This is a genomic window from Rhodanobacter ginsengisoli (assembly GCF_042657065.1).
Classification (GTDB): Bacteria; Pseudomonadota; Gammaproteobacteria; order Xanthomonadales; family Rhodanobacteraceae; genus Rhodanobacter; species Rhodanobacter ginsengisoli.
Genome location: NZ_JBHSNF010000002.1, coordinates 369,231 through 424,693, shown reverse-complemented (window position 1 = coordinate 424,693; position 55,463 = coordinate 369,231). Strand labels below are relative to the sequence as shown.

At 64.3% G+C, this 55,463-nt stretch carries 55 protein-coding genes and 6 tRNA genes (2 of these 61 cut by a window edge); 45 read left to right on the top strand and 16 right to left on the bottom strand.

The window, feature by feature from the left end:
• From lon to ACFPPA_RS11130, 5 genes are all read left to right on the top strand, one after another.
• Positions 1-480: the 3' portion of an endopeptidase La gene (gene lon, locus ACFPPA_RS11150; RefSeq protein WP_377319839.1), read on the top strand. The gene continues 1,995 nt to the left of window position 1, outside the view; 480 of the gene's 2,475 nt are visible here — the last part of the coding sequence; its start codon lies beyond the left edge, outside the window; it ends in the stop codon at positions 478-480.
• A 348-nt stretch (positions 481-828) separates the two neighbouring features.
• Entirely contained in the window at positions 829-1,101 is a 273-nt protein-coding gene (locus tag ACFPPA_RS11145; protein ID WP_072756969.1) for an HU family DNA-binding protein, read from the top strand.
• Between the two features lie 20 nt (positions 1,102-1,121).
• Positions 1,122-1,196: transfer RNA gene (locus tag ACFPPA_RS11140), tRNA-Val, on the top strand.
• An 8-nt stretch (positions 1,197-1,204) separates the two neighbouring features.
• A tRNA-Asp gene (locus ACFPPA_RS11135) sits at positions 1,205-1,281 on the top strand.
• A gap of 148 nt (positions 1,282-1,429) precedes the next feature.
• On the top strand, positions 1,430-3,340 hold the full coding sequence (locus ACFPPA_RS11130) for a SurA N-terminal domain-containing protein (protein WP_377319837.1): 1,911 nt from the start codon (positions 1,430-1,432) through the stop codon (positions 3,338-3,340).
• 238 nt (positions 3,341-3,578) lie between these two features.
• Here the strand turns inward: ACFPPA_RS11130 and ACFPPA_RS11125 are convergent, their stop codons facing one another.
• Together ACFPPA_RS11125 and gloB are read right to left on the bottom strand one after the other, a co-directional pair.
• Positions 3,579-4,862, bottom strand: a complete 1,284-nt coding sequence (locus ACFPPA_RS11125; protein ID WP_377319835.1) for a LysM peptidoglycan-binding domain-containing protein — start codon at positions 4,860-4,862, stop codon at positions 3,579-3,581.
• On the bottom strand, positions 4,778-5,542 hold the full coding sequence (gloB, locus tag ACFPPA_RS11120) for a hydroxyacylglutathione hydrolase (RefSeq protein ID WP_377319833.1): 765 nt from the start codon (positions 5,540-5,542) through the stop codon (positions 4,778-4,780). Before gloB ends, ACFPPA_RS11125 begins: the two co-directional genes overlap by 85 nt.
• A 245-nt stretch (positions 5,543-5,787) precedes the next feature.
• On the opposite strand from gloB, the gene ACFPPA_RS11115 reads away from it, so the two are divergent.
• The 3 genes from ACFPPA_RS11115 to dnaQ are packed head-to-tail and all read left to right on the top strand — an operon-like array spanning position 5,788 to position 7,648.
• A complete protein-coding gene (locus ACFPPA_RS11115) occupies positions 5,788-6,474 on the top strand; it encodes a methyltransferase domain-containing protein (protein WP_377319831.1) in 687 nt (228 codons plus the stop codon).
• Positions 6,475-6,500: 26 nt separating this feature from the next.
• Positions 6,501-6,944 carry a ribonuclease HI gene (rnhA, locus tag ACFPPA_RS11110; RefSeq protein ID WP_377319829.1) on the top strand — a complete coding sequence of 148 codons (444 nt, stop codon included), beginning with the start codon at positions 6,501-6,503 and terminating at the stop codon, positions 6,942-6,944.
• Complete coding sequence (dnaQ, locus tag ACFPPA_RS11105; protein ID WP_377319827.1) at positions 6,941-7,648, top strand: DNA polymerase III subunit epsilon; 708 nt, start codon at positions 6,941-6,943, stop codon at positions 7,646-7,648. The genes rnhA and dnaQ overlap by 4 nt, the downstream gene beginning before the upstream one ends.
• A 28-nt stretch (positions 7,649-7,676) precedes the next feature.
• Here dnaQ and ACFPPA_RS11100 read toward each other — a convergent pair whose 3' ends face one another.
• The gene (locus tag ACFPPA_RS11100; protein WP_377319825.1) at positions 7,677-8,378 is read right to left on the bottom strand and encodes a PP2C family protein-serine/threonine phosphatase; all 702 of its coding nucleotides are present in this window, start codon (positions 8,376-8,378) and stop codon (positions 7,677-7,679) included.
• A 111-nt stretch (positions 8,379-8,489) separates the two neighbouring features.
• On the opposite strand from ACFPPA_RS11100, the gene ACFPPA_RS11095 reads away from it, so the two are divergent.
• Positions 8,490-8,579: transfer RNA gene (locus ACFPPA_RS11095), tRNA-Ser, on the top strand.
• A 366-nt stretch (positions 8,580-8,945) separates the two neighbouring features.
• On the opposite strand, the gene ACFPPA_RS11090 is transcribed toward ACFPPA_RS11095, so the two are convergent.
• The 3 genes from ACFPPA_RS11090 to ppsA form a co-directional block, all read right to left on the bottom strand.
• Positions 8,946-10,340 (bottom strand): outer membrane protein transport protein, encoded by a 1,395-nt coding sequence (locus ACFPPA_RS11090; protein WP_377319824.1) that lies wholly within the window; start codon positions 10,338-10,340, stop codon positions 8,946-8,948.
• Positions 10,341-10,462: 122 nt separating this feature from the next.
• Positions 10,463-11,269: a TetR/AcrR family transcriptional regulator gene (locus tag ACFPPA_RS11085; RefSeq protein ID WP_377319823.1), complete on the bottom strand. Its 807-nt coding sequence runs from the start codon at positions 11,267-11,269 to the stop codon at positions 10,463-10,465.
• A 294-nt stretch (positions 11,270-11,563) separates the two neighbouring features.
• Positions 11,564-13,936 (bottom strand): phosphoenolpyruvate synthase, encoded by a 2,373-nt coding sequence (ppsA, locus tag ACFPPA_RS11080; RefSeq protein ID WP_377319822.1) that lies wholly within the window; start codon positions 13,934-13,936, stop codon positions 11,564-11,566.
• Between the two features lie 225 nt (positions 13,937-14,161).
• On the opposite strand from ppsA, the gene ppsR reads away from it, so the two are divergent.
• Positions 14,162-14,977 (top strand): posphoenolpyruvate synthetase regulatory kinase/phosphorylase PpsR, encoded by an 816-nt coding sequence (ppsR, locus tag ACFPPA_RS11075; protein ID WP_377319821.1) that lies wholly within the window; start codon positions 14,162-14,164, stop codon positions 14,975-14,977.
• A gap of 27 nt (positions 14,978-15,004) precedes the next feature.
• The gene (locus ACFPPA_RS11070; protein ID WP_377319820.1) at positions 15,005-15,466 is read left to right on the top strand and encodes a DUF1249 domain-containing protein; all 462 of its coding nucleotides are present in this window, start codon (positions 15,005-15,007) and stop codon (positions 15,464-15,466) included.
• A gap of 78 nt (positions 15,467-15,544) precedes the next feature.
• Here the strand turns inward: ACFPPA_RS11070 and ACFPPA_RS11065 are convergent.
• The 3 genes from ACFPPA_RS11065 to ACFPPA_RS11055 all read right to left on the bottom strand — a co-directional run bounded on the left by ACFPPA_RS11065 (position 15,545) and on the right by ACFPPA_RS11055 (position 15,809).
• Positions 15,545-15,621 (bottom strand) — tRNA-Asp (locus ACFPPA_RS11065).
• A gap of 27 nt (positions 15,622-15,648) precedes the next feature.
• Positions 15,649-15,724, bottom strand: a tRNA-Glu gene (locus tag ACFPPA_RS11060).
• Positions 15,725-15,733: 9 nt separating this feature from the next.
• Positions 15,734-15,809, bottom strand: a tRNA-Ala gene (locus tag ACFPPA_RS11055).
• Positions 15,810-15,979: 170 nt separating this feature from the next.
• Here ACFPPA_RS11055 and ACFPPA_RS11050 point away from each other — a divergent pair.
• From ACFPPA_RS11050 to ACFPPA_RS11030, 5 genes are all read left to right on the top strand, one after another.
• Positions 15,980-17,746 (top strand): cation:proton antiporter, encoded by a 1,767-nt coding sequence (locus ACFPPA_RS11050; RefSeq protein ID WP_377319819.1) that lies wholly within the window; start codon positions 15,980-15,982, stop codon positions 17,744-17,746.
• Between the two features lie 164 nt (positions 17,747-17,910).
• Complete coding sequence (locus ACFPPA_RS11045) at positions 17,911-18,669, top strand: FKBP-type peptidyl-prolyl cis-trans isomerase N-terminal domain-containing protein (protein WP_377319818.1); 759 nt, start codon at positions 17,911-17,913, stop codon at positions 18,667-18,669.
• A 151-nt stretch (positions 18,670-18,820) separates the two neighbouring features.
• Positions 18,821-20,161 (top strand): UDP-glucose dehydrogenase family protein, encoded by a 1,341-nt coding sequence (locus ACFPPA_RS11040; protein WP_377320687.1) that lies wholly within the window; start codon positions 18,821-18,823, stop codon positions 20,159-20,161.
• Positions 20,161-20,385: a SlyX family protein gene (locus ACFPPA_RS11035; protein WP_377319817.1), complete on the top strand. Its 225-nt coding sequence runs from the start codon at positions 20,161-20,163 to the stop codon at positions 20,383-20,385. The genes ACFPPA_RS11040 and ACFPPA_RS11035 overlap by 1 nt, the downstream gene beginning before the upstream one ends.
• A 29-nt stretch (positions 20,386-20,414) precedes the next feature.
• Entirely contained in the window at positions 20,415-21,023 is a 609-nt protein-coding gene (locus tag ACFPPA_RS11030; protein ID WP_377319816.1) for a DUF2058 domain-containing protein, read from the top strand.
• Between the two features lie 88 nt (positions 21,024-21,111).
• Here the strand turns inward: ACFPPA_RS11030 and ACFPPA_RS11025 are convergent, their stop codons facing one another.
• Complete coding sequence (locus ACFPPA_RS11025; RefSeq protein ID WP_377319815.1) at positions 21,112-23,190, bottom strand: 3-hydroxyacyl-CoA dehydrogenase NAD-binding domain-containing protein; 2,079 nt, start codon at positions 23,188-23,190, stop codon at positions 21,112-21,114.
• 314 nt (positions 23,191-23,504) lie between these two features.
• Between ACFPPA_RS11025 and ACFPPA_RS11020 the strand changes: the two genes are divergently transcribed.
• The 11 genes from ACFPPA_RS11020 (at position 23,505) to recO (ending at position 35,848) form a co-directional block, all read left to right on the top strand.
• Positions 23,505-23,999 (top strand): hypothetical protein, encoded by a 495-nt coding sequence (locus ACFPPA_RS11020; RefSeq protein WP_377319814.1) that lies wholly within the window; start codon positions 23,505-23,507, stop codon positions 23,997-23,999.
• Between the two features lie 13 nt (positions 24,000-24,012).
• Positions 24,013-26,577, top strand: coding sequence for a GGDEF/EAL domain-containing response regulator (locus tag ACFPPA_RS11015; protein WP_377319813.1), 2,565 nt, complete (start codon positions 24,013-24,015; stop codon positions 26,575-26,577).
• Between the two features lie 209 nt (positions 26,578-26,786).
• Complete coding sequence (rpoE, locus tag ACFPPA_RS11010) at positions 26,787-27,383, top strand: RNA polymerase sigma factor RpoE (RefSeq protein ID WP_377320685.1); 597 nt, start codon at positions 26,787-26,789, stop codon at positions 27,381-27,383.
• A gap of 11 nt (positions 27,384-27,394) precedes the next feature.
• The gene (locus ACFPPA_RS11005) at positions 27,395-28,078 is read left to right on the top strand and encodes a sigma-E factor negative regulatory protein (protein WP_377319812.1); all 684 of its coding nucleotides are present in this window, start codon (positions 27,395-27,397) and stop codon (positions 28,076-28,078) included.
• Positions 28,079-28,242: 164 nt separating this feature from the next.
• Positions 28,243-29,718 (top strand): DegQ family serine endoprotease, encoded by a 1,476-nt coding sequence (locus ACFPPA_RS11000; protein WP_377319811.1) that lies wholly within the window; start codon positions 28,243-28,245, stop codon positions 29,716-29,718.
• Positions 29,719-29,924: 206 nt separating this feature from the next.
• Entirely contained in the window at positions 29,925-31,718 is a 1,794-nt protein-coding gene (lepA, locus tag ACFPPA_RS10995) for a translation elongation factor 4 (protein WP_377319810.1), read from the top strand.
• Between the two features lie 42 nt (positions 31,719-31,760).
• Complete coding sequence (gene lepB, locus ACFPPA_RS10990) at positions 31,761-32,672, top strand: signal peptidase I (RefSeq protein WP_377319809.1); 912 nt, start codon at positions 31,761-31,763, stop codon at positions 32,670-32,672.
• 212 nt (positions 32,673-32,884) lie between these two features.
• Positions 32,885-33,268: a DUF4845 domain-containing protein gene (locus ACFPPA_RS10985; protein ID WP_377319808.1), complete on the top strand. Its 384-nt coding sequence runs from the start codon at positions 32,885-32,887 to the stop codon at positions 33,266-33,268.
• A 3-nt stretch (positions 33,269-33,271) separates the two neighbouring features.
• Positions 33,272-33,931 carry a ribonuclease III gene (gene rnc, locus ACFPPA_RS10980; RefSeq protein WP_377319807.1) on the top strand — a complete coding sequence of 220 codons (660 nt, stop codon included), beginning with the start codon at positions 33,272-33,274 and terminating at the stop codon, positions 33,929-33,931.
• 138 nt (positions 33,932-34,069) lie between these two features.
• A complete protein-coding gene (gene era / locus ACFPPA_RS10975; protein WP_377319806.1) occupies positions 34,070-35,002 on the top strand; it encodes a GTPase Era in 933 nt (310 codons plus the stop codon).
• A 117-nt stretch (positions 35,003-35,119) separates the two neighbouring features.
• Positions 35,120-35,848, top strand: coding sequence for a DNA repair protein RecO (gene recO / locus ACFPPA_RS10970; protein WP_377319805.1), 729 nt, complete (start codon positions 35,120-35,122; stop codon positions 35,846-35,848).
• Here the strand turns inward: recO and ACFPPA_RS10965 are convergent.
• Positions 35,845-36,582 carry a response regulator gene (locus tag ACFPPA_RS10965; RefSeq protein ID WP_377319804.1) on the bottom strand — a complete coding sequence of 246 codons (738 nt, stop codon included), beginning with the start codon at positions 36,580-36,582 and terminating at the stop codon, positions 35,845-35,847. The genes recO and ACFPPA_RS10965 overlap by 4 nt on opposite strands.
• A 45-nt stretch (positions 36,583-36,627) precedes the next feature.
• Here ACFPPA_RS10965 and ACFPPA_RS10960 point away from each other — a divergent pair, with 45 nt between their 5' ends.
• Both ACFPPA_RS10960 and ACFPPA_RS10955 read left to right on the top strand, forming a co-directional pair.
• A complete protein-coding gene (locus ACFPPA_RS10960; RefSeq protein ID WP_377319803.1) occupies positions 36,628-38,649 on the top strand; it encodes a translocation/assembly module TamB domain-containing protein in 2,022 nt (673 codons plus the stop codon).
• Between the two features lie 50 nt (positions 38,650-38,699).
• A complete protein-coding gene (locus tag ACFPPA_RS10955; RefSeq protein ID WP_377319802.1) occupies positions 38,700-39,308 on the top strand; it encodes a YdbL family probable chaperone protein in 609 nt (202 codons plus the stop codon).
• 64 nt (positions 39,309-39,372) lie between these two features.
• Here ACFPPA_RS10955 and ACFPPA_RS10950 read toward each other — a convergent pair whose 3' ends face one another.
• Positions 39,373-39,522, bottom strand: a complete 150-nt coding sequence (locus tag ACFPPA_RS10950) for a hypothetical protein (protein ID WP_377319801.1) — start codon at positions 39,520-39,522, stop codon at positions 39,373-39,375.
• On the opposite strand from ACFPPA_RS10950, the gene rlmD reads away from it, so the two are divergent.
• From rlmD to ACFPPA_RS10910, 8 genes are all read left to right on the top strand, one after another.
• Entirely contained in the window at positions 39,521-40,858 is a 1,338-nt protein-coding gene (gene rlmD, locus ACFPPA_RS10945) for a 23S rRNA (uracil(1939)-C(5))-methyltransferase RlmD (RefSeq protein ID WP_377319800.1), read from the top strand. The two genes, ACFPPA_RS10950 and rlmD, sit on opposite strands and share 2 nt — an antisense overlap.
• A 157-nt stretch (positions 40,859-41,015) precedes the next feature.
• On the top strand, positions 41,016-41,537 hold the full coding sequence (locus tag ACFPPA_RS10940; protein WP_377319799.1) for a CYTH domain-containing protein: 522 nt from the start codon (positions 41,016-41,018) through the stop codon (positions 41,535-41,537).
• Entirely contained in the window at positions 41,531-42,547 is a 1,017-nt protein-coding gene (nagZ, locus tag ACFPPA_RS10935; RefSeq protein WP_377319798.1) for a beta-N-acetylhexosaminidase, read from the top strand. Before ACFPPA_RS10940 ends, nagZ begins: the two co-directional genes overlap by 7 nt.
• Complete coding sequence (locus tag ACFPPA_RS10930; RefSeq protein ID WP_377319797.1) at positions 42,544-43,101, top strand: hypoxanthine-guanine phosphoribosyltransferase; 558 nt, start codon at positions 42,544-42,546, stop codon at positions 43,099-43,101. Before nagZ ends, ACFPPA_RS10930 begins: the two co-directional genes overlap by 4 nt.
• Positions 43,098-43,844, top strand: a complete 747-nt coding sequence (locus tag ACFPPA_RS10925) for an S-methyl-5'-thioinosine phosphorylase (protein WP_377319796.1) — start codon at positions 43,098-43,100, stop codon at positions 43,842-43,844. Before ACFPPA_RS10930 ends, ACFPPA_RS10925 begins: the two co-directional genes overlap by 4 nt.
• 150 nt (positions 43,845-43,994) lie before the next feature.
• Entirely contained in the window at positions 43,995-44,210 is a 216-nt protein-coding gene (locus tag ACFPPA_RS10920; RefSeq protein ID WP_377319795.1) for a cold-shock protein, read from the top strand.
• A gap of 228 nt (positions 44,211-44,438) precedes the next feature.
• Entirely contained in the window at positions 44,439-45,641 is a 1,203-nt protein-coding gene (gene fabV, locus ACFPPA_RS10915; RefSeq protein ID WP_377319794.1) for an enoyl-ACP reductase FabV, read from the top strand.
• A 133-nt stretch (positions 45,642-45,774) separates the two neighbouring features.
• Positions 45,775-46,488 (top strand): DUF6988 family protein, encoded by a 714-nt coding sequence (locus tag ACFPPA_RS10910; RefSeq protein ID WP_377319793.1) that lies wholly within the window; start codon positions 45,775-45,777, stop codon positions 46,486-46,488.
• Between the two features lie 318 nt (positions 46,489-46,806).
• Here ACFPPA_RS10910 and ACFPPA_RS10905 read toward each other — a convergent pair whose 3' ends face one another.
• From ACFPPA_RS10905 to ACFPPA_RS10895, 3 genes are all read right to left on the bottom strand, one after another.
• Complete coding sequence (locus ACFPPA_RS10905) at positions 46,807-48,036, bottom strand: hypothetical protein (protein WP_377319792.1); 1,230 nt, start codon at positions 48,034-48,036, stop codon at positions 46,807-46,809.
• 58 nt (positions 48,037-48,094) lie between these two features.
• Entirely contained in the window at positions 48,095-48,469 is a 375-nt protein-coding gene (locus ACFPPA_RS10900) for a hypothetical protein (RefSeq protein WP_377319791.1), read from the bottom strand.
• Positions 48,470-48,581: 112 nt separating this feature from the next.
• On the bottom strand, positions 48,582-48,722 hold the full coding sequence (locus ACFPPA_RS10895) for a hypothetical protein (protein ID WP_377319790.1): 141 nt from the start codon (positions 48,720-48,722) through the stop codon (positions 48,582-48,584).
• A gap of 866 nt (positions 48,723-49,588) precedes the next feature.
• Between ACFPPA_RS10895 and ACFPPA_RS10890 the strand changes: the two genes are divergently transcribed.
• The 3 genes from ACFPPA_RS10890 (at position 49,589) to ACFPPA_RS10880 (ending at position 51,970) form a co-directional block, all read left to right on the top strand.
• Positions 49,589-50,074 (top strand): hypothetical protein, encoded by a 486-nt coding sequence (locus ACFPPA_RS10890; protein WP_377319789.1) that lies wholly within the window; start codon positions 49,589-49,591, stop codon positions 50,072-50,074.
• A gap of 230 nt (positions 50,075-50,304) precedes the next feature.
• Positions 50,305-51,576 (top strand): hypothetical protein, encoded by a 1,272-nt coding sequence (locus ACFPPA_RS10885; RefSeq protein ID WP_377319788.1) that lies wholly within the window; start codon positions 50,305-50,307, stop codon positions 51,574-51,576.
• A 250-nt stretch (positions 51,577-51,826) separates the two neighbouring features.
• On the top strand, positions 51,827-51,970 hold the full coding sequence (locus ACFPPA_RS10880) for a hypothetical protein (protein ID WP_377319787.1): 144 nt from the start codon (positions 51,827-51,829) through the stop codon (positions 51,968-51,970).
• A gap of 23 nt (positions 51,971-51,993) precedes the next feature.
• On the opposite strand, the gene ACFPPA_RS10875 is transcribed toward ACFPPA_RS10880, so the two are convergent.
• Positions 51,994-52,254 (bottom strand): hypothetical protein, encoded by a 261-nt coding sequence (locus tag ACFPPA_RS10875; RefSeq protein ID WP_377319786.1) that lies wholly within the window; start codon positions 52,252-52,254, stop codon positions 51,994-51,996.
• On the opposite strand from ACFPPA_RS10875, the gene ACFPPA_RS10870 reads away from it, so the two are divergent.
• The 5 genes from ACFPPA_RS10870 to ACFPPA_RS10850 form a co-directional block, all read left to right on the top strand.
• Positions 52,253-52,945: an N-acetylmuramidase family protein gene (locus ACFPPA_RS10870; protein WP_377319785.1), complete on the top strand. Its 693-nt coding sequence runs from the start codon at positions 52,253-52,255 to the stop codon at positions 52,943-52,945. The two genes, ACFPPA_RS10875 and ACFPPA_RS10870, sit on opposite strands and share 2 nt — an antisense overlap.
• A gap of 29 nt (positions 52,946-52,974) precedes the next feature.
• Positions 52,975-53,448 carry a hypothetical protein gene (locus ACFPPA_RS10865; protein ID WP_377319784.1) on the top strand — a complete coding sequence of 158 codons (474 nt, stop codon included), beginning with the start codon at positions 52,975-52,977 and terminating at the stop codon, positions 53,446-53,448.
• An 83-nt stretch (positions 53,449-53,531) separates the two neighbouring features.
• Positions 53,532-54,035, top strand: a complete 504-nt coding sequence (locus tag ACFPPA_RS10860) for a DUF4336 domain-containing protein (protein WP_377319783.1) — start codon at positions 53,532-53,534, stop codon at positions 54,033-54,035.
• Positions 54,035-54,379, top strand: coding sequence for a hypothetical protein (locus tag ACFPPA_RS10855; RefSeq protein WP_377319782.1), 345 nt, complete (start codon positions 54,035-54,037; stop codon positions 54,377-54,379). The genes ACFPPA_RS10860 and ACFPPA_RS10855 overlap by 1 nt, the downstream gene beginning before the upstream one ends.
• Positions 54,380-54,721: 342 nt before the next feature.
• Positions 54,722-55,463, top strand: partial view of a DJ-1/PfpI family protein gene (locus ACFPPA_RS10850; protein ID WP_377319781.1) — the 5' portion only. 239 nt of this gene lie beyond the right edge of the window; only the first 742 of its 981 coding nucleotides appear in the window; it begins with the start codon at positions 54,722-54,724; its stop codon lies off the right edge, out of view.

Genomic DNA, 55,463 nt, shown 5'->3' with positions numbered 1-55,463 from the left:
CTCTCGGTAGTGCGCGCGCGCGCCGACCAACTGGGCATCGACCCGGACTTCCACCAGAAATTCGACATACATATCCATGTACCGGAAGGTGCCACGCCGAAGGACGGCCCGAGTGCCGGCATCGCCATGTGCACGGCGCTGGTGTCGGTGCTGACCAAGGTCCCGGTGCGCTCCGAAGTGGCGATGACCGGTGAAATCACCCTGCGCGGCCGCGTGCTGCCGATCGGTGGGCTCAAGGAAAAACTGCTTGCCGCGCATCGCGGGGGGATCACCACGGTGATCATTCCGGAGGAGAACAAGAAGGATCTGGCGGACATGCCGGCCAACATCACCTCTTCGCTGGAGATCCATCCCGTGCGCTGGATTGATGAAGTGCTGGACATCGCACTGGAACGGCCACTGCAGCCGAACAAGGCCAAGGATGACGCGCCCGCCGCGGTGGTGGGCGAGCCCGCGGAAGGGCACTCGCTGACGCATTGATCAGGCAGCCCTGCTGGGGCTGCATTTTCTCTCGGTCGTGCCCTGTTTCGACAGGGCGCGTTCAGGTCGCTGTTGCAGTCGATCGATGACCTCGCGGCATAGTCCTCTGGCGCTCGTTTTGCAAGCTATTTCGCGCACCGCCGATCTGCCGGAAGCGTTGCTGCAGCTCGTGTTGCGGATTCCGGCAAGGCACTGGTATAAAGGCGATACCGCAATCCCGGCGTTGTTCGCGAGCGCAGCGATGCGGGGTTGCGTTACGGCGTTCAACAAGAGCCAACCATCCATGTCGTTGTTGTTTTGTCTTCCGGGCAGACCACACCGGCGAAATCCGAGCAAGGGAGTTTTTCAATGAACAAAACCGATCTGATCAATGCCATCGCCGAAAAGGCCGAACTGACCAAGGCTGACGCAGGCCGTGCTCTCGAAGCCTATCTGGAAGCCGTGCAGAAGTCGTTGAAGAAAGGGGAGGACGTTTCGGTGGTGGGCTTCGGTACGTTCACTGTGCGCAAGCGCGCTGCTCGCACCGGCCGCAATCCGCGTACCAACGAAGCGATCAAGATCAAGGCGTCGAAAGTGCCTGCGTTCAAGGCTGGCAAGACCCTCAAGGATGCCCTAAACTAAGCGGCTTGCGCTTGGTTTCGGGGTGCTTAGCTCAGCGGTAGAGCGTCGCCCTTACAAGGCGGTGGTCGTAGGTTCGATCCCTACAGCACCCACCAGATAGTGCGGAGTGGTAGTTCAGTTGGTTAGAATGCTGGCCTGTCACGCCGGAGGTCGCGGGTTCGAGTCCCGTCCACTCCGCCATAGTTCGCAAGGGCGCCCGCGTGGCGCCCTTGTCATTTGAGTCATGTGAGTTTGTTGGCGTGCCTTGAACGATCGGACGCGCGCTGGTGAGGCAACTCGTGCCTCGCGCGCACTAAGCGTTTTCAACCACAGTTGCGGGAACATTTCAATGCTGCAGGCAATGCGTAACAAGTTGCACGGCTGGCCATCCATCATCGTGCTGGGTATCGCCGTACTGGCGATGTCGTTGTTCGGCATGGAGCGTTACTTCACGTCGGGCAACGATACGTTCGTGGCGAAAGTGGGCAAGCAGGAAATCAGCCAGCGCGCCTTTCAGGATCGGATGAACCAGTTGCGGCAGCAGGCAAGCGCCCAGCAAGGCGAGCACTTCGATGCCAGCATTTTCGAAAAGCCCGAGACCAAGCAGCGCGTACTCGACGCGATGATCGATGAGCAGTTGCTGCTCCAGGCCAATACCGAGTGGGGCATGCGCGTATCCGATCAGGCCGTACGCGACTACATCGGCGCGATCCCCGCATTCCAGGTCAACGGCCAGTTCGATCCGATCAGTTATCGCGCCTGGCTGGTCAGCCAGCGCAAGACGCCGGAAATGCTGGAAAGCGACATCCGCGAGTCACTGTCGGCCCAGTTGCTGCCTGACGCGATCAACGACAGCACCATCACAAGCGATGCCGCGGTCGACCAGTTTCTGAGCCTGCTGACCCAGCGCCGCGACCTGCAATATTTCCTGCTGCCCAAACCGGCACTGGCTGACAACCAGGTCAGCGATGCCCAGATCGAAGCGTGGTACAAGGCCCATCTGGCCGACTACATGAACCCGGAACAGGTCTCGCTCAAGTACCTCGAGGTCAATGCGGCCGACCTCAAGCTCGATGTGGCACCGAGCGAGGACGAGCTCAAGAAGCGCTATGCCGATGAAAAGCAGCGTTTCGTGCAGCCGGAACAGCGGCTGGTTTCGCATATCCTGATCAACGTGCCGACCAATGCCACGCCGGAACAGCAGAAGGCCGCGCTGGCGAAAGCCGAGAAGATCGCGGCCGAAGCCAATCCCGGCAACTTCGCCAAGCTGGCCGAACAGGATTCGCAGGATCTGGGTTCGAGACGCCAGGGTGGCGATCTGGGCTGGCTGGAAAAGGGCGTGACCAATGCCGCGTTTGATTCGGCCATGTTCGCCCTGGACAAGGGTCAGATTTCCAAGCCGGTGCTGTCTTCCGACGGGTATCACATCATCTGGCTGCGCGATGTACGCAGCGGCGAATCCAAGCCGTTTGCCGAAGTACGTGACCAGCTGGTCAAGGAAGCGACCGCGGCCGAGCGCGATCGCAAGTACAACGAACTCGCCGGCAAGATGGCCGACAACACCTACCAGAACCCCGCATCGCTGGAACCGGCCTCGACGGCATTGGGCTTGCCGATCAAGAGCACTCCGCTGTTTTCGCGCGAGGATGGTCAGGGCCTCACGGCGAACCCGAAAGTGGTCGCGGCAGCCTTCAGTGATGATGTGCTGGTCCAGGGCAACAACTCCGGCTTGATCGATCTGGGCAACGACCACTCGGTGGTGATCCATGTCGACAAGCATGTGCCGGCCGCTGCCCGGCCGCTGGCTGAAGTGCGTGCAGACGTGCAGAGGAGGATTCTCGACGAGCGCATCGCCGCCGTGGCAAAGAAGCAGGCCGATGAAGCGCTGGCACGCCTGCGCAAGGGCGACTCGATGCCGGTGGTGGCGAAGTCGCTTGGAGCCACGGTCGTCAGCGTGAAGGACGCCGTGCGCGGACAATCCGTCGAGGTGCCGGCACCCCTGCTGGCGCAAGCCTTCCTGGTGCCTCATCCGGCGGCCGCGGACAAGCCGCAGTTCACCACCGTCGACATGCACGACGGCAACTATGCACTGCTGGCGGTGGACAAGGTGGAGGGCGGCGACCTGTCCAAGGTGCCGAAGGAACAGCGCGAGGCGTTGCGTCGTCAAATGGCCCAGGCTTACGGCTCCGAGGCGACGCGCGAGCTGATCGAGATGCTCAAGGCCGGGACCAAGATCAAGATCAACAAGAACCTGATGTAAGCGGTCGCACGAGATTCCCTTGTGGGAGCCAAAACAGAAAGGGGCGGCCATGGGTCGCTCTTTTCTTGTATGGCTTGGACGGTCCGGGGGCCTCGCTGCAAGTCGTGAACAGTCTGGTGAAGGGCTTGGTCGTTGATGAGCGACCCGTCCCCGGCGCCTCAGTCCACAGTGATCGCGCGGCCAGTGGCGCACCACCGGAAGTTTTCCGGGCAAGCACGAGCAGACGGGCGCCGCGGATTCACCGGGTCACGCTCACCTGCAGCACTTGACCGGGCTTGAGGGTGTGCCCGTGCAGGTGGTTCAGTCGCTGCAGTTGGGTGATGTCCATCGAGTAATCGCGGGCGATCTTCCACAGACTCTCGCCGGGCCTCACGGTATGACTCCTGTACGACGCCTTTCCGGCTGAAAGGCGGGGGGGTGTTGTCTCGTCCGTCACATGGACCGGACGGTCGCCGCCGATCTCAGCGTGAAACTGCTCCGGCAGCGCATCGCGAAACTGCTGGGCATGAGTGGCCGGCAGGATCAGGTACGAGGCGGCATTCGCGTCAATCATGTCGCTGCGAAACGCGGCGTTGAGATGTTTCAGCGCGTCCACGGACATGCCGGCACGATCCGCAGCCCGCGCCACCGGCATCGAGCCCGCTATGGCCATCTGTACGAGACGCTGCTCGGCGGGAAGGGTCGGCAGGCTGACATTGAAGCGGCCCGGCTCGCGCACCACGCAGGCCATGGCCAGCAATTTCGTCAGATGCTCGCGGGTGACCCGGCGCACGGGCCAGTCCGGAATCACCGGCCGGTCGGGCGGCAGGCCATGTTTGCGGATGATCTTGCGCACGCTGAATTCGCCGGCGTTGTAGGCATAGTCGGTCACCCGCCAGTCATGAAACTGGTCCTGATACTGCCTGAGCAGCTTCATCACCGCATGGGCGGCGACCGGCATGTCGAGTCGACCGTCATAGTCGGCATCGACGCGCAAACCCATGGCTCCGGCGGTGATCGGCATGATCTGCCACATGCCGGCCGCTCGGCGTCTGCGCGCGCGGACCGGCTGGAAGTGGCTTTCCACCCAGGGCAGCAGTACAAATTCACCGGCAACGTCGTATTGAGCGGCGACCTGCTGCACATAGACCAGCCGCGGCAGCACAGCCCGCAGGTGCTTTTCGAATTGTTCCGGATTGCGCGTATACCGCCTGGCCCAACCCAGCGCGGCGGGGCTGGCGTCACAGTCGTTCATGGCAAAGCTGCTGCGCAGTCGATCCCACACGTTTCCCGCCGCGGCCGGGGCGGATTCGGTGGCTGGTGGCGCCATCGCGGGAGCGGTTTCCACGGCAGCGGGATGGGTCTGGATTGCCGGCTTGGGCGATGTCTGCGACGGCACGCTGGCGCATGCTGCAAGGAGGATCGACAGGGCCGGTGCGAAGAGTCGAAGTCGCCTGATCATCCGCGAAATGCATCCTTGGCGCCGCGGATGGCGGCAAAACGGTCGACGCGATCGCCTTCGATACCGTGCTGCCGGCACCACCCGATGATCGCTTCGCTGTCGACCCGCAAAAACGGGTTGGTCGCCAGTTCGCTGGCGAGGGTCACGGGCAGCGTAGGCAGCTGCCTGGCACGCAGTTCGGCAACTACCTGGAGCCGCTGCAGCAACGCGGGATTGGTCGGTTCGACCGGACGCGCAAAACGCCCGTTGGCTTCGGTATATTCGTGCCCGCCGCAAACCAGGGTCTCTCCCGGCAGCTTCGACAGGCGATCGAGCGAAGCGAGCATCTGCGCCGGCGTGCCTTCGAACAGGCGGCCGCAACCGAGGCTGAACAAGGTATCCCCGCATAGCAGCAGGCCGGCTCCGATGTAGGCAATGTGACTGAGCGTATGGCCCGGAATCGCGATCACCTCAAAGCTGACGGACGGTGAGGCCAGTTCGACCCGGTCGCCATCGCGTACCCGCTCTGTCGCACTGTCGATGCGGTCATCGACGGGGGCATATACCGGGACGGCATGCCTCGCGCGCAACGCCGCCGCACCACCGATGTGATCGTTGTGGTGATGGGTCAGCAGGACCGCACGCAACCGCAGCTTCCGTGCGGTCAGGGCCTGCTCGACGACTTCCGCGTCCCCCGGATCGACGACGATGGCTTGGCCCGCATCGTCATGCAGCAACCAGATGTAGTTGTCGGCCAGCGCCGGTAACGGTATGAGATGCACGATGAGCTCCGCTGCGTTCGAGAGATATCCGATGGGTTTCGGATATCCGCCCTGATCAACCACAGACGCAGCCATCCCGGGCGCGCATGAAGCGTCCGACTATAAAGTGGCTTTGGCGCCGGCTCGTTATCAGGGTGTTAACAGGCAGGCTTGCGGTTCAGCACTGCGTAGCAGTTCCGCAGGATCTGCGATCTGCAGCCGCCAGCCGCTACACTCTTGATTCGGATGGAGAGTAGGTCGGCTGCATGCATCAACGTGATGACGACATCTATGCCAGTGCACCGATGCGCCGGTTGCTGGATGCGCAGACGCGCGTGCTTGCGCCCGAGTTGCAACGTTGCTTCGGTACGCATGCGTTGTTGCTTGGCGCCTCCGCTGACGACTCGCCGCCAGCGCTACCGATGCTGGGTTGCTGGACCAGGCTGCACATCGACAACGGCCGTTACCGCGGTGATCTGCAAGCGTCGGCGGATGAGCCATTGCCGTTCATCGACGATGCGTTCGAGTTGATATTGTCGCGCCATGCCCTGGAAGTGGCCCCGCACGCTTCGGCCTTGTTCGCCGAGGCGGTTCGCGTGCTGGTCCCCGGGGGGGTGCTCGTGCTCTGCGGCGTGCACCCGCTCAGTGGCTGGTCGCCCTGGTTCTGGTGGCATGCGCGTGGCAAGTCACAAGCCCTGCAGATGCCGTTGCAGTTGCGGCGCAACCTGCAGCAGGCCGGGCTGGAGATCGAACGGGTGCGGCGGGTGGGCAGCTTCTGGCCGGGTCTGGCGATGACGGGCGAAGCATCGTCCCGCGCCCTGGGCGGCGGCTATGTGCTTATTGCACGCAAGCGTCGGCGCATGGCCACGCCGCTGCGAATCAAGTCGGTGCCGGTCAGGGTGCCGGCAAATGGTCGGTTGTCGCCGGGCACCCGGCGCAGCTCGGCACTGTGAATATTTGATGGAATACGTGAGCAACGATGAGCGAAGTGGAAGCATTTACCGATGGTGCCTGCCTGGGCAATCCGGGTCCCGGTGGCTGGGCCGCACTGCTGCGTGCCAAGGGCAGCGAGCGCATGGTGGCGGGCGGTGATCCCGCGACCACCAACAACCGGATGGAGCTGATGGCAGCCATCGGCGCACTGGAGGCGTTGAAACGGCCTTGCCGGGTGGTTCTCACCACGGACTCGCGCTACGTGATGCAGGGTATCGAGCAATGGGTGCCGAAATGGCGCGCCAACGGCTGGCGCACTGCCGACAGGAAGCCGGTGAAGAACCAGGATTTGTGGCAGCGCCTGTCTGATGCGGTCAGTACCCATGAGGTGCGCTGGCATTGGGTGCGTGGCCACAACGGCCATGTCGAAAACGAGCGGGTGGATCAGGCCGCGCGCGAACAGGCCGAGCTGCTCAGGGGCAGGGGATGAGGCAGATCATCCTCGACACCGAGACCACCGGACTGGAGGTTCGCCAGGGGCATCGTTTGGTCGAGATCGCCTGCGTCGAGATGGTCGAGCGCCGGCTCACCGGCCGGCACTACCAGACCTATCTCAATCCGGATCGGGCGATTGACGAAGGTGCCCGCCTGGTTACCGGCATCGAGGACGAGTTCCTGCTCGACAAGCCGCGTTTCGCCGAGGTGGTGGATGAGTTCCTGAGTTTCATCGACGGCGCCGAACTGGTCATCCACAACGCCAGTTTCGATATCGGATTCCTGGACGCGGAGCTGGCGCGGCTGGAGCAGGGGGTCGGTCGTATCAGCGATCGCTGCAGCGTGCTGGACACCCTGGCGATGGCGCGCGAGCGCTATCCTGGCCAGCGCAACAGCCTCGATGCCTTGTGCAAGCGGCTGGGCGTGGACAATTCGCGCCGGGATCTGCATGGCGGCCTGATCGACGCCCAATTGCTCGCCGAAGTCTATCTGGCGATGACCTCGGGTCAGGTGGGGTTCGACCTGGCTTTCGAGGGCGCAGCCGAGCAGCGCGATGTCGTGGTGGCCACCCCGACGGTCCTGCGCGTGCGGCCGTTCGTGTTGCGCGCATCGCCGGGAGAGCTGCAGCAGCACGAGCAACGCCTGAATGCGCTGGACAAGAGTGCGGACGGTCAGAGCGTTTGGCGTCGGCTGAGCTGATCGCTGTTGGCGGCGAAACCCGTGGCGTTCAACGGCAGCGCACGATGAGGACGGTAATGTTGTCGTCTCCACCACTGTCGAGTGCGCTCAACAACAACTGATCGACGCATTCTTGCGCACCCAGGTCGGTGCGTGCGACGGTGCGTGCGATTGCCGCATCGGTTACGCCCTCGGTCAGCCCGTCGCTGCATAACAGGAAACCCATGCCCGGCTCCAGTCGGCCGCGCGCCATGCCGATCTGCAGCTGTTCGATCGCGGTCACGCCCAGCGCCTGGGTGAGCAGATTGCGTTGCGGATGCTGCGAGGCAAGGGCCGGATCGAGCTGGCCATTCTCGACCAGCGCCTGTACCAGGGAGTGGTCGTGGCTGATCTGCCGCAGTTCCTGCTTCCACGTGTAGACCCGGCTGTCGCCGACCCAGGCAACCTCGTAGCTGTCGCCGGTCGCGTGCAGCACGGCGATGGTCGTGCCCATCGGCAGGATGTCGACGCTGTGCCGGGTGAGGGCCAGCAGTTGCTCGGCGGCGCCGCGTACCGCCCCGATCAGATTTTTCCCCTGGGTGACCAGGTCCACCACGGCATCGCGCACCAGCGCGGACGCCACCTCGCCATGTTGATGGCCCCCCATGCCGTCGGCGACCAGAAACAGGCCGAGTGAGGCATCGGCGTAGTAGGTGTCCTCATTGCGTGTGCGGCGCAGGCCGACATGCGTTCCGTGTCCGAATTCGATCATGGGTTTTCAGTTGGGGCGAGCCGTCGCAGCATGCCGGAAGAGCCGGTTGTTGTCACGGCAAGTTCGCTCGCGTATTATTCCCGGCTCGCATGCGCCACCATGCAACTCACTGGAGAGGTGGCAGAGTGGTCGAATGTACCTGACTCGAAATCAGGCGTACGTGTAAGCGTACCGTGGGTTCGAATCCCACCCTCTCCGCCAGAAAAGCAAAACGCCCCCTCGTGGGGCGTTTTGCTTTTCTGGCGGTGACGGCTGGGTGAAAACCCACCGGGTTCGACGAATTCGCCCAGAGCGAATTCGGACAGCCGAAGGCTGGCCCTGGAGCGCAGAGCGCGAAAGGGCGAGTCCCATGGATGGGACGAGCAATCCCACTCTTCACGTAGCGGGATCCTTCATCGAAGCTGGGCGGTTTGCTTTCTGATGGCGCGAGCTGGGCGAGGCCCCACCCATGCTCTCCTGCCTCGGATCGGGTTTCTCTCTCTCTCATCAAAGCGTCTCGAGAATGAGGCGCCCAAAAGACAAGGGCCGCTTGCGCGGCCCTTATCTTTCACTTGCCTGGCGTCACGCTCAGAACTGGTAGGTGCCGGTCAGGCTGATCACGTCACCGTGGTCCTTGAACTTGCCGACCATCGTGCTGGCGCCAAGACCGACCTGGTTGGTCAGGTTGACGGGCGTATCGCTGACGAACTGATGCTGATAGCCCAGGTCGACGCCCATGTGATCGGTGGCCTGGTAACCCACGCCAAGGCCGACCAGTCGACGCGAGCCGTCGGGGATGCGCGGGTCGCGACTGATGATGTTGGTCGGGGTCTCGTCGTAACCGACGCCGGCACGCAGGGTCCACTGGGCATTCAACTTGTAGTCACCGCCGATGGTGTACTCCATGCTGTTCTTGTAATCCTGCGGCAGGCTGACCAGAGTCTGGCCATTGGAAGTCAGCGTGAGGGTCTTGAAGCTGGACCACTGGGTCCACTTGATCGAGCCGGCGACGCTGAGCCGATCATTGAAAGCGTGCAGCCAGTCCAGACTGGCGAAAGCCGGTGTGTCAAGCGTGGCGCTGGCCTCACCGCCGGCGGGGTTGAGCACCGGCAAGCCGGCAGTCGGGAACTGCAATGGCCCCCCCTGGATCAGGGCCTTCGCGAGCGGGCCACCGTACAGTTTGTAGTTGCCGCTCAGCGTCTGACCAATGCGCGAGTGGTAACTCAGCCCGATCGAATCGGCCGTGGTGGGCTTGTACTCGAAACCGACAAAGTAGCCGACCGCATTCTTTTTGACGTTCACGTTGAGCTGCGCGTCGGCGGTTTGTGGCGGGCCATACAAGGCGATGGAGGCTCCGCCCGTCAATGCGGCGGCGGTACCGGTGGTATCCAGCACGGTGTTCAGCTGTGCCTTGGTCCGCTGACCCACCACACCCACGCCGATGGCAAACTGGTCGTTGACCTTGAAGCCGGCCGAGACGCTCACGGCGATCGACTTCACGCTGGTCTTGGTGCCGAAGTAGCGCCCTCGCCACGTGGGGCTGTATTCACTGATCAGGCCGTATGGCACCGTCACGCTGCCGCCCAATGTCAGGCGGTCGTTGACCGGTGCGGCGAACGCCATGTTCGGAAACGGAACGAACTTGCCGAAGCCATTCGGGTTGCCACCGGTGGTCGGGTTGCCTTGCGAATCCTTGGTTTCACCCTCGAACTGGGCGCTGGGACGGATGCCGGTACCGGTGATCTGAAGCACCGGGGCAGTGAAGAATGCCATGGCTGCTGGATTGTTGTAGACCGCCGTCGGGTCGTTGGCGAACAGCGAACCACCGGCATTCGCGCGCGCCCAGCCAGCTGCGTTATCGGTGGGAAGCTGGAACGAGCCGGCTTCGGCCCGAAGTGGCAGAACCAGGGCGGCGGCGACGGCCAGGGCGAGGCTGGCTTGGGTGCTGAGTCGGGTAAGGCGTTGCGCGTTATGACGGTTCACGTTGGTTCTCCTGTGAAAAGGTCCGAAGGGGTGCCCGCTGATTTCGATGGGTTCTTTTGTGCGGACTGATACTGGGGCAAGTGGCCGGCGATGCCGGAATCGTTGGTGGTAGGAGATTTTTCCTAGGAGGCCAGCCTCCCTTCCCTCATCCATTGCGGGGCAGTGGGGTCGCCATGCAATTCCTGTGCTGGGTCCGCCGAAGGTTCCGTGTTGGTGTTGGCTATAGCGGTTGCGCTGTCCAGTTTCAGCAATTGCTCGATCACATGGACCTGCGCTGGGGTGCCGAATGGTGCGGTGAGGATGGGCGAAAGCAGTGAGATCAGTCGCGCAAGCAGTTCGGCGTCGTTGATCGACTCACCTTTGTTGATGCTGGTGATCAGCTGCTGCATGTCCTCACCGGCCAGCATGCCGGAGAGTGCCTTCAGGGCGAAGTGCAGCCGCAAACCGAGTTCCTGCCGTGGCAGCATGGGTAGCGCACGTGAAAATGCCTCGAAGAAGCGCCCGGAAATCGGCCGGTAATGTGCCTGCAGATAACTGCGGATGAAAGGTGAGGGATCGCTGTAGACTCGACCGAGCAGGCGCATGAAAGCGGGGCCGGCTGCGCTGCCGTGACTGAGCCGAAACGCCGGGATGAACATCATGCCCAATACAGCGGCAGCACCAAGACCCTCGGGATACTGTTGCTCGCAGGCACTCAGCAATTGCAGGCGCTCGCGATTGAGCCGATCCAGGCGTTGCGACAGCAACTCCTGCACCAACGCCTCCTTGCTGCCGAAGTGATAGTTCACCGCCGCCAGATTGGCGCCGGCCCGGGTGGTGATGTGACGCAGTGACATCGCCTCGTAACCGCTTTCGATGAACAGCCATTCGGTGGCCTCGAGCAGTCGCTTGCGGGTATCGCGATGGCCGGTGCGCTGAGTTTTGCTCAAGTGGTTGCCCCATGGCGCGCAGCGGAAATGATGATGGCACGTGCTTCAAATCGAGGATTGAAACGTGTGTATGAACGCTACTGGTGAAGGCACACCCGGGCAAGCTGCAGTGCACGAGATGTAAAAATGATGTTCAGGCGGTGATGTAAAAACGTGAGTCGAGGCGTCCAGCCCTTGTTGTGCTTGGTCGACGCGACGATTTGCCTCGAGGCGCACGCAACAAAAAGGCCGGATCACTCCGGCCTTTTTGTTGCGCTGCAATGCGAGCGCCGGTGTCGCCGACGATCAGATCCTTCAGTTCGCCTTCTTTTTCGCCAGGCGCAGCCAGGTATCGACCACGGTGTCGGGGTTCAGCGAAAGCGACTCGATGCCTTGCTCCATCAGCCATTCCGCCAGATCGGGGTGGTCGGACGGGCCCTGGCCGCAGATGCCGATGTACTTGCCCTTGGCGCGGGCCGTCCTGATGGCCATGGCCAGCAACTTCTTCACCGCCGGATCGCGCTCGTCGAAGAGGTTGGCGACGATGCTGGAGTCGCGATCGAGGCCGAGGGTGAGCTGGGTCAGGTCGTTGGAGCCGATCGAGAAGCCGTCGAAAATATCGAGGAACTCGTCGGCCAGCAGCGCATTCGAGGGCACCTCGCACATCATGATGACCTTCAGCTCGTGCTCGCCCTGCTTGAGGCCGTTCTTCGCCAGCACCTCGATGACCTTGCGGCCTTCGTCCAGGGTGCGCACGAACGGGATCATCACCCAGACGTTGTCCAGGCCCATCACTTCGCGCACGTGTTTGACGGCCCGGCATTCCAGGGCGAATGCCTCGGCGAAGCTCGGGTCGACGTAGCGGCTGGCACCGCGGAAGCCGATCATCGGGTTTTCCTCATGCGGCTCATACCGTGCGCCGCCGAGCAGACCGGCGTACTCGTTCGACTTGAAGTCGGACAGGCGCACGATCACCGGCTTCGGGTACACCGAGGCGGCGATGGTGGAGATGCCTTCGGCCAGACGGTCGACGTAGAAGCTCACCGGATCGGCGTAGCCGGCGATGCGCTCGTCGATCTTGGCCTTGGTCGCGGCGTCCTGCCGGGCGTATTCCAGCAGCGCCTTCGGATGCACGCCGATGTGGCTGGCGATGATCATCTCCAGGCGGGCCAGGCCGATGCCGGCGTTTGGCAGCATGCCGAAATCGAACGCGCGCTCGGGGTTGGCCACGTTCATCATGATCTTCAGCGGCGCCTCGGGCATGTCGCCCAGATCGGCGGTGATGCGCTCGAATTTCAGGATGCCCTCGTAGATCGTGCCGGTGTCGCCCTCGGCGCACGACACGGTGACCTCGGTGCCGTCCGGGATCAGATCCAGCGCGTTGCCGGTGCCGACCACGGCCGGGACGCCCAGCTCGCGCGCGATGATCGCCGCGTGGCAGGTGCGGCCGCCGCGGTTGGTGACGATCGCGGAGGCGCGCTTCATCACCGGCTCCCAATCGGGGTCGGTCATGTCGGCGATCAACACGTCGCCCGCCTGCACCTTGTTCATGTCGCTGAGCGAGCGGATCACGCGTGCCTTGCCGGCGCCGATCTTCTGGCCGATCGATCGGCCCTCGGCCAGCACCTTGCCTCTCTCGCTGAGGTGGAACCGTTCGAGCTGGGTGGCATGCGAGCGCGATTTCACCGTCTCCGGGCGTGCCTGCACGATGTAGATCTTGCCGGTGTGGCCATCTTTCGCCCACTCGATATCCATCGGGCGGTCGTAATGCTCTTCGATGATCAGCGACTGACGCGCCAGTTCCTGCACGTCGTCGTCGCTGATGCAGAACCTGTTGCGCAATTCGATCGGGGTGTCTTCCGTCCTGACCCGTTCGCCCGGCGCGCTGGAATAGACCATGCGCAACTGCTTGGAGCCGAGGTTGCGGCGCAGAACCGCCGGCTTGCCCTGGCGCAGGGTCGGCTTGAACACATAGAACTCGTCCGGGTTGACCGCACCCTGCACGACCATTTCGCCCAGGCCGTAGGAGCCGGTGATGAACACCACGTCGCGGAAACCCGACTCGGTGTCCAGCGTGAACAGCACGCCGGACGCGCCGACGTCCGAGCGCACCATCAGCTGCACGCCGGCGGAAAGGAACACATCCTCGTGCTTGAAGCCCTGATGCACGCGGTAGGCGATCGCACGGTCGTTGTACAGCGAGGCGAAGACTTCCTTGACCTTGTGCAGGATGTCGTCGATGCCGATCACGTTGAGGAACGTCTCCTGCTGGCCGGCGAATGAGGCATCCGGCAGATCCTCGGCGGTGGCCGACGAGCGCACGGCCACCGCGATGTCGTCGGTGCCTGCGTCCTTGCACAGCTTGTTGTAGGCCTCGCGAATCGCCTGCTCGAGTTCACCGGGCAGGGCGGTGTCGACGATCCAGCCGCGGATTTCCTTGCCGGCGGCAACCAGGGTGTCGACATCATCGACGTCGAGGGAGGCCAGTCGATCCTGGATGCGGCGAGCCAGGCCGCTCTTTTCGAGATACTGCTGGAATGCGCCGGCCGTGGTCGCGAAACCGCCGGGGACGGAGACACCGAGTTTGGCGAGGTTGCCGATCATCTCGCCGAGCGAGGCATTCTTGCCGCCGACCTTGCCCAGGTCGGTCATGCGCAGTTGGTCGAGCCAAAGCACCAGGTCGTTCAAGGGAAGTCTCCTTGGAAAGCTTTTTGAAGGTAACGGAAGGGATTTGGTGCACAGGCCCTGAGTGGGCTGCAAAGGACTGGTATTGTCCGCTGCCGATGGTGCGAAGCACAAGAAGACCATTGCCGACCGGAATCATTCCAACGGCATACCAGTCAGCCGACGGTCAATCGGCAACGGCTTTGAGCTAAGGTGCAGGCGTGCGTATCTCAGCAGGTGGCAGCTTCCATGCAGCGAACGGTTTTTTTCATCTCCGACTCCACTGGTATTACCGCCGAGACGATCGGCAACAGTATCCTGGCGCAATTCGAGGGCGTGCAGTTCGACAAGCATCGGCTGCCGTTCACGGACAGCGCGCAGAAGGCGGAGCTGGCGGCCCTGCGCATCAAGACCAACTACGCGCAAAGCGGCCAGCGCCCGATCGTGGTCAACACCATGGCCGAGCGTGCGCTGTGCGATATCGTGGCCAGCAGCGGCGCGCTGATGCTCGACGTGTTCGCCCCGTTCATCGGGCCGCTGGAGGACGAGCTGAGCACCAAACGTTCCGGTGCGGTCAATCGTTCGCACGGCATGGTCGATTTCGAGAAGTACGAGGCGCGCATCAATGCGACCAACTACGCACTCTCGCATGACGACGGCATGGACGTGAATTACGCCGAGGCCGACCTGATCCTGGTCGGCGTGTCGCGCTCGGGCAAGACGCCGACCTGCCTGTACATGGCCTTGCATTACGGCGTCAGCGCCGCCAACTACCCGTTGACCGACGACGATCTCGAGAAACTGGAGTTGCCGGCAAGGCTGCGCCCGTACAAGGACCGGCTGTATGGCCTGACCATCGATGCGAAGCGACTGGCGCAGATCCGCGAACAGCGCCGAGCCGGAAGCCGCTATGCCACCTTGCAGCAATGCCGCTGGGAGCTGGAGCAGGCCGACCGACTGATGCGTCAGGCCGGCATCCCCAGCCTCAACACCACGCACGTGTCGATCGAGGAGATCGCCAGCAAGATTTTCGACCGCTTCGGCATCGAGCGGACCATGTTCTGATTGTGTACCGGAGTTTTTTCGCCCGTCATGAGTGCCGTACTGGACAATCGCAACAGCCTGCTGCCGGGACGATTCGAGTTCCTGATGGGGCTCTATGCGGAGAACTATCACCGCCTGACGCGACTGTTCGCACCACAGCAACTGGCGCCCGGTCGCTATGTCTCCCGGGTGGATGACGGTCTCGACGTGCACCTGCACGTGCAGGAGTGTCATCCGTACACACTGGAACTGGAACTCACCTACGGTTTCGTCGATACGCATACCGGTCAGCGCGCGCCGTCGGCCCAGCTGCGCATGTACACCGATGCGCACGTGGCCGAAGCGCTGCATTGCCATCCGGGACGCCACCTGTGGCAGGTGCTGGGGCCATTTTCACCGGCACATACGGTGTTCCAGCATCGGCTTCGGATGAACCGGTTCCTGTCGCGCTGGCTGGAATACCTTGCCGAGCAGGGCCACTCCACCGGCACCCTGGAACGTGCCGACTGATCATCACGACGAGGGGCGACGGCAGCCCCGGATGACGGACAACAAAAAGCCCGCCAGGCGGGCTTCTTGTTCGAATAGTGGCGGAGTGGACGGGACTCGAACCCGCGACCTCCGGCGTGACAGGCCAGCATTCTAACCAACTGAACTACCACTCCGCATTTTCCAGCTTTTGCGAGCCAACTTGGCGTCCCCACGGGGATTCGAACCCCGGTCGCCACCGTGAAAGGGTGATGTCCTAGGCCTCTAGACGATGGGGACAATTCAAATTGGTGGAGCCAGGCGGGATCGAACCGCCGACCTCCTGCATGCCATGCAGGCGCTCTCCCAGCTGAGCTATGGCCCCGCCGCTGGAAGCCGAGAAGAATAGGTGCGAGCCGGATATCCGTCAAGCTTTTTTTCAGTTCACGGGCAATGGAATCGATCGCGAGTCGCATCGGCGATCGCCGGTCGAAACATGCTGTTGCCCGTCGGTCGTTTAAGCTGCAGTGACTGGTATGGCTGATGAGGTGGGGGATGCACGAAATCGGGTTCATTCGCGACCTCGCCGTGGTGATGCTGGTGGCCGGTGCCACCACGATCCTGTTCCAGCGTCTGCGTCAGCCGGTGTTGCTGGGTTACATCCTGGCCGGCGTGCTGATCGGTCCGCATACACCCGGCATGCTGGTGGATGATCCGCGTGCGATCGACGACATCTCCAATCTCGGCGTGGTGCTGCTGATGTTCACGCTGGGTCTGGAGTTCAGTGTGCGCAAGCTGCGCGAAGTGGGCATCGGCGTGCTGGCGGTGGCGGTGGGCGAGGTCGGCTTGATGCTGTGGATAGGCGTCGGCATCGGTGGCCTGCTCGGTTGGAAAGGCATGGACGCGCTGTTTCTCGGCGCGATCATCTCGTTGTCATCGACCATGGTGGCGACCCGTACGCTGGCCGAGGGCGGTCAGCGTCACCAGCCGTTTGCCCAGCTGGTGGTGGGCTTGCTGGTGGCCGAGGACCTGCTGGCGATCGTCATGCTCACCCTGCTGACTGCTGTCGCGATAGGCGGCTCGGTGCAGGCGGAAGCGGCGTTCACGCTGATCGGTCACCTGGGCCTGTTCGTGGTCGTGGGAATGATCCTGGGCCTGCTGCTGCTGCCGCGACTGGTCGATTACGTGGCCGGCTTCGATCGCGACGAGACCTTGCTGGTCAGTGTGCTGGGGATCTGTTTCGGTGCCAGCCTGCTGGCGGTGTGGATGGGTTTCAGCGTGGCGTTGGGCGCCTTTCTGGCCGGTGCCGTGGTGGCCGAATCGCGCAGCGTGGGACGGGTCCTGAAACTGGTGGAACCATTGCGCGACATGTTCGCCGCGCTGTTTTTCGTGGCGATCGGACTGAAGATCGATCCGGCAATGCTGCTGCAGTACATCGTACCGGCGCTGCTGATCGCCGCGGTGGTGATTGTCGGCAAGACCCTGGCGTGCAGCGTGGGTATTTTCGTCGTCGGTCACGATGCGCGCACGTCGCTGCGTTCGGGTCTGGGCATGGCGCAGATCGGCGAATTCTCGTTCGTGATCGCCACGCTGGGGCTTTCACTGGGCGTGATCAGCGATTTCATCTATCCGATTGCGGTGGCGGTTTCCGTCGTGTGCATGGCCGCTTCGCCCTATCTGAACCGTTCGGCGGATGGACTGGCCAACGGCTTGCGTCGGGCGACACCGCGCTCGCTGCGATTGCTGGCGACCAGTTACAGCGGCTGGCTGGAAAACCTCAAGCCCGTCAACGAGAACGCGGCCATCGCGGCGATCTTTCGGCGCCTGCTGTGGCACATCGCGATCAATGTGTTGCTGGTGGTGACGTTGTTCGTGATGGGGGCCTATGTGAATGCGCACAGCTGGGGCTGGTTCTCGACGCTTGGCATCGGTCGTGACCTGCGCCACACGCTGATCTGGGCGTCTGCATTGTTCCTGTCGTTGCCGATGCTGATCGCGGTGTATCGCAAGGCCGAGGCGCTGGGCATGCTGCTGGCCGAGATCGGCATACGCGAGCGGTTCGCCGGTTCCTACACCTGGGCCATCCGCAACGTGCTGGCACGGACCATTCCGCTGGCGACCCTGCTGGTGCTGGCCCTTCTGGTCAGCGCGCTGGGCTCGGCCATCCTGCCGCCGCGCGGCATCGCGCTGTCGCTGCTGGTGGTGGGCGTGGTACTGGCAGTCGTGCTGTGGCGAGGCCTGGTGAAGATGCATGCGCGCCTGCAGGCGGCGCTCAAGGAGACCCTGAACAAGCCGGGCCCCTCCGCGGATGGTTCCGATTGATTTTCGGGGCCAGGTCAGTCGTACGGTGAACCTTTATGCGGACTGACGGTCAGACCCCTGAATCGTTGCCAAGACCGGACAACCACCGCACAATGCGTGGCCTGCCTCCATTGGGGGGGCCCGGCCGGCAACGCCGGCATATCCAATACTCGAGGGAGTTTCGAATGAAGCATTTTCTGCGTCCCACGCTGACCGCGGTCGCGCTGGCCGTTGCGCTGGGCATGACGGTGGGCGCATATGCCCAGACCGCCAAGAAGGGCGCCGCCGGCACGGTCGACAAGGCCAAGGCCAGTTATGTGTTTGGCTACTACAAGATGGGCGAGAGCATTCCTCCGATCGTGCGTGATGAGCTGGATCCCGCCGCCGTCGCCCGTGGTGTGCAGGCGGCCCTGTCCGGTCAGAAGTCGACCGTCAGCGATGCCGATGCCAAGCAGGTGTACGAAGCCTTCATGACCCATGTGCAGGCAAAGTACCAGGCTGAAATGGTCAAGCTCGCTGCCAAGAACAAGGCCGAGGGCGAGGCTTTTCTGGCCAAGAACAAGAGCGTCGCCGGTGTGAAGACCACGGCCTCGGGCCTGCAGTACCAGGTGATCAGCCAGGGCACGGGCGCGCGTCCGGGTCCGAACGACACGGTCGAGATCAACTACACGGGCAGCTTCATCGATGGCCAGGTGTTCGACGCTTCGGCGAAGCACAACCCGCCGGGTGCGGCCAAGATTCCGCTGGCCGGGGTGATTCCGGGCTTCCGCGAAGGTCTTGAGCTGATGCGGGTCGGTGGCCACTACAAGCTGTTCATTCCGTCCTCGCTGGCCTATGGCGCCGAGCCGCAGCCGCCGATGCCGCCGAATGCCACGCTGATCTTCGACGTGACCCTGGTCAACACCGCTCCGACGCCGGCCGGTGCTGCACCTGGCGGTCAGTAACAACAAAGTCGCGGTCCCACGACCGTAACCTGGCAGAAGGGCGCGAAGCGATTCGCGCCCTTCTGCATTTAGGGGGTCGACAGATGCCGTGCTGCAAGCGGTGGGCGGTTAGAATACGGGGCTGACGCTCAAGGGAATCGACACAAAGATGATGAAAGTCACGATCTTCGGTACCGGCTATGTCGGACTGGTCACCGGTGCCTGCCTGGCGGAAATGGGCAATCACGTGCTCTGCGTCGATATCGACGCGGCCAAGGTGGAGCGCCTGAAGCATGGCGAGATTCCCATTTACGAGCCTGGTCTGGAATCGATCGTGCGGCGGAATCATGCCGGCGGACGGCTCGAATTCACCACGGACGCGGCGTCGGCCATCGCGCATGGCGAGCTGATTTTCATTGCCGTGGGCACGCCGCCGGATGAAGACGGCAGCGCGGATCTGAAGTATGTGCTGGCGGTGGCCCGGAGCATCGGTCAGCATCTGGATCGCTATGCCGTGGTGGTGAACAAGTCGACCGTGCCGGTCGGTACCGCCGACCGTGTGCGCGAAGCGGTGGCAAGCGAACTGGCCGGTCGCCAGGTCGCGGTGGAGTTCGACGTGGTATCCAATCCGGAGTTCCTGAAGGAAGGCGCCGCGGTGGAAGATTGCCTGCGGCCCGACCGGATCATCGTGGGCGCTTCCAGCGAACGGGCGGTGGCGGTGTTGCGCAAGCTGTATGCGCCATTCAATCGCAATCACGAGCGGATGGTGGTGATGGACGAGCGTTCGGCGGAGCTGACCAAGTACGCCGCCAATGCGATGCTGGCGACCAAGATCAGCTTCATGAACGAGATCGCGAATATCGCCGAGCGGGTCGGTGCCGATGTCGAACTGGTGCGCCAGGGTATCGGCTCGGATCCCCGGATCGGCTATCACTTCATCTATCCGGGCGCGGGCTACGGCGGGTCCTGTTTCCCCAAGGACGTGCAGGCGCTGGAGCGTACGGCGCACAACCATGGCTACGAGGCGCGCCTGCTCGGTGCGGTCGAGGCGGTCAACCGGCAGCAGAAGACCAAGTTGTTCGAGCTGATTTCGCGCCATTTCGATGGTCGGCTGGCGGGCAGGACGATCGCACTGTGGGGACTGGCGTTCAAGCCGAATACCGATGACATGCGTGAAGCCTCCAGCCGGGAGTTGATGGAGGCGTTGTGGGGTGCCGGCGCCAAGGTTCGTGCGTTTGACCCCGAGGCGCGACAGGAGACCCATCGGCTGTATGGCGAGCGCGACGACCTCGTGTTGTGCGAGCACGCTGAAGACGCCCTGCAGGGTGCCGACGTGCTGGCCGTCGTCACGGAATGGAAGGCATTCCGGAGCCCGGATTTTTCCGCCATCCGCGCCGCCCTGGCCGAGCCGGCCATCTTCGACGGGCGCAACCTGTACGATCCGGCCACGGTGGAAGAGGCGGGGTTGGCCTATTACGGCATCGGCCGTGGTCGCAGTCTGCGGATTCAGTGATGAGCGGATCGAACGACGCATTGGAAAAGCGGCTCGACGAGATGGAGGTCAAGCTGACTTTCATCGATGACACGGTGCAGGCACTGACCTCTGCCGATGCCGAGCAGTCCCAGCGGATCGCCGCGCTGGAACGGGCGTTGCGCGACCTGCATGGCGAGTTGTCGTCCATGCGCACTGCGTTGGCCGATGACCCGCACAGTGAACCCCCGCCGCCACATTACTGACCCCATTCCACCGATCACGGAACACCAGCATGGCCGATTCCCTGCGCGATCAACTGCTCAAGAGCGGCATCGTCAAACAGGTTCAACAGGAGCGCGTACGCGAGCCCGCGAAGCCGGCGTCGTCGCCATCCGGCAAGCCTGCGCGCCAGGGCGGCAAGGGCGGCAAGGGCGGCAAGGACGGATCGTCACACGCGCAATCGCGCGGCTCGCGCGGGTCGGGTCAGAGCCAGCAGGACATCGATCTGGCCAAGGCCTATGCGCTGCGCGCCCAGACCGAGGCGCGCGAACGCAAGCGGATCGAACAGGAAGCCGCCGAACAGGCCCGGTTGCGCCGCGAGCGGAAGTTGCAGATCCAGCGACTGCTCGAGGGCAAGGTCCTGAACAAGGCCGAGGCCGATCAGCCGCGCAATTTCGAATATGGCGGCAAGATCCGGCGGGTGCATGTGGATGCCGCGCAGTTGGCCGCGCTCAATGCCGGTGAGCTGGGCGTGGTGCAGCAGAGTGGTCGGTACCTGCTGGTCAGCCGCGAAATTGCCGAACAGGTGCGTGCCATCGACGCGGGCCAGCTGGCGCTGCTGGTCGACCCGCACGCAGACGGGCTGGGCGACGATGGCGTACCGGACGATCTGATGTGGTGATCGCGGCCCGGGCCGGGCATCCGGAGCGGTTACCCAAAAAAACGCCCGGCGCTTGCCGGGCGTTTTGCATGGATCCCCGAGCCGCTGATCAGTCCGCGGAAACGCCAGGCAATGCCAGTCCATCCTGCGCCAGGGCTGGATGATCCCAGCCGTTCTTCGGCAGGAAGCGCGGACCATGGCGCTGGGCCAGCTGCTCGAGCCGGGCCTTGAGCTTGTCCACGCCTTCACTGCGCGCGTACTGGATCGGGCCGCCACGGAACGGGGCGAAGCCGGTGCCGAAAATCACCCCGGCATCGAGCAGGTCGGCGTCGTCGACCACGCCGTCAGCCAGGCAGGCGATGGCCTCGTTGACCATCGGCAGGATCATGCGGTCCTGCAGGTCCGGCGGCGTCACATAATGCTGGTCGACCTCGGGCTTCTGCGGCTTGCCGTCCTGCCATACATACAAGCCCTGGCCGTCCTTCTTGCCGCGCTTGCCGGCATCGAGTTTCTCATCCAGCCCTGGTGGCACTTCCAGACCGAGAAATGGTGCGAGCTCCCTGCCGACCGACGCGCAGACGTCCAGGCCCACGGTATCGGCCAGTTCGATCGGACCCATCGGCATGCCGAATTTCCTTGCTTCGCGATCCAGCACCGGGCCGGGCACGCCCTCGCTGTAAAGGCGCAGGGCCTCGAGCAGATACGGCATCAGGATGCGGTTGACCAGGAAGCCCGGCGTGCCCTTGACTGCCACTGGCAGTTTGCCGATCGCCTTGCAGAACGCCAGCGCGCGTTTCTCCACGGCGGGGTCGAGCTGATCGTGACGGACCACCTCGACCAGCGGCATCTGTGCCACCGGGTTGAAAAAATGCAGTCCGAGGAAACGCTGTGGCGCCTTGAGGCCTTCGCGCAATTGATCCAGTGGGATGCTGGACGTGTTGCTGGCGAGAATCTCGTCGGCACCGAATTGCGGCTCGATCTTGCCGTACAACGCGCGTTTGGCATCGGCGTTCTCGTAGATCGCCTCGATCGCCAGTTCCGCCGACGCGACCCCGTTGCCCTCGACATCGGCACGCAGGCGAGCCGTGGCGGCCGCGACCTTCTCCGGTGTCTTCAGCTTTTTCTCATACAGCTCGCGGGCACGATCCAGCGCGGGCTGGATGAATTTCATCTCGCGATCCTGCAGGGTCACCTCGAAGCCCTTGAAGGCCGCCCAGGCCGCGATGTCGCCGCCCATCACGCCGGCACCCACCACATGCACGTGCCGGATGCCCGCATCGACGCCGGCGCCCTGGCCCTTCAGTCGTTCCTGCAGGAAGAAGATGCGGATCAGGTTCTGTGCCGTGGGTGTCCGCGCCAGTTTTGCTACCGAGCGCGCTTCGATCTTCAGGCGTTGCCGGATGCTCGAGCCACCGCGTTTCCATACGTCGATCGTCGCGAACGGCGCGGGGTAGTGTTCCTTGCGCACTTTCGCCGCGGTCTGCTTGAGCATGACCGGGGCAAGCATCTGTCGCGCCAGCCAGGTGTTGCTGGCCCAGGCCCTGACGCGTCGTGCGAACGGGCGCGACGCGCCCCGGCGAAGCATCAGTCGGGCCTCCGCCAGCAACTCCGCGGGGGCGACGATGCGATCGACCACACCCAGGCCCAGCGCCCGTCTGGCCGACAGCGACTTGCCGGTGAGCATCAGCGGCAGCGCTTCAGTGGCACCGATCAGGCGCGGCAGGCGCGCGGTGCCGCCCCAGCCGGGATGGATGCCCAGCATCACTTCGGGCAGGGCGATCCGGGTCTTGTCGTCGTCAGCGGCAATGCGCTGGCGACAGGCGAGCACGAGCTCGGTCCCGCCGCCCATGCAGGCGCCGTGGATGGCCGCCACCGTGGGGCAGGGCAGCTGCGCCAACGCCTCGTAGACGCGCTGGCCGTGTTCGATATTCTCCAGCACGGTGTCGTGTCTGGCGTACTCGACGAATTCCTTGATGTCGGCACCCACCGCGAATCCCGAGGGTTTGGCCGAGTGGATGATCACCCCGGCCGGCCTGTCGATCGCCAGCCGCTCGACGATCTGCTCCAGTTCGTCCAGCACGGCGCGCGAAATCGCATTGACGCTGCTGTTGGCACGATCGAGAGTCAGCGTGACAACATTGTCGTCCTCGCTGGTCTTCCAGTGGTTGAAGCGCAATCCTTCGAACATGGGAATACAGGCGTGGTGGAGGAGGCCTGAACCATACCGTTGTGTCGTCCTGATTGCGAGATGTGACCGGATTGCTTGACCATGGCGGGGGTGCCGGTGTGAAATCGGCAAGCTGCAAAGAGCCTTCCTGCCGGGCTCGTCCGGTGCGGCATCAGCGCCGACGCGTGCGCTCCCCAGTACCCAACAAGGAATAGACTCGCCGTGTTCCAATGGGTCAGGCAATACCCGGGCAGTGCCCGACAGACCGCGCAGTCAATGGTTGGCTGGCTGATTTCACCATCGCAGGCGTACCGACGCTGCAGGACGGGGACCCAATGACTTCCGCAATGGCCTCCGTTCCACCGCAAGCGGGTGCCGAGATCTTCGATCGGATCGTGGCTGCGCCCAGCGGACTGGTGGTGCTGGACAGCAAGGATGTGCACGCCCTGATCGATCAGTTTCGTGCCATCGCCCGGCATACCGGGCAGGCGATGTACCTGTGGCAGCCCGATACCGGCCTGGGCAGCCTGCGCGATGCGCAAGTGCGCGTGCCGGACTGCCAGCGGCTGGGCAACGCCCTGCGATACATGCAGCAGAGCATGCATTTCGGTGTCTATTTTCTGCTCGGGCTGGAATTGCCGTTATCGGCGATGGATGCGACCCTGCTGCGCCAGCTGGCCCGCCCGCCCAAGCAGCACCTGCGTCGCGTCGTGCTGATCGATGTGCCGGTGGCACTGGCCGATCATCTGGGTGAGCTGGCGGTGCGCCTGTGCAGCGAGGACAGTCAACCGCGGCGCCTGCGCCTGCGCGATGGCCGTTGGCTGGTTTGAGGTGGAATCGCCCATGAATTCCGGCATCCTGGTGGTCGCGGCAGAGCGCGAATTGCGCCGCCGCCTGTTCGATGCACTCGATCAGGCGGGCTATCCGCAGATCCACAGTGCGCGCGATGTGGCGCACGCGGCCATTCTGCTGGAAGGGCGTCCGCCGCATCCGCCCCTGCAGTTGATGGTGATGGTGTTGTCCGGCGACGAGCGGCAGGCGCAAAGCTGTCTCGAACAGTTGCGGCGACTGCCTGGCGGGGCGGATACGCCGCTGATCGCGGTCCTGGCCGAGGGCGCCACCCTCAATCCTGCCGAGCTGCCGAGCGGGATTGCCGACTGGCTTTCCACTGCACAGATCGACACCGAGCTGGTGGCGCGGTGGCGGCGGGCGCAAAGGAGCCATGCGGGCCAGCCCAAGCCGGGGCCCGCAGAAGCCGGTCATGAGCCGGGCGATTACCACTATGTTTTCGAGGAGGCCGACAGCGAGTGGCTGATCGTCGACGCCCAGACGAACCGCTTGCTGGAGGTCAGCCCGACCGTGGTCCGGCACAGTCGCCTGCATGCCAGCCAGTGGGAGGGGCAGCCATTGGCGCAGGTACTGCGGTTCGAGGGGATTTCGATCACCCAGGTGCTGGCCGATGCCAACCGCAGCTGGTACCCCTGCCAGCGCAAATCGGCCCAGGGCGCCGACGTCGGCCAGGCCAGCGTGCGACGCATACGCCATGCGGGGAACGACGCGCTGGCCCTGATGTTTCGCAGCGATCGCGCCGACCTGCGCGCCGAGGCGGCCCTCACGTTGCTGTCGCGCATCTTCGCCTCGACCAGCGGCGTCGATGCACAGATTGCCGCGGGCCGCCTGTTGTTCGACGAACTGGGGCTGGATTACCTGGCCGTCTGGTCGGCCCGCCACGACGGCGCCGATGCCCCGCTGCAGATGCTGCAGCTGTGGAGCGGCGACGACCCGGCATGGCCACCGGCGCAGTTGCAGAGTTCCCTGCAACTGGTGCTGGGTGGCAAGAAACTGTTTTATCGGACCGATGCCAAGCGATTGGCGGCGGTGGATCCCCTGCTGCAGCAGCTCGAGCTGGCGGGATTTGCCGGGCTGCCGCTGTACGACGAACGCCATACGATCATTGGCGCGATGCTGGCGGGCACCCGCAAGGGCTTCGGCGAGGTGGGCATCATCGAGCCGGTGCTGCGTTGTGCCGCCGCCCGCTTTGCGCAGGTGCTCGAATTGGGCCGCACGCGGGAACAGGGACGCGCCGAGGGCCTGGTGGATGCACTGACCGGGTTGCCGAATCGCCTGCTGTTCAACGACCGGCTGGACACGATCATCCGCGAGGCTACCCGCAACGGCGAATGCTTTGCCGTGCTGTTCGTCGATCTCGACCGATTCAAGGCGATCAACGACACCTATGGCCATGACGCCGGGGACCAGGTGCTGCGCGTGGTCACGCAGCGACTGTGCAGCAGCATCCGCGCCTCGGATACGGTGGCGCGCTATGCCGGCGACGAGTTCACCATTGTCTTGCGACATATCGTGAAGAACGACGATGTGCTGCGCGTGGCCGAGAAAATCGTGCAGGTGATGGAAACGCCGCTGTGCCTCGATGACGGCACGGAATTGCAGGTCACCGCATCCATGGGCCTGAGCTTCTTTCCGGACGATGCCGGCGACGCGCAAACCCTGCTCAAGCATGCCGACGAGGCGATGTATTCGGCCAAGCATCACGGTCGCAACAACTTCCAGATGTACGAGGTCAGCCCGGAATACGCCAAGGAACACGGCATGGCGCTGAAATCCCGTTTGCGTCATGCCGAGGGCAACGGCGAGCTGCGGGTGGTCTACCAGCCCCAGGTCAATACCGAAACCGAGGACATCGTGGGGATGGAGGCGCTGGTGCGCTGGGAGCATCCCGAGCTCGGCCTGATCAGCCCGGCGGTGTTCATTCCACTGGCCGAGGAGACCGGCCTGATCGTCTCGATCGGCGAATGGGTGATGCGCACCGCCTGTCGTCAGGCCAAGGAATGGGAGCAACGCTACGGATTGCGCCTGCGCCTGGGCGTGAACCTCTCCGCGGTGCAGTTGATGGAACCGAACTTGCTGGAGACCGTGGCCTCGGTCCTGCGCGATACCGGGCTCGATCCGACCCTGCTGGAGATGGAAATCACCGAAAGCATCAGCATCAAGGCCGCCCCGAACCTGGTGGAAAATCTGAACGCGATGCACCGGCTGGGCTGCCACATCGCGATCGACGATTTCGGTACCGGCGCGGCCTCGCTGGATTATCTGCGCCGGTTGCCGGCGGACCGGATCAAGATCGACCAGAGTTTCGTGCGCAATATCGGCGTGGATCCGGACGACGAGGCGATTGTCCGCGCCACCATCGAGATGGCTCACCGCCTGAAGCGGGCGGTGGTGGCCGAAGGGGTGGAGATCGAGCAGCACATGCAATTCCTGCGGACCCACCATTGCGACGAGTTGCAGGGGTACCTTTTCTGCCGGCCGCTGCAGCCGGTCAGTTTCGACAAGTTGCTGGCCGAACGACAGCGGCTGCTCGACGTACGCGAGACCATGCCGGCTTGAGCCAGGCCGCGGCGACCCCATGACAGGACGGATACGCGACGGGGCCGGGCGCGGGTGGCATGACAACCAGCCAACCGGCCGTGCGTTATGGTTGGAGCGATATCTCAAGCATCCTGAACTCCGGCGCCCGGCTGCGGTCTGATCGCCCGCGTTCAGTTCAAAACAAGCTTCCGCAGCGGATGACGGCATTGACGATGGATATGGCCCGGATGGGCGAAAATGAACTGGATCGTGCGCTGGTCGAGCGTGTCCAGGGTGGGGACAGGCGCGCTTTCGACCTGCTGGTGCTCAAGTACCAGCACAAGCTGATCGGGCTCATTTCACGCTACGTGAGAAGCCATGCCGAATGCGAGGACATCGCCCAGGAATCCTTTATCCGCGCCTGGCGGGCGATCGGCTCGTTCCGCGGCGACAGCGCGTTCTATACCTGGCTATACAAGATCGCGGTGAACACGGCCAAGAACCACCTGGTGGCAATGGGGCGGCGTCCCCCGGCGGGGGATATCGACGCGGACGATGCCGAGTTCATGGCGGCGGGCGCCGAGCGCATGCACGACAGCGCCACGCCCGAGCGCGAGCTGATGCGCCAGGAAATTGAACAATCGGTGTTTTCCACTGTCCAAGCCCTGCCCGAAGAACTGCGGACAGCCATCACCCTGCGTGAAGTGGATGGTCTCAGTTACGATGAAATCGCCGAGGCGATGGGCTGCCCGATCGGTACGGTGCGTTCGCGTATCTTCCGGGCACGTGAGGCGATTGACGAAAAGCTGCGGCCCCTATTGTCGGACCGCGAGGATCAGAAATGAATCAGGCAGACATGAATCAGGACGTCCGCGAAAGCCTTTCAGCCGGGATTGACGGCGAGCTGTCAAACGAGCAGCTGCGCTTCCTGTTGCGACGGCTCGATCACGATGCCTCGTTGCAACAGACCTGGGCGCGTTACCACCTGGCCCGCGACAGTCTGCGTCGACAGTTGCCGCCGATGGCGAGCACCGACTTTGCTGCGCGGGTGATGCAGGCGGTCGAGCAGGACGGCGCACGGTCGGTTGCGACCGGCAGGCGCAATCACTGGTTGCGCTGGTCCACCGGCGGCGCGATTGCCGCCAGCGTGGCCGCCGCCGCCCTGATGATCGGCCAGCCGGGCGGTGACGCCGGGCGCTCGAGTGCGTCGACGGCTTCCACCCAGCAGACCATCAAGGTCAGGGATGTCGCGGCCGTGGCGCCGGCGAGCAAGCCCGCCGCGACGCCCACCGCACCCGCTGCGGTGCCGCCGTGGTTGAGCGGCAATTCCGCCGGACTGCTCAGTCAGCAGGCTTCGGCCACGCTGGGTGCTCCATTCGACACCAGCCAGCTGACTTACCCACGCCGGCAGACACCCTACTCGTCGATGCATCGCTACCGCACGCTCGACAACAACGATGGCAGCTACCTGCTGCTGCTCGAGCCAGAGCAGCAGACGGTTCCGGATACCGCGCGTCGGGCGGGTGCCGTCGCGCACTGACCGCTGATCCGCGCGTGATCACCCGCGCGGTTCACCTCTCCGGTTTGCATTGACCGACCTGCTTCATGGGAGGGAGGGGTGTGCGCGCAACACTCATGCCACACCGGCAACCGGGCATCCACAAGTCCAGCTGTCCCCGGCTGAAGTTCAACCAAGGAGGAGTCATGAATCATTCCATCTTGCGCACCCTGGCGTGCTGTGCCTTGCTGGGCCTGGCCGGTGGCGGTGCAGTGCAGGCACAGCCAGCACCGACGGCAGCCAGCCTGCCGGATTTCACCGGCATCGTGCAGAAGAACGCCGCTGCCGTGGTCCATGTCGAAGCCAAGTACAGCGGTGAACGGCAGACTACACAGCAATCCATCGGCGGCCAGATGATGCCGGGCCAGCCGATGCCGAACGATCCCCAGGCCGAGATACTGCGCCGCTTCTTCGGCATGCCGATGATGCCTTCGCCGGAGCAGCAGAAGCACACCTCGCTGGGTTCCGGTTTCATCATTTCCAGGGATGGCTACATCCTCACCAACAACCACGTGGTCGACCATGCGGACAAGGTGACGGTGCGTCTGCAGGACCGCCGCACGCTGACCGCCAAGGTGATCGGCACCGATCCGACCTATGACATCGCGCTGCTGAAGGTCGATGCCGGCGGCGATCTGCCAGTGGTGAGCATCGGTGATTCGCGCAGCCTGAAGCCGGGTCAATGGGTACTGGCGATCGGCTCGCCGTTCGGCTTCGACTACACCGTGACCCAGGGCATCGTCAGTGCGGTGGGACGCAACCTGGGGCAGCGCGACCAGCCCTACACCTCGTTCATCCAGACCGATGTGCCGATCAACCGCGGCAATTCCGGCGGGCCGCTGTTCAACCTGCAGGGTCAGGTCGTGGGGATCAACTCGCAGATCTATTCCAACACCGGCGATTACATGGGCGTGTCGTTCTCGATTCCGATCGACGTGGCGATGAATGCGGTGCAGCAACTCAAGACCAAGGGCTACGTGTCGCGCGGGAAGCTCGGCGTGACGATGCAGGCGGTCAATGACGATATCGTCAAGGCGTTCAAGCTTGAAAACGGCGCGGGTGCCGCCGTGGTCGACGTCACCCCGGGCAGCGGTGCGGCCAAGGCCGGCATCCAGCCCGGCGACATCATCCTGACCTACAACGGCCAGGTGCTGCAGCAGGCCGCGGATCTGCCGCCGCTGGTCGGCATGACCAAGCCGGGCAGCGAGGTGCCGGTGGAGATCCTGCGCAACGGCAAGAAAATGACCCTTCAGGTCACCATCAGCGAAGCGTCGCGCGACAAGGATGCGGTGGACAACCAGGGCGCCATGTCGTCGTCGAGCCGCAGCGGTTCGGCGGCGCTGGGCCTGACGGTGCAATCGCTGGACAACGACACCCGCAAGCAACTCGGGCTGAAGCCGGGTCAGGGCGTGGTGATCGACGACATTACCGGCCCGGTGGCGGCGCAGGCCGGCCTGCAGGCTGGCGACGTGATCCTGATGGTCAACCAGCAGAAGATCGGCAGCGTCGCCGAATTCCAGGCGGCGACCAAGGGCGTGAAGCCGGGCAGCACGGTGCTGTTGCTGGTGCGCCGCGGCGAGCAGAGCAATTTCGTGGGCCTGACCGTGCCGGGCAACCGGTAACCGGCCCGGCGAGGCCTATCGCCGCCATCGGGGGACGGGTGCGGGCGCCGATCCATCGCGGACGGCGCCCGCGCTGCAGGCAGCGATACGGCGGCGGCAATCGTCGGTTCCATGCGATAATGCGAGGTTAGCGTCGCTCAACGGTGATGCGCTGTCATGCATGGTGCGTGGCGGCAGACCCAAGTCCGACAGGCCGCCTGCGCTCCATGGAATTGATCCGCAACTTCTCCATCATTGCCCATATCGATCACGGCAAGTCCACGCTGGCCGATCGCATCATCCAGATCTGCGGTGGCCTGGCCGACCGCGAGATGGAGGCGCAGGTGCTGGACACCAATCCGATCGAGCGCGAGCGCGGGATCACCATCAAGGCCCAGTCGGTCTCGTTGCCGTATACCGCAAGGAACGGCAAGACCTACCAGCTCAATTTCATCGATACGCCGGGGCACGTCGATTTCTCCTACGAGGTCAGCCGCTCGCTGGCCGCCTGCGAAGGCGCGCTGCTGGTGGTCGATGCGGCGCAGGGGGTCGAGGCGCAGTCGGTGGCGAACTGCTACACCGCGGTCGAGATGGGGCTGGAAGTGGTGCCGGTGCTGAACAAGATCGACCTGCCGACCGCCGACGTGGAGAAGGTCAAGCTCGAGATCGAGGCGGTGATCGGCATCGACGCCACCGATGCGGTGGCGATCAGTGCCAAGACCGGTCTCAACGTGGTCGACGTGCTGGAGGCGATCGTGGCGCGCATCCCGCCGCCGCAGCCGCGGGACACCGACCGACTGCAGGCGCTGATCATCGATTCCTGGTTCGACAATTACCTTGGCGTGGTGTCGCTGGTTCGGGTCATGCAGGGCGAGATCAAGCCCGGCGACAAGCTGCTGGTGATGTCCACCGGCCGCACCCACGAAGTGGGCGACGTGGGCGTGTTCACGCCCAAGCGCAAGAAGCTGGGCAAGCTTGGCGCCGGTGAGGTGGGCTGGATCAACGCCTCGATCAAGGACGTGCACGGCGCACCGGTGGGCGACACGCTGACTCATGCGGGCAAGCCCGCCGACAAGGCGCTGCCGGGATTCCAGACCATGCAGCCGCGAGTGTTCGCGGGCCTGTTTCCGGTGTCGTCGGACGACTACCCCGCCTTGCGCGAGGCGCTGGACAAGCTGCGCCTGAACGACGCCGCGCTGTTCTTCGAGCCGGAGTCCTCCGAGGCGATGGGCTTCGGCTTCCGCTGCGGCTTCCTCGGCATGCTGCACATGGAGATCGTGCAGGAGCGGCTGGAGCGCGAGTACGACCTGGATCTGATCACCACCGCGCCGACCGTGGTCTACGAGGTGTTGATGAGCGATGGCAGCATCATGCTGCTGGACAATCCGGCCAAGCTGCCGACGAATTCCAGCCTGGTGCAGGAGATTCGCGAGCCGATCGTGGTGGCCAACATCCTTACCCCGCAGGACTACATCGGCAGCATCATCACGCTGTGCGAGGAAAAGCGCGGCGTGCAGCGCTCGATCCAGTACCTGGCGACCCAGGTGCAGATCAGCTACGAAATGCCGCTGGCCGAAGTGGTCATGGACTTCTTCGATCGGCTCAAGTCGGTGTCGCGCGGCTATGCCTCGATGGATTACCACTTCGATCGTTTCGAGGCCGGCCCGTTCGTGCGCACCGACGTGCTGATCAACGGCGAACGGGTCGACGCGCTCAGCCTGATCATGCATCGGACGCATGCCGAGCGGCGCGGCCGCGAGCTGGTCGAGCGGATGAAGGACCTGATCCCGCGGCAGCAGTTCGACGTGGCGATCCAGGCGGCGATCGGTGCGCAGATCGTCGCGCGTTCCACCGTCAAGGCGCTGCGCAAGAATGTGCTGGCCAAGTGCTATGGCGGCGACGTCAGTCGCAAGAAGAAATTGCTGGAGAAGCAGAAGGAAGGCAAGAAGCGCATGAAGCAGGTCGGACGGGTGGAGATTCCTCAGGAAGCCTTCCTCGCCGTCTTGAGAGTGGATAAATGAGCGCGATCAGCAATGATCTGCCAGGCAACCTGGAGTTAACGCATGGAATTTGATTTTTCGGCGATCCTGCTCGGTCTCACCGTGCTGTTCGGCGTGGTGTGGGGCCTGGATCGGCTGTTCCTGTACAAGAAGCGCAAGGCGCGCCTCGACGCTTCCGGCGACGAGTACCGCGATCCGATGCCGGTCGACTGGGCGCGGTCGCTGTTCCCGGTGGTGCTGGTGGTATTGCTGTTGCGCACCTTCGTGGCCGAGCCGTTCCGGATTCCCTCCGGGTCGATGATGCCGACCCTGGACGTGGGTGATTTCATCCTCGTGAACAAGTTTGCCTACGGCCTGCGCCTGCCGGCGTTCAACAACAAGTTCGTTCAGCTCGGCGAGCCCAGGCGCGGCGACGTGGTGGTGTTCCGCTTCCCCGGCTACCTCTGCTTCGACGGCGGCAAGCTGGTGCGCAGCGGCGACATGAGCTGCAACAACCCGCATGCACCGATACCGCAGCAGAACTGGATCAAGCGGGTGATCGGCCTGCCCGGCGACAGCATCGAGGTGCACGGCTCCGACCTAGTGATCAACGGCAAGCCGGTCACCGACGATGAGGTCGGCCCGTATGTAGGCAACCCCCAGCGCAGCGTGGACGAGATCATGCTGAACATGGGCGCCACCGTGTGGACCGAACATCTGCACCGCGATGACGGCAGTGCCGTCAACCACATGATCGCGCGGATGCCGGCGTACACCACGCCGAACACGATTCCGAACGACCGGGTGCCGTCGAAGGTGCCGAAGGGCTGCTACCTGGTGATGGGCGACAATCGCAACGACAGCCTCGACGGTCGCTGGTGGGGCTGCATGCCCGAGCAGAACCTGGCCGGCAAGGCTTTCCTGATCTGGATGAGCTGGAAAGGCTGGGGTACCGGCGGTGTGGATTTCTCCCGCATCGGCACGATCATCCATTGAGCTCGATGGTCCGCACGTGATCCATCTGCCAAAAGCGTGACCGGATCGAACCGGTCCGCACACGGCGGGCGTCAACAGTGCGAGAATCCGCAGGCATAATCGCGCTGGCCGTGCAGGACATCGCCTGGCGGACCGGCCAGGGCGGGCGGCCAGTGCGACATCCGGTTCATCCACAGATCGACAGGCCGCGCAGGCGGCATAGCGAGGGGACTATGAAATCGAAGCAGGCGGGCGTCACTCTGATCGGGTTTCTGATCATCATGGCCGTTGTGGGTTTTCTGGCCTTCATGGCGATGAAATTGCTGCCGTCGTACTCCGAGTACATGGGGGTGGTGAAGGCGATGAAGCAGATTTCCACCGAAGGCACCAATGGCAAGTCGCTGGACCAGATCCGCCGCGACCTGATGTTCAAGATGGGTTTCCAGTACGTGGATGACTCCACCATCAAGCCGGCCAACATCACCATCAAGCGCGATGCCGGTGGTGCCAGCCAGCTGCAGGTGGTCTACGACAAGGACATTCCGTTCATGTACAACATCGACTTCCTGCTGCACTTCAACAAGAGCGTGCCGTTGCAGGGCAATGTGGACCAGTAATCCTTGAAGCTGAATTACCGATTCCAGGACCCCGCGCTGGCCCAGCTGGCGCTCACCCACCGCAGCATCGGCCGGCCGAACAACGAACGACTGGAATTTCTGGGCGACGCGCTGCTGGGCGCGATCATCGCCGAGTTGCTGTACGAGGTGCACCCCAAGTCGAACGAGGGCGAGCTGTCGCGCCTGCGCGCTCAGCTGGTCAACGGCCAGGCGCTGGCGGGCGTGGCGCGCGAGCTGGAACTGGGTGACGAACTGAAGCTCGGTCCGGGCGAATTGAAGAGCGGTGGATTCCGGCGCGACTCGATCCTGGCCGACGCGTTCGAGGCGCTGGTGGCCGCGGTCTACGTCGACGGCGGTTTCGATGCGTGCCGGACCACCGTCCGCGAGCTGTTCGCCGACCGTATCGGCGCGCTGCGGCGATCCTCGAAGGATGCCAAGACCCGGCTGCAGGAATATCTGCAGGCAGGCGGCTGGATGCTGCCGCAGTACGAGTTGACCGCCAGTCATGGCGAGGATCATGCCAAGACCTTCGACGTGAGCTGTACCATCAGCGAGCCGCTGCCATTGACTGCCGAGGCCCGCGGCGTCAGCCGCCGGGCTGCCGAGCAGGATGCGGCCGAGACCGTGCTGAACCAGTTGCTGGAACAGCCGCGCAAATCCTGATCGCCGTTTTCGTCGCACGGGCCCGCCGGCGCGAAGCGGGCCATCGGCCCGTGCGCGGCAGGCACGCCACCGGGCCGATATCCTGTCGTTTCGGGCGAAGCACTACACTTGCCATCCACTTGCCGAGCAATTCACGTCATGAACCACCCACTGGATCCCGCCGCCGGCACCTTGCCGCATGATAATTTCCGTTGCGGCACGGTCGCGCTGGCCGGGCGTCCCAACGTGGGCAAGTCCACCCTGCTCAATGCGCTGATCGGCTTTCGCCTGTCCATCATCAGCCCGCGGCCGCAGACCACCCGCCACCGCATCCTCGGCATCAATACCAGCGAGGCCGGGCAGATCATGTACGTGGACACGCCCGGGCTGCATCGTGGCGCGAAGCGGGCGATGAACCGCAGCCTCAATCGCGCCGCACGCTCGGCGATCAGCGACGTCGACCTGGTGGTGCAGGTGATCGAAGCCGGTCGGTTCACCGACGAGGACGAGGCGCTGTACGCGGCCCTGGTCGAGCAGTCGTCGCCGCGGCTGCTGGTGATCAACAAGGTCGACCTGAACAAGGACAAGGCTGCGATGCTGCCGTTCGTGGCCGAGCTGGTGGCCAAGCACAGCTATGACGAAATCCACTACGTCAGTGCACTGAAGGAGCAGGGGCTGAAGGAGCTGGAGCAGGCGATCCTCAAGCGCCTGCCGGTGCAGCCGCCGATGTACGGCGAGGACGAAGTCACCGACCGCAGCGAGCGTTTCCTCGCCGCCGAGATGGTGCGCGAGCAACTGATGCTGCGGCTGGATCAGGAACTGCCCTATGCGACCACCGTGGAGATCGAGCAGTTCAACGATCGCCCCGACGGCATCGCCGAGATCCACGCGATCATCTGGGTCGAGCGCTCCGGCCAGAAGGCGATCGTGATCGGCCACGGCGGCGCCCAGCTCAAGTCGATCGGCAGCAGCGCACGGCGCCACATGGAGCGCATGTTCGAGCGCAAGGTGTTCCTGAAGCTGTGGGTGAAGGTCCGCGAGGGCTGGGTCGACGACGAGAACATGCTGAAGAAATTCGGCTATACCGACTAGGGCCAGAGGCGAGCCATGCGCGGCGAGGGCGTATCGATGCGATGCCTGTGCGGACGGGTCGGCCGTGTGTCGCGGCCTCGGTCCGTGCTAGCCGCCGACCGTCCCTGACGCCTGCCGATGCGCATCGAACAGCAACCTGCCTACGTCCTGCACGCGCGGGCCTATCGCGAGACGTCGCTGTTGCTGGAATGCCTGACCCGCGAACACGGCCGCCTGGGCGTGGTGGCACGCGGCGTGCGCGGCGAGAAGGCGCGGCTGCGACGTGCCCAGCTGGAGCCGTTCCAGTCCCTGGCGATGGATCTGCTGCTGCGCGGCGAGATGGCCACGCTGACGGCGATCGAGGCGACCGGCAGCCCGATGCGACTCACCGGCGATGCCGGCCTGGCCGGGCTCTATCTGAATGAACTGGTGGTGCGCCTGACCGGCCGGCAGGATCCGTTCCCCACGCTGTTCGATGCCTACGCGCGGACCCTGGGCCGCCTGGCGGCGGCCGAGCCGCTGGGCTGGAGCCTGCGCCGTTTCGAGCGCGACCTGATGGAGGCGATCGGCTACGGCCTGCAATTGCAGTACGACCCGGACAGCGGCGAGCCGCTGCTGCCGGAGGCGAGTTACCGTTACCTGGTCGAGCAGGGCGCCGTGCGTTGCGCCGCCAGCCACCCGCATGCCCTGCTGGGCAGCGACCTGCTGGCGCTGGGCCAGGACCGGATGCCGGACAACCGCGGGTTGAAGACGCTGCGCGACATGATGCGCGAGGTCATCCGTTTCCATCTGGGCGGTGGCGAGCTGCGCGCGTGGCGGGTGCTGGCGATGGCGGTGTCGCGTCGCCCGGATCTCCCGGGCTCCTAGCGATCCAGCGCCTGCAGCGTTGCCTGCAGTACCTGGCGGAAGCGCATCAGTGCCGCCGGCGTGGCCGCCGCCCGTGCCAGCTGCTGCTGCAACTGGACGGTTTGCGCCGACAGCGCGGCCGCGCCGCAGAATCCGCAGGATGAGCGCAGCCGGTGCAGGCGCTCGCCGAAGCCGTCCCGGTCAAGGCTCAACGCGTCCAGTTCGCGCTGGAGCTGCGCCAGTTCCTCGCGCAGCAGCAAGCGCAGGGCGCGCATGGTGGTGACGTCGCCGGTGCTGCTCAGCGCGGCCTGGTCGTCCAGCACGCAGCTCGCCTCGCGCTCCGGTTGCACCAGCGCCAGCAGGTGCTGCAGGTCATCCAGTCCGCAGGGCTTGAGCAGGATCTCGCCGAAGCCCGCCGCGAGCAGCTGCCGGCGCTCGTCCGGCTCCAGCTCGGCACTGGTGGCCACGGCGAGGCTGTCGGTCGAGCGCGCCTGCCGGTCCCCGCGCAACTGGCTCAGGATGTGCAGCGCGCCGCCGCCGGGCATGCGGCAGTCCAGCAACAACAGGTCGAAGGTCTCGTCGCGGGCCCGCCGCAGCGCCGTCGTGCCCTCGGTGCAGGCTTCCGCCACGGCGCCCAGCGCGCGCAGGCCATCGGACAGGAAGCGGCAGCTGGCGGGGTCGTCGTCCGCCACCAGCACGTGCGGCCGGCGGGTTCCGGCGGGGGCGATGGAGGGGCCATCCGGCAGTTGATTCATGACGAAATCCGTATCGTTCATCTTAATTTGGCAGAATGGCCCGACATGCGCCCGACATCAAGCCATCTGTTGCTGTGCTGCGGCCTTCTGCTGGTGTTCGGCTGGGCGCTGCCTGCGCGGGCGGACGTGGTGCTGGCGGCGAAGTCGATCAGCGTGCCGGGCGTCCGCCTGCAGGCGGTGAGCGTGGCGATCAGCGCGGACGTCGCCGGCGGGCTGCGCCTGCAGTTGCATGCGGGGCAGGCCGACGTGCCCGCGATGGGCTGGCGACACCTGGCACTGTCGCTCGACGGCAGCCTGCAGCGCGACGAGCGCCTGCGCTGGATTCTCGACGGCAATGTACGTCTGGCCGGAGCACCGGGCAGTGCGCTCAGCAACGCCCACCTCAATGTCGTGCTGAGCGAATCGGCCAACACCTTGCTGCTGGACATCCTGCAGGGCAAGGGCCACGTCACGGCCGCCTTGCCGCTGGATCAGCCCACTCATGCGCAGATCAGCATCGACAACCTGCCGGCCGGCTGGCTGCAGGGATTGCTCGGCACGGTCTGGTCGGGCCGTACCACCAGCGGCCGGCTGGATGCCGCCATGGCGCTGGACGTGCGCGATACCGGCCTGCAGTCCTCCGGGCAGTTCACCCTCAACGGGGTGGGCTTCGACACCCCCAGCGGCACGCTGGCCGCGCAGCAGCTCAGCGGCAGCGGACGCTTCAATCTCGATACCACGACCGGCCCGGCACGGATCGACCTGGATGCCGGCCTGCGCGGCGGCGAGGTGCTGCTGGGCCCGCTTTACGCCAAGCTGCCGGATCATCCGGTGCAACTGGGCCTGCACGCCAATGCCCAGGACGGCGCGTTCGAACTGACCCGGCTGCGCTTCACCGACGCCGACGCGTTGCAGCTCGAGGGGGCGCTGGCGTTCGACGCCAAGGGCGAGCTGACCACGTTGCGGCTGGATCGTCTGCACGCCAGTTTCCCCACCGCCTACGACCGCTACGGCAAGGCCTGGCTCAGTACGCTGGGCTTGCGTGACATGCGCATCGACGGCCAGCTCAACGGCAGCCTGGATCTGCGCGCGGATGGTCCGCACAGCTTCGCGTTCAACACCGACGGCCTCGATCTGGCCGATGCGGACGGCCGGCTGGCAGTCGACGGCCTGCGCGGCGGGCTGGACTGGTCCGCCGAGGGGGAACGTCCGGCCACCACGCTCGGCTGGCGCAGCCTGCAGTTCTATCGGATCAGCAACGGCGCCGCGCAGTCCCGCTGGCGTAGCCGCGCCGGCACGCTGGGCCTGCAGCAGCCGCTGCTGGTGCCGGTGCTCAAGGGGCAGCTGCGGATCGGCGAACTGGAGTGGAGTCCGGCGGCGGCGAAGGGGCAGCGGCTGGCCACCTCGCTGGTAGTGACCGGGGTCGACATGGCCGCGTTCAGCCAGGCCATGGGTTGGCCGGCCTTTCCCGGCACGCTGGGCGGCGCGATCCCCTCGTTGCGCTGGGTCGGCGATCACTTCGAGCTGCAAGGCGGCCTGTCGGCCAGCCTGTTCGGCGGCTTCGTCGACATCACCCAGCTCTCCTTGCAGCAGCCGTTCGGGCCGAACCCGGTATTGAACGCCGACATCAGCCTGAGGCAGCTGGACCTGGCCGCGATCACCAGCGTGTTCGATTTCGGCAGCATCACCGGACGGCTGGACGGCTCGATCGACGACCTGCGCCTGGTCAACTGGGATCCGGTGACGTTCAAGGCGAAGCTGCTCGCCGGCGATGGCGGGCGGATCAGCCAGCGCGCGGTGAACAACCTCACCTCGGTCGGTGGCGGTGGCATCGCCGCCGGCCTGCAGGGCGCCGTGCTGAAGTTGTTCAAGACGTTCGGCTACAGCCGGATCGGTCTCAATTGCACGTTGCAGGGCACGGTCTGCAAGATGAGCGGACTGGATGCAAACGACGGGGGCTACACTATCGTCGACGGCAGCGGCCTGCCGCACCTGCAGGTGATCGGTCACCAGACCGAGGTGGACTGGCCGACCCTGGTTCGGCGTTTGCGCGATGCCATCAATGGCGCCGCCCCGGAAATTCACTGACACGGCACGACTTCGTTTTCCCATTCACGTTCAACTCGCTGGAGTGCACCATGCGCAAACTCATCTACGTCATCCTGACCTCACTGGCCGTGGCGTTGGTCGGTTGCGTCACGATCAATGTGTACTTCCCCGAAGCGGCGGCGCAGAAGGCCGCCGACCAGTTCATCGGCAACGTGCTCGATCACGCAGGCGCGGCTGCGAAGCCCGCGCCGAAGGAACCGAAGCCGTCGGCCGGCAATGGCGGCGGGCAGCCGTCGGCGATGCTGCTCGACCTGTTGATTCCGGCGGCGCAGGCCGCCGACACACCGAACATCCGCATCCAGACCGCCGCCACCGAAGCGATCAGCGGGCGCATGCAGGCACGCTTCCACGGCGCGCTGGGCGATCTGCTCGCCAGCGGTGCGGTGGGCTTCACCCGTGATGGCATGGTCGCGATGCGCGATGCCACCAAGGTGCCATTGAGCCAGCGCGCCCAGGCCAATGCCACCATCGCCGACGAAAACCGCGATCGCACCGCGCTGTACCGTGAGATCGCCAACGCCAACAACCACCCGGAGTGGGAGCCGCAGATTCGCGCGACCTTCGCCAAGAGCTGGATCGAGAAGGCGCACGCCGGCTGGTACTACCAGAACGCCGCCGGCGCCTGGCAGCAGAAGTAACCGCAGCACGGGCGCATCAGCTGCAGGAGCGCCTTTTGCGGGAGCAGCTTCTGTGGGAGCGGCTTCAGCCGCGATGCTCTTCAATCCGGCGAAAGAGCATCGCGGCTGAAGCCGCTCCCACAAGCCCCTCCCACAAGCCGCCGGCAGGCGCCACCCGGGCCGATCTGTGATAATCGGCGGCCAGCCGCTGCGGCCCCATCCGTTTACCGCTCATGTCCCGATCCAACTCCGTTTCACCGAAGCCTTTCGAGGCCGTCATCACCGACCTCGGCCATGACGGCCGCGGCGTGGCCCGCGTCGACGGCAAGACGGTCTTCGTCAGCGGGGCGCTGCTGGGCGAGCAGGTGATGGCCAGATTGCGCAAGCGCCATCGTCATTTCGACGAGGCCGAGGTGGTCGAGCTGATCACCCACTCGCCGCACCGGGTCGAGCCGCGCTGCCGCCATTTCGCCGAATGCAGCGGCTGTTCGCTGCAGCACCTGGATGCGCCATCGCAGATCGCCACCAAGCAGCGCGTGCTGGCGGAAAACTTCGAGCGCATCGGCAAGGTCACCCCGGACACCTGGCTGCCGCCGCTCAGCGGCGAGCCGTGGGGCTATCGGCGCAAGGGCCGCCTGTCGGTACGCAACGTGATGAAGAAGGGTCGCGTGCTGGTCGGTTTCCGCGAGGAGCAGAACCCGCGCTTCGTGGCCGAGATCCAGCACTGCGAAGTGATGCATCCGGCGCTCGGCCCCAAGGTCGGCCTGCTGGCCGACCTGCTCAGCACGATGGATGCGGTCGACACGATTCCGCAGATCGAGTTCGCCGGCGGCGACGACCTGATGGCACTGGTGTTCCGTCACATGCAGCCGTTGAGCGAGCGCGACCTCGCCGCGCTGACCGCGTTCGGCCAGCAGCACGGACTGGCGATCTACCTGCAGCCGGGCGGCAGCAGCAGCGTGCATCCGCTGTGGCCCGAGGCGCCGCGACTGGCGTTCCGGATCGCCAGCGGCGACGCCGGCGTGGACGACGTCGAGCTGGAATTCCAGCCGCTGGATTTCGTGCAGGTCAATGCCGACATGAACCAGCGCATGATGGCGCGCACGCTGGAGCTGCTCGACCTGCAGCCGGGCGACCGCGTGCTGGATCTGTTCTGCGGCCTGGGCAACTTCACCCTGCCGATCGCCCGCCGCGTCGCCGAAGTGGTCGGTGTGGAAGGCGAGCACGGCCTGGTCGAGCGTGCGGCGCAGAACGCCGCGCGTAACGGCATCGGCAACGCGCAGTTCCAGGTCGCCAACCTGTTCGAGGACCAGCGCGGCGCCGACTGGGCGCGCCAGCCCTGGGACAAGCTGTTGCTCGATCCGCCGCGCGCCGGCGCCGACAAGGTGCTGGAATACCTGCCGCACAAGCAGACCCGGCGCATCGTCTACGTCTCCTGCCACCCGGCCTCGCTGGCGCGCGACGCCGGCATCCTGGTGAACCAGCACGGTTTCAAGCTGAGCTCGGCCGGCGTGATGGACATGTTCCCGCACACCGCGCACGTCGAGTCGATCGCGCTGTTCGAACGCTGAGGACGCGGAGCGAGAAGTGAGTGCAGAGGAGTGAGAAACGAGAGAAAGCCGGCGCATGACCCTCGGCGCGGGGCGCGACGGATGCTCTTGCCCTTCGCCCTCACTCATTTCTCGTTCCTCCGCACTCATTCCTGATCCCAATTCACCCCGGACCGCCATGGCCATCGAGATCGAACGCAAATTCCTGCTCGCCGACGACAGCTGGCGCGGCGCCATCGAGCGCAGCGAGTCGATCGCGCAGGGGTATCTGGTCAGTGCGCGGGCGCTGCACGACGGCACCGCGGGGGCGTCGGTGCGGGTGCGCCTGAGCGGCGAGCGGGCCTGGCTGAACATCAAGGGCGCCACGACCGGGATCGCCCGCACCGAGTTCGATTACCCGATCCCGCTGGACGACGCCCGGACCATGCTGGCCAGCCTGTGCGACGGCGTGCTGGAAAAAGTGCGTCACCATGTCCGCGTCGATGGCGTACTGTTCGAGGTCGACGAGTTCGCGGGCGACAACCGGGGCCTGCTCGTGGCCGAGGTCGAATTGCCCGCGGTCGACGCGCCGTTTCCGCGACCGGCCTGGCTGGGCCGCGAGGTGAGCGCGCTGCTGCGCTATTTCAACGTCAATCTGATCGCGCATCCGTACCGGCAATGGTCGCCGGCCGAGCGCGCTGCCGAGGACGCCGCATGTTGATGATCGGTGTGGCCGGGCTGGAACTGGCCGAACACGAGAAGCGCTGGCTTCGCGCGCCCGGTGTCGCCGGCGTGCTGCTGTTCTCGCGCAATTACCGTTCGCGCGAGCAACTGATCGCGCTGTGCGACGCGCTGCGCGAGGCCGGCGGCGACGAGCTGCTGATCGCGGTCGACCAGGAAGGCGGCCCGGTGCAGCGCTTCCGCGACGGCTTCACCGCGCTGCCCGCGCTGGCGACGATCGGCGCCGTGCACGATCGCGATCCGGACGAGGCGATCCGGCTCGCCGAGGAGCATGCCTGGGTGATGGCCAGCGAGCTGCGCGCCAGCGGCGTCGATTTCAGTTTCGCGCCGGTGGTGGACCTGGCCCGCGGCAACGCGGCGATCGGCCGGCGCGCATTCCATGCCGATCCGGCGGTGACCGCCGAGCTGGCCCAGGCCTACGTGCGCGGCATGCACCTGGGCGGCATGGCCGCGGTGCTCAAGCATTTCCCCGGGCACGGCACGGTGGCCGCCGATACGCACAAGGCCGCGGCGATCGATCCGCGCAGCCTGGACGAGATCCGTCGCGACGACCTGCTGCCGTTTGCCGAGTGCATCGAGGCGCGGGTCGAGGCGGTGATGATGGCCCACGTCACCTACCCGGCGGTGGACGCCCGGCCGGCCGGCTATTCGCCGGTGTGGATCGGGCAGGTCCTGCGCGGCGAGCTGGGCTTCGCCGGTGCGGTGATCAGCGACGACATCAGCATGGCCGCCGCCGGCGCGGCCGGCAGCGTCGGCGAGCGGGTGCACGCGCACCTGGACGCCGGCTGCGACCTGGTGCTGGCCTGCTTCCCCGAGGTCGTCGACGAGGCGATCGCCGCGCTGCAGGGCAGGGACACCACGCCGCCGGTGCAACTGGCCGCCCTGCGGGGCGCCATCGGCGCCAGCTGGGACGGCCTCCTCGACAATCCGCAGCGCGATCGCTTCGTCGCGCGCATCACGGCGCTGAACGCCGAACAGGGAACCGCATGAACACTCCGACCCCCTCGCTGGCCGACGCGCTGGCGCAGTCCGACCTGCTGCACGAACGCGCCGAACTCGAGCGCGTGATCCACGCCATGGGCGCGCGCATCGACAAGGCGCTGGAGGGCGAGCGGGCGGTCTTCCTCACCGTGATGAACGGCGCGCTGATCTTCGCCGGCCAGCTGGCGCTGGCGATCCGCACCGACCTGGAGTTCGACTACGTGCACGCCACCCGCTATCGCGGTGCCACCTCGGGCAGCGAGCTGCACTGGCTGCGCGAGCCGATGGTGTCGCTCGAGGGGCGCGTCGTGCTGCTGGTCGACGACATCCTCGACGAAGGCCACACGCTGAAGGAGGTGCGCCAGGACTGCTACCGGCGCGGCGCGAAGAAGGTGCTGATCGCCAGCCTGTGCACCAAGCGGCACGACCGCCTGGTCGAGGGCATCGCCTCGGATTTCAACGGCGTCGAACTGCCCGACCGCTACGTGTTCGGCTACGGCATGGACTACCACGAGCAGGGCCGCAACCTGCCGGCCATCTACGCGCTGAGGGACCAGGCATGAGCGCGCTCGACCTCGCGGTGATCGGCGGCAGCGGCCTGTACAGTTTCCCCGGCCTGGAAAACACTGCGCGCCACACGCTGCACACGCCGTATGGGCCGGCCTCCGGCGATGTGGTGCAGGGCGATTTCGCCGGCATGCGGGTGGCCTTCCTGGCCCGCCATGGCGAGGGTCACAACCTGCCGCCGCACCGGGTCAACTACCGCGCCAACCTGTGGGCGCTGCACCAGCTCGGCGCGCGCCGGGTGATCGGGGTCAACGCGGTCGGCGGCATCCGCCACGACATGGGCCCGCAGGCGATCGTGGTGCCCGACCAGCTGATCGACTACACCCACGGCCGCTACACCAGCTACTGCGACGCCGAGGGCGCCGAGGTGAAGCACATCGACTTCAGCGAGCCGTATACCGCGTCCCTGCGCCAGCAACTGCTGGCGGCGGCGCACACGGCGGGCATCGCGGTGATCGACGGCGGCTGCTACGGCGCCACGCAGGGGCCGCGGCTGGAGACCCGCGCCGAGATCGCCCGGATGAAGCGCGACGGCTGCGACCTGGTCGGCATGACCGGCATGCCCGAGGCCGCGCTGGCGCGCGAGCTGTCGCTGGATTACGCCTGCCTGGCACTGGTCGCGAACTTCGCCGCCGGCTGCGGCGACGAGGCGGAAATCAGCATCGAGGAAATCTTTGCCCACCTGGCCGCCGCCACCGCCCAGGTGCCGCGCCTGCTCGCCGCCCTGCCGAAAAGCTGAGCCCGGCGTGCGGCCTGGCGCGGACTGGACAATTTCGTATTGCGCTGGCCCTTCACATATTGATATTTTCCGTTGGCCAGGGCGGCGAACCGGGGGGAAGAGTCGCGGAAAGTCTGGCGCACCTACTCCATGGATCCAGAGGTTCACGCAATGAGTTTTGGTACGGTCAAATGGTTCAACGATGCCAAGGGTTTCGGTTTCATCGCGCCTGAGGACGGAGGGGCGGACGTTTTCGTCCATTTTTCGGCGATTACCAGCAAGGGCTTCCGCAGTCTGCAGGAAGGCCAGCGGGTGAAGTTCGAAGTGACCCAGGGCCCCAAGGGCGCCCAGGCTTCGGCGGTCGAGCCGGCCGAAGCCATCGCCTGATCCGTCAGGCAGGCGTGGCTGGGCAACAATGAAACCCTGCATCCTGTGCGGGGTTTCTTGTCTGCGCGCGCGCAGGAAAGTCCGCCGGGCCGGCGAGGCGGCAGCCATGCCGTGATGGACGGCGGCAGGGCGGGGCGCGATGTTCTCGCGCCATCCCACCCTACGGCAGCGCATGGCCTCCCGCTTGGTTAAGATGGCGGATTGCCGAACAGCCGCAGGAGCCATCGCGTGATCATCAAGCCCAAAGTCCGTGGATTCATCTGCATCACCGCCCATCCGGTCGGTTGCGAGCACAACGTGCTCGACCAGATCAAGGTCACCCAGGCCGCCGGCCACGACAAGGCCAAAGGGCCGAAGCGGGTGCTGGTGATCGGCGCATCCACCGGCTACGGCCTGGCCTCGCGCATCACCGCCGCGTTCGGCTACGGCGCCGCCACGCTGGGCGTGTTCTTCGAGAAGCCCAGCAGCCACGAGAAGACCGGCACCGCCGGCTGGTACAACTCCGCCGCGTTCGACAAGGCGGCCAAAGCCGCAGGCCTGTACAGCAAGTCGATCAACGCCGACGCGTTCTCCAATGAAACGCGCGCCAGGGCGATCGAGATCATCAAGAACGAGATGGGCGGCCCGATCGACCTGGTGGTCTATTCGCTGGCTTCGCCCGTGCGCAAGCTGCCGGACACCGGCGAAGTGGTGCGCTCGGCGCTCAAGACCATCGGCGCGCCGTTCCACAACACCTCGGTCGACACCAACAAGGACACCGTGATCGAGGCCACCGTCGAGCCGGCCACCGAGCAGGAGATCAAGGACACCGTCACCGTCATGGGCGGCGAGGACTGGGCGCTGTGGATCGACGCGCTGAGCGCCGCCGGCGTGCTGGCCGAGCATGCCAAGACCATCGCCTACAGCTACATCGGCACCGAGATCACCTGGCCGATGTACTGGCACGGCACCCTGGGCCAGGCCAAGCAGCACCTGGACAACACCGCGAAGGCACTGCGCAGCCGCCACCCCGGCCTGGAAGCCTACGTCGGCGTGATGAAGTCCGTCGTCACCCAGGCCAGCGCCGCCATCCCGGTGATCCCGCTGTACGTGTCCATCGCCTTCAAGATCATGAAGGAGAAGGGCATCCACGAAAACCCGATCGAACAGGCCAACCGCCTGTTCCACGACCGCCTCTACCGCGCCGACGGCGCCGCCCCGGCCACCGACGACGAAGGCCGCTTGCGCCTGGACGACTGGGAACTGCGCGAGGACGTGCAGGAGCCGTGCAAGACGCTATGGCCCACCGTCACCACCGAAAACCTGCGCGAGATCACCGACTACGCGGGGTACAAGCACGAGTTTTTGCAGCTGTTCGGGTTTGATCGGGGGGATGTGGATTACGACGCCGAGGTCGAGGCGGATCGGCGGTTTGATTGTTTGGAGGGGTGAAGTTTTGTTTGGTGAATTCGAGGTTCAAGGCTGGACCATGAAGTTTCCAACTCGGTCGAGGCGCCGGCTCCGCGAAAATTGGTCGGTTTCGCAACGGGAAAGGTGCAACCTGTCCCCTGTTTTTGACTGATTCATGGCTAACGATATTTCACTAGAAGAACGCTCCGCCGCCGCATGCGAATTCATCCTCGCAAATCAACATATGCTCGCAAGTTTGAATTTCCCAGCGGAAACACCGCGATTGCGGCTTGCCGTAACGCTACTGCACGCGTCTACATCGCACGGTTATACCGCGGCGAAACTTGTCAATCTCAGTGTTGCCGACTTCGGTATTTCAGCCGCCGCACTGCTCAGGCCACAAGTTGACACGCTACTGCGCGGAATTCTTTTCGCTATGACGGACGAAACTAGTGATGCCGACGTAGATTCTTTTATCCACGATGACAAATTGCCACTTCGGCCAGATCGCAAAGGTGAGAGAAAGACCATCACATTGTCACAGATGAGTGCCATCGCAACTCGTCTTTTTGAGCGTTTCCCTGTACTACCTGACCCAGACAAATTCGAGCGCATGATCAAGGCATCGATCAACGACATGCACGGACTAATTCATGGTGGAAACGTATTGCTTCACTTACACAACTCTGGGGACGGACATGTGAGTTTTTCCCCACCAATGAACTCTCTCACGCACCTTCTGCGCAATGTCTCATCGATGTCTGGCATCCCATGGGTAGTAGCAATGAACTTGCTCGCACAACAGCCGCTTCCGGTTGCAAGTGCTGCGTTGAAGAAAGCGTACGAACGATTTGCTCGCGCATTTGACTTGCCAACGCGTGTTAGCTAGTCAGGAAGCCTCAGGGTTAGAGTCGATGTGAAGGAGTGTGGGCGAATAAAGGTGGGAAACAGGGGTCAGAATGCACTTCCTTTGAGACTGACCCTAAGAAAGTCAACTCTGACCCCGATCTTGCCCATGCTTACCTTGGATGCCAAGGCCGCCAAGCTGGCCGATGCAAGACTGCTGGCAGCGTAATCGCTGGGCAACCAGGCCGATTCGGGTAAGCGGTTGAACGCTGACCCGTCGAATGCTTCGAGTTCGAAGATGGTCCCGGTCACGAGAGCAATCAATGTGCACTGCGACTGGAGTTCTTTGGGTAAGTTTGATTCAACCGCCAATTGGAAACTTTGCGGCCTTTGCTGCTTCCACGAATGCACTGGCTGCTTTCACCAGTTCCGTAGTAGGTGACACGATGAGCGAGTGCTTCTCATAAATGCGGCCAGGGGGATTTGTAATCTGAGCGAGCGTTGCGTCGCACAACGTCTTTAACGGCTCATTCCCAGCGGCGGAGCCTCCAATAATCTTCATTTGCTCTTGAAAACCCTGAAAGGACGAAGCAACAGAAACTTTGAATCCGTAGTCCTCCTCCAGTCGCTTTGCTAGCGCGGATTCTCGACTAGCATGCATTGCAAGCCACACGAGCGCCGCTACAAATGGAATTCGCGAAAGCCAGCCCGTCAATAGCTGCTGATACGTCAACTCTGGTCCATGCAGGTACGCTTCTACGAGACTTACAAATGCCAAGATTGCCAGAACGACTACCGAACCCACGAACAACCATTGCCAGCGTTTTCCAGGGTTCAAAAATGTTTTGCGGCGTTGGTCAAAGGCGGAGGCGAGGCCCGCGCTGGTAGCCGCAGGGAGTAGAGATTTGATCGCTTCAAGTTGAGCATCATATTGTGCACCTAGTTCGAGCAGCTTTGCTTCATAGTCTTTGACGCGCTGCCCTACTGCCTCCGCTATGTCCGCCAGTCCTTTTGTCTTTTCGGATGCAGTATTTGATGCGGCCAAGGTAGCAGCCACTGCTTTAGCATTTTCATCCACTGTCGCCTTGGTCGCTAGGATGTCTGCACCGGCTTGAGAGGCAGAAGTTTTCGCATTCTCCACACCTTGCTTCAATCCATCTGCTTCGGCCTGCGTCTGCTTTGCGCTGACGAGCAAAGCACCCAGCTCGCCTCGCACTTCGGTCGCTCGTTTTTGATCGTCATCAATTTGCTTTGCATGTATTGCGACAGCAGATCGCTTAACTTCAACTTCCGTCGCCGCTGTTGCGACAGCAGATCGCTTAAGCTCAACCTCTGTCGCCGCGGCAGCAAATTTCGGTGTTGCTTCTGAGATTTTGTCGGATGCTTCCTTGGCCTCAGTCAATATTTGTTTGAGCTGATTGATTACGCTCTTTGCGTCATCTTCGGACGCTTTTGCGCTTTCATGAGCCGATCGGGCCGAGGCCACGAATTCTAAAATCTGCGCCTGAGCCTGAGCCTGCGCCACGCCGACGTCTTCGCCTAATTTCTGTGAACTGGTTTCGTTCGATGCGGAACTTTGCTCATCATTCATTGTGGCTAACCCCTGTGTGTAAGACGACACTCCAACTATTGGCGCAGTAGCTAGAGCGTCAATGGCCAGTACTGACATTCCCTTGACGATGTTCGTAGTCGCTCGTGAATTTGATCGCCTCACCCTCAACAACGACATGCCGGTCGTTGTTGCTGCGGTCGCTGCGCACGATCACGGCGTCAGCGCCAATCTGCGCGCCTGCGGCTTGTAGCTGCGGGATGGCGTCGCTGACCGTGGGGTCAGTCCAGCCGGGTTTATAGCGGTTGGCCGAGACGATGCCGATGGAGGTGTATGCGCGCTGCGGTGGCGAGTAGAGGATTTGCACCTGTTTGGCGTTCGTCGGCGCGTAAGGCTTCTGCAGGTTGCTATGTGCCTGGTACGTGCTGCACCCGGCGAGCGCGCCGATAAGCGCGATGCCCACAAGAATCTTCATCTTGTCCCCTGTTGCTGTCCCTGCCATTGAAGGCTTGCTGCAAGTATTCACCTATCGCAGGACGGGCGCCACTGCGAACAAAAAAGCCCCCGCATGCGCGAGGGCTTGGTTGCTACTTCTTCTTCGATGGCGGCGGTGGTGGCCGGTTGTGTTCTTTCTCAGTCGTCTTCGGATGCTTCTCGGCATATTTCTCCGGGACGAACTTTCCCGTGCCCGAATCACGATAGTCTGGCGGTCCTTTCTTGTTGGGCATGACCTGTTCCTTTGCTTGCCCGGCATTGGGCAAGCTTGATCTTTCTCCCATCATTACTCCCATTCAAGTGTCCCGGTGAGATAGAGAAAAGCCCTACACACCAGCGGGCGACACGCTGCTATCGCTTGTACCTGGTGTTAGGCGCGCTGACCACGCCCCACGAGTCAGGCGCGCACCGGCAGGAGTCAGGCGCAAGCTAAGAACGGTGTCATAAGAACGGTGTCAGGGACAATTCTTAGCGTGCCGAGCTTTCCTGCTGGCTGACTCCCAAGCCCATCCAAGCGGCAACCAAGCCCCACCAACCCACCCGCAACCCCCAAACCCCCACGCGCGAACCTCCCAAGCCTTGCGCGCAACCCCCAAACCGTTGCACGCAAGGCTCCATGCTTCGCGTGCAAGGCTCAAACCTTCGCGCGCAACGTTCGCGACCTTGCAACCGCAAGGGTCGCGACTTCGCGCGCGAAGGTTTTTGGGTCGCGCGCAAGGGTATTGGGGTTGTGGGCGACGGTTTGACCTTTGCGGATGCAGTTGGGGACCTTCGCGCGCGAAGGTCTCTGGCCTTGCGCCTGGGGGTTTTTCGCTTGCCGGCGAAGGTCGCGCGGTGGCGAACGAAGGTCTGGCGCTTGCGCGCAAGGTGGCAACCCTTGCGGGCGGGGCCCGGCGTTGCGCGGGGGAGGGTGGGGAGGTGGGTGGCCGGTGCCGGCGGGGTGGCGCAGGGCGTCTCTCGCTCTCGCGTCGGTGCATGCCACCTGCCATTTCGGCGTGTACCCACAGGCGGGTGGGGTTTGGGGCTACATGGCGGGGCGATGCAGGCCAGTAGCCTGCGTGGGCCGGCAATCGGCCGGCTTGTCAGGGAAGTATCTCCAATGGCCCAGAACCTGGTCGATCTCGATTTCACCGCCGATGCGCTCGCCGCCGTCGACGCCGCCCTCACCGCGCTGGAGGCCAGCCTCACCGGCCTGCTGGCGCTGACCCCGGATCAGCGGCAGGGGCTCACCAAGATGGGCGACAAGTCCGAGGCGTTCTGCCGCAAGGCGGATGCCGTGTTCGGCGAGAACCTCGCCATCCTGCCGGTCAATTTCGACCTGCCGGCCTACCGCCGCGATCTGGCCACGCTGGACGCGCTGCGCCCGCGCCTGGCGCGGCTGTCCAAGCTGAGCCAGCGCGGCGACGACACCCAGATGGCGGTGGGCAGCGACCTGATGACCAACGCGCTGGAGGGTTACGCCGTGCTCAAGGTCACCGGCAAGGGGCAGGGCGTGGACGACCTGCGCCGGATGCTCGCCACCCGCTTCGCCCGCGGCTCGCACCCCTCCCCGGCACCCGCCCCGGCCGAACCCGCGACCGCCTGATCGCCCGTCGCTCCCGGCCGCATATGTCAGGAAAGCCCCGCGTCGCGGGGCTTTTCTTTTGCGGGTGGCAATCATGCGGCCTTTCCTTGCCGTCCGCGGACCGGCGCCAAGATGACCTCATGCAGGGGCGAGCGGAGACGGGGATGTGGAAGCGGGTGGTCGGCTGAGCTGCGGCGCGGCACACTGCGTCACTCATGCACCCGGACCGGGTCGACGTATAGGAGCGATCGATGAAAGTCTTCGGATACAAGGACATGGTGCTCGTGGAACCGGCGAGCCTCGGCAAGGGCGAGTTTCGCGCCGGCTTGATGCATCGAGTGCTGTTCGTCATGGAACCGCTCACGCACTTGAACTGGAAGTTCTGGAACGATTATGCGGGGGCGATGAAGGCCTGCGCCCGACTCGTCCCTCACACGTCCGAGGTCGAGACGGCCATCAAGGGCTTCACGAACGGGCTCGAACTGATCGACGCTCCCAGCGCGTGCGTCTACGTGGTGTATTCGACTTTCGACCTGGCGACGGTCGAGACGAACGACGTGCGCAAGATGATTAACATCCAGATGTGCATGACGGTCACTACCAGCGCTACGGACCGCGACTTCCCCGCCGTGACGCACATGGGCATCTTCCGATCGCCCCTGTTGTCCGTCGCCAATCTGTCGGGGCTGCCGCCCCTGATCAAGGCCCAGCTCGAAGGGACGCCGGACTTCTACCGCGGCAAGCCGGCCAAGGGCATCTCGCTGGTGCTGCATTGCTTCGCGGCGCGCGCACTGGTGACGTTCCTCGGCGGGCGCCAACCAGCATTGATGATCACGGCGCCGCTACCCCACATGGGCAATCTGCTGGGCGAGGTGGGCAAGATCGTCGCCATCGACGTGACCCCGAAGCTTGGCAGGAGCGAGCCGCCGATCGGCGGTGGCTCGACGCCACGCCTGTCGAGCGCGCCCACGACCGGATTTTCAAGCCTTTCGAGTAGAAGCCCGATGCCGATGACGCGCCCGACCAGCACCTACGGTCGTGGCGGGATGTCGACATCGTCGCCGAAGATCGGCGCACCGAGCCTGGTCACCAAGCCCAGCTTGTCGTCGCAAGAGGCTTCGTCGAGTTCGTCGTCGCCGATGATGGCGTCGTCGCCGAAGATCGGCGCACCGAGTCTGGTCGCCAAGCCCAGCCTGTCATCGAAAGAGGCTTTGCCGAGTTCGTCGAGTTCATCGTCACCGGAGAGTGCGCGGGAATCGTCGCCGATAGAGGCGCCACGCCAGGTCGGGGCGCTGAAATATGCCGTACTGCGCGGACCGATGAACAGCAGTCTGATGATCAAGTACCAGGGACTGGACGTAACCTGGACGCAGATCGAGTACCCATGGCTCTTTGCGCTAGCGTTCAATCTCTCCCACAAGTACGCGGCGACATTCTCGGATCTGCGCGTGCTGCGCGAGCTGCACCAGGACATCGTGATGGCATCAGGACCGCATACCGCGCAGCTGGTCAAGCCCAAATAGCAGCTATCCGGGTCAGAGCCCCTTGAACGGCCGAACCCGCGACCGCCTGATCGCCCGTCGCTCCCGGCCGCATATGTCAGGACAGCCCCGCGTCGCGGGGCTTTTCTTGCATGTAATTAAAGGGGACGGAGGTAATTAATACTGGTCCGTTGACTCCGAGGGCTGTCGACGCGGCGATCCAAGTGGAGTGACCTTGCCCCCGAAAAATGTATCCCTTGCCGTGTGATTCAATCCACGCAAGGAGAACAACATGACGAAAGCAATACGGGCGCGCTATACGCTCGAATTCAAGCGAGAGGCGGTGGGCCTGGTCGAGGGAGGGCAGAGCCAAGCCACCGTCGCCAAGACGCTGGCGAAAAGGTGTCAGGAACAATTTGGAGGCAGCCGCGCGTAGCGCCTGAATTGTCCCTGACACCTTCATTCGAGGCCTTCCACGCCTTCAGTCCCGCCATCCAATGTTGTGATTGCATTGGTACGGTCTTTCGAGAGCACTCGCACCGCGTATGATGGCGGAACCACACGTATGTGAACGGGGATGATGGCCATGGCGAACTTCCGGATTCCCGGTCCGACCTTGTGGGGCGAACAAATGGCGATGCGGGGAGGCGGGCAGCCGATGCTGTTTTCAGGCGTGCCCGCATCGAGCGTGTTCCGCTCGCCGCTGGCAGCGTCGCCCATGCTTTTCCCCACGGCGGGGTTTGCTATCAGCGGCATGGGAGCCGGTGTGTGCCTGGCCGGGAGCTTGCCCACGCCGGCGCCGGATGTGTCGTTCCTGTTTCGCATGTGTCTCAACCCGAAGCGCGGGATCAGCGCCCAGGACTATGCCGATGCCGCCGCACTGCTGGGTGTGGAAGTGGCTGCCATCCAGGCGGTGGCCGAGGTGGAGACGGCGGGTTCGGCTTTCGACGACTATGGGCGGCCGCGCATCCTGTTCGAGCGGCATTACTTCCACCGATTGACGCAGGGGCGTTACGACAAGCGCCATCCCGACATATCCAACAGTCTGGCGGGCGGGTACGGAAAGTTTTCCGCGCAGTACGGCAAGCTGGAAAGGGCCTATGTACTCGATGCCGCGGCTGCGCTCGAATCCGCATCCTGGGGGCGTTTCCAGATCATGGGCAGCAACTACCGGGATGCCGGATTCGTTTCGGTACAGGAGTTCGTGTTGGCGCTGGCGCGTACCGAAGCGGCACACCTGCAGGCGTTCGCCAGCTTCGTATCGGCCAACAAGGGGCTGCACAAGGCGCTCGAAAAGAAGGACTGGGCTGCTTTCGCCAAGGCGTATAACGGCAAGGGCTACAAGAAGAACGATTACGACAGCAAGTTGAAGAACGCCTACGACAAGTTCGCCAAGGGGGTCTCGAAGTGATTCACCGTACTCTCCGCTGCAGGATCGGCTTGCCGCTGCTCGCGCTGGCCTCGTGCAGCGCCTGTGCGACGCAGCCCGTCTCCGGCTCGTTGTGCGAAGCGCCGCAGGCCACGTACCTGAGTTGCCAGACGGCGCGGCACAAGACGATCAGCCTGTGCGGCGCCCTGCCATCCGCGCTGCAGTATCGCTATGGCAAGGCGGGGCATGTGGAGCTGGCGTTTCCGGATGATGCGGCGCAGGGAGCGCAGCAGTTCGCCTACGCCCATTACAGCCGCTACCAGGTCGAACGTACCGAAATCAGTTTCAGCCATGGCGCTGCCGATTACACCTTGTTCGACTACACCGAGGATGGTCACCGCACGGCGGGCGTGCAGGTCAGTACCGCGGACGGCAAGGCAGCGGAAATCCGTTGTGCCGGCGTGATCCAGGGGGCACTGAGCCCGCTGGGCAAGAGCTTGAAGTGCGATGCGGACAGCGCCCTCAACGGCGGGCACTGCCCTTGAGCCGGCAGGTGCCCGGAAAGCTGACTGGGACGAATGGGAAATGGTGTCAGGGGCAGTTCAGAGGCAGTCGCGGTAGCGTTTGAATGGCCCGGATCGATTACCGGCACCCCGACACTAACGCCGAAAAAGGTGTCAGGGACAATTTCTGGAAGAGTAATGTCCGCTCCATTAGGGCACCCATGCTTGGAGGCAGTGCTGTGGCTGGTTCTCTCGAGGTCTTCGTTCCCGGCGCGCTGTGGCTTCGGGCCTATGCCGTATCCCTGGGTGGGGCGCGGATCAACGCGCGGATGACGGTGATCAAGCTGCGCAGCGGCGAGATCCTGATCCATTCCCCATGTCCGTTCGACGAGGCGTTGACCGCCGAGGTGGCGGCGCTGGGGCCGGTCGCGGCGATCATCGCGCCGGGCAATTTCCACTGGCTCCACGTGCGTTCGTGTCAGCAGGTGTTTCCCCAGGCGGTGACCTGCATCTGCCCTGGCGTCGAGCAGCGGGCGAAGGAGCTCACCTTTGACGAGGTCCTCGGCGACGAGGCGCCGGCACTGTGGCAGGGTGAGCTGTCACAGGTGCTTCTCAGGGACCGCGCGTGATGCGTGAGGTCGCGCTCTTCCACCACGCCAGCAAGACGCTGATCCTCGTCGACCTGGTCGAGAACGTCACGGCGGCCACGCCGAATACCAATGGGCTTCTGCGGTTCCTGTTCCGGATGATCGGGATGTGGAACACGCCCGGCCCGGCGCCCGAGTACCGGCTGGGCTGGGGTGACAAGGCGCTCGTGCGCCAGTGTCTGATGCGTATCCTGCAGTGGGACTTCGAGCGCGTGATCCTCTCCCACGGCGACCTCATCACCCGCGACGCCAGGCAAGTCATCGCCCATGCCTGGCGGAAGATCCTGGGTCGCGCCTTTCGCGCGGCGCTTGCGTCCAGCGGTTGATGTTCGCGGCGATCTGCGCGAAATCGGGACCGAGGAAGTCGAGTCGAATGGACTTCCTCCGTTCCCTTTCCGATTGGCAGTAAATGCACGTTTTATGTCCTTCCTGCCACGAGGCGTTCTCTGACAATGGCTCCCGGGCATCCGCCCTTCGCCATGGGAAACCTCATGAACATCACCGTTCGTTCCGTGCTTGTCGCTGCGGTTGCAGCGCTGCTTGTGCCGGCCGTTTCGACAGCGGCAGGTCGGCCGGCGCCCTCGCCAACGCGTATCGCCGCGGCGCCGGTCGCGTCGCCAGCGGGGAAGATCGCGCCTTACCGTGCAAGATTCGGCCGTGCGCAACCGGTGATCGCCGTCGTCGGCGAGAACAGTGGCACCGAGCTTACCGACTACGTGATTCCCTACGGCGTCTTGAAACAATCCGGTGTCGCGAAAACGATTGCGGTCGCGACGCGGCCGGGCCCGATCACCATGCGGCCCGCGTTGCGCCTGCAGCCGCAAGCCACCATCGCGGCGTTCGACGCGGACTATCCCGAGGGCGCCGACTACGTGATCGTGCCCGCGGTGGTCAAACGCGACGACCCGGTGCTGTTGGCATGGATCGCGGCGCAGGGCGCGAAGGGCGGCACCATCGTCAGCATCTGCGATGGTGCGCTGGTGGTGGCGAACACGGGACTGATGAAGGGGCATCGCGCCACCGCGCACTGGGCCACCCAGGCGCTGCGGGCGAAGGCCTATCCCGACGTCGACTGGGTGAAAAACGTCCGCTATGTGGCGGACGGCCGGATCGTCTCCAGCGCCGGCATCAGCGCGTCCATCCCCGTTTCGATCGCGCTGGTCGAAGCGATCGCCGGCCACGACCGTGCCGCCGCGCTGGCGAACGAACTCGGCGTTTCCGACTGGAGCACGGTCCATGACAGCGACGTGTTCCGGCCACGATTCGGGGTCAACCTGATGGCGTTCGTACGCACGACCTACAGCAATGCGCGCCTGCATGCGATGCAGAGCATCGGCGTGCCCGTCGCGGCGGGCGTGGATGAGATCGCGCTGGCGCTCATCGCCGACGCGTACTCGCGCACCGGTCGCA

Coding starts and splice junctions, on each gene's coding strand:
- ACFPPA_RS11145 (WP_072756969.1), top strand. CDS start 829: ATGAACAAAACCGATCTGATCAATGCCATCGCCGAAAAGGCCGAACTG.
- ACFPPA_RS11130 (WP_377319837.1), top strand. CDS start 1,430: ATGCTGCAGGCAATGCGTAACAAGTTGCACGGCTGGCCATCCATCATC.
- ACFPPA_RS11115 (WP_377319831.1), top strand. CDS start 5,788: ATGCATCAACGTGATGACGACATCTATGCCAGTGCACCGATGCGCCGG.
- rnhA (WP_377319829.1), top strand. CDS start 6,501: ATGAGCGAAGTGGAAGCATTTACCGATGGTGCCTGCCTGGGCAATCCG.
- dnaQ (WP_377319827.1), top strand. CDS start 6,941: ATGAGGCAGATCATCCTCGACACCGAGACCACCGGACTGGAGGTTCGC.
- ACFPPA_RS11100 (WP_377319825.1), bottom strand. CDS start 8,378: ATGATCGAATTCGGACACGGAACGCATGTCGGCCTGCGCCGCACACGC.
- ppsR (WP_377319821.1), top strand. CDS start 14,162: ATGCAGCGAACGGTTTTTTTCATCTCCGACTCCACTGGTATTACCGCC.
- ACFPPA_RS11070 (WP_377319820.1), top strand. CDS start 15,005: ATGAGTGCCGTACTGGACAATCGCAACAGCCTGCTGCCGGGACGATTC.
- ACFPPA_RS11050 (WP_377319819.1), top strand. CDS start 15,980: ATGCACGAAATCGGGTTCATTCGCGACCTCGCCGTGGTGATGCTGGTG.
- ACFPPA_RS11045 (WP_377319818.1), top strand. CDS start 17,911: ATGAAGCATTTTCTGCGTCCCACGCTGACCGCGGTCGCGCTGGCCGTT.
- ACFPPA_RS11040 (WP_377320687.1), top strand. CDS start 18,821: ATGAAAGTCACGATCTTCGGTACCGGCTATGTCGGACTGGTCACCGGT.
- ACFPPA_RS11035 (WP_377319817.1), top strand. CDS start 20,161: ATGAGCGGATCGAACGACGCATTGGAAAAGCGGCTCGACGAGATGGAG.
- ACFPPA_RS11030 (WP_377319816.1), top strand. CDS start 20,415: ATGGCCGATTCCCTGCGCGATCAACTGCTCAAGAGCGGCATCGTCAAA.
- ACFPPA_RS11025 (WP_377319815.1), bottom strand. CDS start 23,190: ATGTTCGAAGGATTGCGCTTCAACCACTGGAAGACCAGCGAGGACGAC.
- ACFPPA_RS11020 (WP_377319814.1), top strand. CDS start 23,505: ATGACTTCCGCAATGGCCTCCGTTCCACCGCAAGCGGGTGCCGAGATC.
- ACFPPA_RS11015 (WP_377319813.1), top strand. CDS start 24,013: ATGAATTCCGGCATCCTGGTGGTCGCGGCAGAGCGCGAATTGCGCCGC.
- rpoE (WP_377320685.1), top strand. CDS start 26,787: ATGGGCGAAAATGAACTGGATCGTGCGCTGGTCGAGCGTGTCCAGGGT.
- ACFPPA_RS11005 (WP_377319812.1), top strand. CDS start 27,395: ATGAATCAGGACGTCCGCGAAAGCCTTTCAGCCGGGATTGACGGCGAG.
- ACFPPA_RS11000 (WP_377319811.1), top strand. CDS start 28,243: ATGAATCATTCCATCTTGCGCACCCTGGCGTGCTGTGCCTTGCTGGGC.
- lepA (WP_377319810.1), top strand. CDS start 29,925: ATGGAATTGATCCGCAACTTCTCCATCATTGCCCATATCGATCACGGC.
- lepB (WP_377319809.1), top strand. CDS start 31,761: ATGGAATTTGATTTTTCGGCGATCCTGCTCGGTCTCACCGTGCTGTTC.
- ACFPPA_RS10985 (WP_377319808.1), top strand. CDS start 32,885: ATGAAATCGAAGCAGGCGGGCGTCACTCTGATCGGGTTTCTGATCATC.
- era (WP_377319806.1), top strand. CDS start 34,070: ATGAACCACCCACTGGATCCCGCCGCCGGCACCTTGCCGCATGATAAT.
- recO (WP_377319805.1), top strand. CDS start 35,120: ATGCGCATCGAACAGCAACCTGCCTACGTCCTGCACGCGCGGGCCTAT.
- ACFPPA_RS10965 (WP_377319804.1), bottom strand. CDS start 36,582: ATGAATCAACTGCCGGATGGCCCCTCCATCGCCCCCGCCGGAACCCGC.
- ACFPPA_RS10960 (WP_377319803.1), top strand. CDS start 36,628: ATGCGCCCGACATCAAGCCATCTGTTGCTGTGCTGCGGCCTTCTGCTG.
- ACFPPA_RS10955 (WP_377319802.1), top strand. CDS start 38,700: ATGCGCAAACTCATCTACGTCATCCTGACCTCACTGGCCGTGGCGTTG.
- rlmD (WP_377319800.1), top strand. CDS start 39,521: ATGTCCCGATCCAACTCCGTTTCACCGAAGCCTTTCGAGGCCGTCATC.
- ACFPPA_RS10950 (WP_377319801.1), bottom strand. CDS start 39,522: ATGAGCGGTAAACGGATGGGGCCGCAGCGGCTGGCCGCCGATTATCAC.
- ACFPPA_RS10940 (WP_377319799.1), top strand. CDS start 41,016: ATGGCCATCGAGATCGAACGCAAATTCCTGCTCGCCGACGACAGCTGG.
- nagZ (WP_377319798.1), top strand. CDS start 41,531: ATGTTGATGATCGGTGTGGCCGGGCTGGAACTGGCCGAACACGAGAAG.
- ACFPPA_RS10930 (WP_377319797.1), top strand. CDS start 42,544: ATGAACACTCCGACCCCCTCGCTGGCCGACGCGCTGGCGCAGTCCGAC.
- ACFPPA_RS10925 (WP_377319796.1), top strand. CDS start 43,098: ATGAGCGCGCTCGACCTCGCGGTGATCGGCGGCAGCGGCCTGTACAGT.
- ACFPPA_RS10920 (WP_377319795.1), top strand. CDS start 43,995: ATGAGTTTTGGTACGGTCAAATGGTTCAACGATGCCAAGGGTTTCGGT.
- ACFPPA_RS10910 (WP_377319793.1), top strand. CDS start 45,775: ATGGCTAACGATATTTCACTAGAAGAACGCTCCGCCGCCGCATGCGAA.
- ACFPPA_RS10905 (WP_377319792.1), bottom strand. CDS start 48,036: ATGAATGATGAGCAAAGTTCCGCATCGAACGAAACCAGTTCACAGAAA.
- ACFPPA_RS10900 (WP_377319791.1), bottom strand. CDS start 48,469: ATGAAGATTCTTGTGGGCATCGCGCTTATCGGCGCGCTCGCCGGGTGC.
- ACFPPA_RS10895 (WP_377319790.1), bottom strand. CDS start 48,722: ATGCCCAACAAGAAAGGACCGCCAGACTATCGTGATTCGGGCACGGGA.
- ACFPPA_RS10890 (WP_377319789.1), top strand. CDS start 49,589: ATGGCCCAGAACCTGGTCGATCTCGATTTCACCGCCGATGCGCTCGCC.
- ACFPPA_RS10885 (WP_377319788.1), top strand. CDS start 50,305: ATGAAAGTCTTCGGATACAAGGACATGGTGCTCGTGGAACCGGCGAGC.
- ACFPPA_RS10880 (WP_377319787.1), top strand. CDS start 51,827: ATGACGAAAGCAATACGGGCGCGCTATACGCTCGAATTCAAGCGAGAG.
- ACFPPA_RS10870 (WP_377319785.1), top strand. CDS start 52,253: ATGCTTTTCCCCACGGCGGGGTTTGCTATCAGCGGCATGGGAGCCGGT.
- ACFPPA_RS10875 (WP_377319786.1), bottom strand. CDS start 52,254: ATGGGCGACGCTGCCAGCGGCGAGCGGAACACGCTCGATGCGGGCACG.
- ACFPPA_RS10860 (WP_377319783.1), top strand. CDS start 53,532: ATGGCCCGGATCGATTACCGGCACCCCGACACTAACGCCGAAAAAGGT.
- ACFPPA_RS10855 (WP_377319782.1), top strand. CDS start 54,035: ATGCGTGAGGTCGCGCTCTTCCACCACGCCAGCAAGACGCTGATCCTC.